This window comes from Kitasatospora sp. NPDC059812, from assembly GCF_042732075.1.
Taxonomy (GTDB): domain Bacteria; phylum Actinomycetota; class Actinomycetes; order Streptomycetales; family Streptomycetaceae; genus Kitasatospora.
On sequence record NZ_JBHWIO010000064.1, the window covers coordinates 790 to 53,438 of the forward strand.

Below are 52,649 nucleotides of genomic sequence, written 5' to 3' on the forward strand. Positions count from 1 at the left end.
GGACCGGACGACCATCCGGTCCCGCCCGCGCCCGTCTCCACTGCACGCCACCGGCAGCAGCCAGACATGAGAGGAAGCAAGGCCCTCCGCAGGCGCGGCAACCCGAGCCGCCGCCCATCCGGTCCGGCGGCCGCCACACCGCCAAGGACAGGATGGGAAAGGAGAGGTTGTCGACGTGGCGAGTTCAACCTTGACGCCGCTCACTACGGCACCTGAACTGCACGTCCGCCCCAAGTCTGAACGGAAGCCGTCCGGTGCACGACCACCGGACCTCGGCCTGAACCCGCCCCATCACCACGCGCGCGGTTCTATGCTGCTGTCCGACCCGCAGCCCGAGGAGTCATGATGGCGGACGAGTACGTCTGGCTGATCTGCGATGAGGTGCCCAATGCGGTGGTTCTGACCGACGCCGGGCCCTATCCCATCGAGGTCGTGAAGTTGCTTCACCGGAGGACCGGGCTGAGCCTATGGCACAGCAAGTCCCTCATCAGCCGCTTGCCGGCCACCATTCTCGAAGATGTGCCGCGCGAGATGGCTGAAGCTGCCGTGCGTGAACTCCTCGAAGCCGGAGCCCACGCTGAAGTACGGCGGTAGAAGCGGCCACTGCTGGTGTTTCACGGAAGCCCGGGTAGAGCCGATTCCGGGAAGCGTCAACAACAGCAGCGTCGCCTCTGATTACGACTCCGCGCTACAAGGGGAATGGCGCAACAAGCTCCGAGAGTGGGAGGGCTGCGGCGACTACCACTGCCCGCGCGGTGCTCTCGATGGCCAGACGCCCTACGAACGGCTCAGGAGGAAGATCCCAACCAGGCTCCGGCGGGTGCATATTTAGCCGTTGACGGCGTAGACGCGGACCGGGTCCTTCCCGCTGACGAGGTGGAACCGGGCGGGGTCCGCGTTGACCGCCTTGGCGATCTCGCCGTCCCGCCAGTTGGACGGATCGAGCGCGAGGTACTTCGCACCGCTGCGGCGCAGGTCGGTGTGGAGGGCGTCGAGGTCGTCGGTGGCCGTGACCTGGACAAGCTTGCGCTCCATCTTGAGGCCTATGAGCGGCAGCCGGATCTCCGGCCCCTGGTCCGTGATCGCGATGACCGATCCGTTGGGCAGGCTCCGTACGTGGCCGAACGTGTTCCACGGCCAGACCTGGTCCTGCTGTTTCCGGCGGTGGCGCATCAGGTCGATCGTCTCGTCCACCGTGTAGTAGTGCGGCTCGAAGTCCGTCGCCGACAGGTGAACGGGTTCGGTTGTCTTCCACATCGAGTCGGCGCTGGTCCCCGCCAGGCCGAACCCGATGGCCACCGCGATTGCCCACCGGGCGTATCCCGCCGCGCCGACCGGCCGCTCCCTGGTCCCGGTGATCCAGGTCAGGAACACCGCGAGGAAGACACCGCCGAGGATCGTCAGGTGGATCGTGTAGCGCGCCCACCACGGGCCCGGGCTGGCCCCGGCCATCACGGCCATCGGCAGCAGCAGGCCCAGCAGCGGTGCCCACTGGCGGCGGCAGACGAACACGACCAGGCCCGCGATCACGGCCGGGAGCAGCACCCAGAGCCACGCGGTGCCGAGGCCGCCCAGGCGCTGGTCGTAGGAGAAGGGACTGGCGACCGGTGTCGTCCACGATTCCCACAGCTGCGCCGGCACCCCGCCAGCGGCTTTGATCTTCAACGGGGTGTTGTTGACCATGATCAGGTCCTGCACGGTCCCGCGGCCGGTGAACCCGAACATCGTGAACGGGTAGAAGGGGTTGCCCCACGCGATCCAGGTCCGTACGTACCAGTACGACGACAGCAGCACCGAGGGCACCACCAGGGCCACGCCCCACACGGTCAGCCGGCCTGCCGCGTACCGCAGGACCCCGGTCGACGGGCCCTCGCCCGCGCGGCGCAGCGCGGCGGTCGCCACGGCCAACTGGCCGATGCCCACCGCGACGACGCACGCCATCGTCAGCATGTTCGAGGCCTTGACGCTGGTGCCGAGGGCCAGTGCGACACCGGCCAGCCAGAGGTGGCGCAGGCGTCCCTCGACCGCGTCGCCGCTGTTCGGCAGCGCGAGCACGAACTGGAAGGCGGCCGCCGCGGTGGTCGCCGCGGCTACGTCGACGTAGGAGGTCGCCGTCTGGGCGAGGACCGCGGGGATCGCCAGGAAGCCGAGTCCGGCGAGGAGTGCGTGGTCGCGGCGGGCGCCGAACCGCTGGGCCAGGCCCACGGTGGTCGTGAAGCCGAGCAGGGTGAACGGCAGGCTCGCGATCCAGGACCAGCGCAGGGTGTGGGTGAAGGCGCCGGCCCATGCTCCGAGGACCTCCTGGCCCTGCGGGTAGACGTCCGACCAGAACGCGGCCGGGGTGTGTCCGATCTGTCCGTCCTGGATCCATTGGGCGGGGCCGACCAGGTGGTACCACATGCCGTCCCACTCGGTCGGCAGGACGAACGCTCCCATGGCGATCCGCCAGCCGTACGCTGCCAGCACGAGCAGTGCGAGGATGACCGCCGCCGGGTTGCGCCACAGGGTCCCGCAGCGACGGATTCCCCGGAGAGCCGCGGTGACCGTCTCGCGGTGGCGCGCGAGCAGTGTGGGCCGGGTTCGCACCACGGCCACCTCGGCCGCGGCGGTCAGGACGGCTGCGGCGAGCAGCGGTGCCGGCTTCAGGCCGTGGACCGGGACGCCGATGAGCAGGGCCAGCGCGATCAGCTGGGTCACCCCCGCGAGGATCCAGCCGGACAGCGCGTCAGCGGCGCGCCACGGTCCCAGCGCTCCGATCACGTGCGCTGTGCCGACGGCTGTCGCTGTCAGAGCCGCCAACAGCCCCAGTACGCCCACGAGTGATCTCAGCCCATCCACGCTTCAGCCGCATTCGGCACCTGCCAGTGATCTGGGTGACGGTATCAGAGGTAATCGAATGACTTTTGCTCGCCCACCTGGAAGTAAAGTCGCCCCGCCGCTCGGACTTTGCTCGATTTCGCTGGGGGCGGAACAAGAGGCGCGAAGGGGGTCATTGAATCTTGTTTAAAGTTTGTCTGTATGCTGACCGCGCACGTCTGTCGCCGGGGGGGCTCAAGGGTTTCCAGCGGCCTGTGGAACCGAGGCTCCGCCCGAGTCCCCCGCATCAGGATGCGTGCCCCCTTCTTCCCTCAGAGGACAATCCAGAATGGCCCAGATTCTCCCGGCGTTGCAGCGGATGGACGACCAGGTCCACCGATCGGTCCGTGAGCGGTTCGGCGACAAGCGTTCGGTGGACGTCAGCAAGGCCCTGTCCTGGACCGGCGAGCACGCCGCGGGCTGGCTCGCACTCGGTGTCGCCGGCGCGGTCGTCGACTCCGACCGGCGCGGCAGCTGGCTCCGCGCCACCGCCGCCGTCGCGGGCGCCCACGCCGCCAGCATGGTCATCAAGCGTGTGGTCCGCCGCCCCCGACCGAACGGCCCCGGCATGGAGCCGCTCGTGAAGACCGCCGGGAAGCACAGCTTCCCGAGCTCCCACGCCACCTCCTCCGCCGCCGCGGTCGTGGCCTTCGCGCCGCTGCTGCCCGCCGGCACCATAGCCCCGGTGGCCGGCGCGATGTGCTTCTCCCGCCTGGTCGTCGGCGTCCACTACATGTCCGACGTGGTCGGGGGTGCCGCGCTCGGTGCCACCGTCGCGGCGGCCGGCCGGTCCTGGATCACCAAGGGGCAGAAGTCCGATGCCTGAGGCGAACACCCTGGAGTCCAGAACCGAAGAGGCCACGGCCACCGCCTTCGCGGAAATGGTCCGCACGGCATCCGAGCCCGACTCCGCACCGGCCGTCCAGCCGTTCCGCCTCAAGGCACTGCCCGGCGGCCTGATCCGCAATGCCCGGCCGCGCCAGTGGATCAAGAACGTACTCGTCCTCGCGGCTCCCGGCGCGGCGGGAATGCTCACCCACACCGCGGTGCTCCGTCAGGTCGGCATCGTCTTCGTCCTCTTCTGCGCCGCGGCATCGGCGATCTACTTCCTCAACGACGCCATGGACGTCGAGGCGGACCGCGCCCACCCGACCAAGCGCCACCGCCCGATCGCCTCCGGCGTGGTGCCCCTTCCGGTCGCCTACCTGTGTGCGGCGCTCCTCGGCGGCGGAGCCATCACCGGCGCCCTGCTGCTCTGCAACACCCCGACCGCCATCGCGCTGGGGTGCTACCTGGTCATGCAGTTCCTCTACTGCACCGGCCTCAAGCACGTCCTGGTGGTCGACCTCGCCTTCGTGACCTCCGGCTTCCTGATCCGCGCGATGATCGGCGGCCTCGCCGCCGGGATCCAGCTGTCCCAGTGGTTCCTGATCACCACCGGATTCGCCGCGCTCTTCATGGTCTCGGCCAAGCGCTACTCCGAGCTGGTCAGCATGGGCGACAAGGCCGCCAGCTCGCGCAAGCTCCTCGCCCAGTACAGCGACAGCTACCTCCGCTTCGTCTGGCAGGCCTCGGCGGCGGTGACCGTGCTCAGCTACTGCCTCTGGTCCTCGGACCACAGCGTCGGCGCCGATGTCGCGCTGCGCCAGATCAGCGTCCTGCCCTTCGTCTTCGCCATCCTGCGGTACGCGATCTTCGCCGACCGCGGCGCCGCCGAGGCCCCGGAGAACGTGGCGCTGAAGGACCGCCCACTGCTCCTGCTCGGCGCGATCTGGGCGGGCCTGTACGGGTTCTCCGTGCTGGGTACCGCCTGACATGGCAAGCCGTGAACAGCTCCGCTCCGCGCTGCCGGAACTGCTGAAGTTCGGGGTGATCGGCGGACTCGGCTACGCCACCGACGTCGTCCTCTTCATCCTGCTACGGGACGCCCTCGGCCCGGTCGTGGCCAAGATTCTCTCCCTGACGGCCTCGACCGCGGTCGCCTTCGTCGGGAACAAGTACTGGACGTTCCGGGAACGACGGAACGGTGGGCCGGCCGGCGAGACCAGCCGAGAGACCGCGATGTTCCTCGCGGTGAACCTCGTGGGCGCACTGGTCCAGCTCGGCTGCCTCGGCTTCTCGCACTACCTGCTCGGCCTGACCAGCCCCACCGCGGACCTGGTCTCCGGCAGCGTGATCGGCATGGCTCTGGCAACCGCCCTGCGCTTCTGGGGCACCAGGACCCTGGTGTTCCGTGCCGCTCGAGCCTGATCCCGGCCGGACCGCCACGCTCAAGTAGTCCTTCGGCAACGGCTTGGCGGGGCCCCCCCGAGGGGGGGGCCCCCCCCGGCGGGGGCGCCCCCCCCGCGGCGGCCCCCCCCAAGCCGTTGTGGGCCCCCGTCGGCGGAGGGGGCGGCCCGGAGGGGGCGGCCCGGGGGGTGTTCAGCCGTGTTTGGACTCCGGGAGGCGGGCGCGGGGGGTGCCGTCCGGGGTGGCGGGGGCGGTGGTGTCCCAGGCTCGTAGGGCCGTGAGGGCGGCGGCGCGGGCGGGGGCCGTCGGGCGGACGCCCTCCGGGGCGAGGAGGAAGTCGGCGACGGGGGTGAGCAGCAGGGTGGCGGGTCCGGCCGGGAGGAGGCGGGCCTCGTCCCACTGGTGCCGGATGACGGTGCGGCGCAGCAGGGTGCCGTGCCGCGGTCGGAGCTGGCGGGTGAGGGCTTCGCGGCGGTGGAGTTCGGGGGCGACCTCGGCTTCCAGGACGGTGCGCACGCCGCCCAGGGAGCCCAGCGGCACGTGTTCGGCGGCGAGGTCGAGGAGCGCGACGGCCTCCGGGGCGAGCCGGTAGGCGGCGACCACGGCGGCGGTCTCGACGGCTTCGAAGGACTGCCGGGCCAGGCGGGCCACGTCGATCACGTCACCTGCCCGGAAGGCACGGCCGAGCCCCTCCTCCGCGAGGGCGATCAGGCATTCGACGTGGTCGTCGGCGGCCAGGTAGGGCCGGACCGGGACGGTGGCGAGGTCGCCGGTGAGCGCGGCGGTTCCGAGCCGGACCTGGTACCACGGGTCGAGCAGCGGGTCCTCGGCCGGCCAGCGCAGGGTGACGGAGGTGTGCCGGGGGCGCTCGCCGAGCAGGGTGACCTCCACGGACTCCACCGGGTGCTCGGTGACCAGCCGGCTGACGGCCTGCCAGAGTGCGGCCTCGGTGGGGCTGACGAGGGTGAGCTCGCCCAGCGGCCGGGGCAGGTCGGACGGGTAGTAGCCGGCCAGCGGGAGGTCTCGGATCGGGCGCACCCCGGTGGCGTCGGCGAGGTCGCGGGCGAGCCGGGCGTAACAGTCGGCCCGGTCGCGGGCGCGCTGCAGTTCGGCGCGGGCGTGCTCGCCCATCCGGACGTCCTCCCGGACGAGCGCGGCGAGCACCAGGTAGGGGAGGTCGCGGGCGCCGCGGGCGCGGTGGAGCAGTTCGACCGGTCCGGCGACCGGGTCGACGTCGAGCAACCGGTAGAGCAGGTCGGTGTTCACTGGCGTCGGCCTCCGAGAAACGTGGTGGTCGCCCGGGCGGCGGCACCCGGGGGGTGTGGCGGGCCCGGCGGGTCGTACCGGGCCGACGGCTGGGGGGCCACACCACTGATTGTGACGGTGGGCGATCAACACCGGATCACTACGGGGTCGACGATCTCTCGACAGCCCACCGGCTGGCGTGGGTTGATAGGGACTCATCAATCGGGGGGCGGACGCGTGCGTGGGCGGGGGCGGGCACATGAAGCGGGCAGGTGCACGAATGAGTGATTTCCGGTTCTCGGTGCTGGGGTTGATGAGAGCGCAGCGCGGCACGACCGTGCTGAAGGTCGGCAGTCCCCAGCAGCAGGCGATGCTGGCGGTGCTGCTGCTCCGGCCGGGGCACGGCGCGAGTGCCACGGACCTGATCGACGCCCTGTGGGGTGAGGAGCCGCCGAGCACCGCGGTGACGACGGTGCGGACGTACGCCTGGCGGTGGCGCAAGATCCTGCACGGCGACGAGCCGGACGCGCCGACCGTGCTGACCTCGGTCGGGGACGGCTACCGGCTGGTGCTGCCCAAGCACTCGGTGGACGCGGCGCAGGGCGAGGAGCTGGCGGCGCAGGCCGAGCGCACGGCGGCCGCCGGACAGCCGCAGCAGGCGCGTGACCTGCTGAACCAGGCGTTGGAGCTGTGGCAGGGCGAGCCGCTGGCCGGCATCCCCGGCCCGTTCGCGCAGCGGCAGCGCCAGCGGTTGCAGGAGCTCCGGCTGACCCTGCTGGAGGAGCGGATCGCCCTCGATCTGACGCTGGGCCGCTTCTCCCGGTGCATCCCGGAGCTGACCGCGCTGACCACCGAGCACCCGCTGCACGAGCGGGCGTACGGGCTGCTGATGCGCGCGCTGTACCAGGCCGGGCGGCAGGCGGACGCGCTGGCGGTGTACCGGGGCGTGCGTCAGTTGTTCCTGGACGAGCTGGGGGTGGAGCCCGGGGCGGAGCTGGACCAGCTGCACCGGCGGATCCTGGAGGGCGACCTGTCGCTCGCCGCCCCGGCGCCGGCCGCGGCGCTGCTCCCCGGCCCGGTGAAGCCGGCCGGGCCCGGGCCCGAGGCGCAGGATCCGCCGGACGGCCCCACGGCGGCGGGTGCGCCCGCCGCGCCCGCCGGCACCAGCACGGCGGCGCCCAGACCGGCCCAGCTGCCGCCCGACGCGGCGGACTTCACCGGCCGCACCGTCCAGGTCGAGCGGCTGGGCGAGGCTCTCGGCGCCCCGGGCCAGCAGGCGCTGGTGATCGCGACCGTGGTCGGCATGGGCGGGGTCGGCAAGACCGCGCTGGCCCTGCACGTCGCCCACCGGGCCCGGGACTCCTACCCCGACGGGCAGCTCTACGTCGACCTGCGGGGCGCCGACACCACGCCGGCCGACCCGGAGGCGGTGCTCAGCAGCTTTCTGGTGGCGCTCGGCGTGCCGGCCTACGGGGTGCCCGAGGGGCTGGACGCCCGCTCGGCGCTGTTCCGCTCGGTGGTCGACGGCCGGCGGCTGCTGCTGGTGCTCGACAACGTCCACGACACCGCGCAGATCAGGCCCCTGCTGCCGGGCGCGGTCGGCTGCGCCGTGCTCACCACCAGCCGTACCCGCCTCTCGGGCCTGCCCTCGTCCGTCCAGGCCGACCTCGGCGTGTTCGAGCCGGCGGAGGCACTCGAACTGCTGGGCCGCACGATCGGCGCCGAGCGGCTGGCCGCCGAGCCGGAGGCCGCCCGGGAGCTGCTGCTGGTCTGCGGCCACCTGCCGCTCGCGGTGCGGATCGTGGCGGCCCGGCTGGCCGCCCGGCCGAGCTGGACGGTCCAGACGCTGGGCCGCCGGCTGGCGGTCGAACGGCGGCGGATCGACGAGCTGCGCATCGGCGACCTGGCGGTGGAGGCCGCCTTCGAACTGAGCTACCGCCAGTTGACGCCCGCCCAGGCCCGGGCGTTCCGGCTGGCCGCCTCGGTGGACGGCCCCGACATCGGGCTGCCCGCCGCGGCCGCCCTGCTGGACCTGGACGAGTACGACGCCGAGGACCTGCTGGAGTCCCTGGTGGACGTGGCGATGATGGAGTCGCCGTTCCCCGGCCGCTACCGCTACCACGACCTGCTGCGCGCCTTCGCCCGGCGGCGCCCGGACCACCCGGGCGCGGCCGTGGAGGCCCGTGACCGGCTGCTGGACCACCTGCTGGCCACCGCGTGCGCGGCCTTCCAGCACGCCGTCCCGGGAGATCCGGCCGCCGGTGCGCTCGGGCCGGCCCGCAGCGCGGGCGTGGACCTCGGCGGCCCGGACGGCGCCCGGGCCTGGGCCGAGGCGGAGGGTTCCGGGGCGATCGCGCTCGCCGCCCAGGTGGCGTGCTGGACCGTCGCGGACGACACCGCGCCGGCCCCGGCCGACGGCGGCGCGGCACCGGATGCGTTGCGCGCCGCGATCGACCTGCTGATCGCGCTCACGCCGTTCGTCCTCGCCCCGCCCAGCCGCCAGCTCGCCAGTACGGCAGAGGCCCTGGCCACCGCCGCGGACCACCACACCGACCACCGGGCAGCTGGTCGGGCGCACTTCCTCCGCGGCAACGTCGCCCTGGCCGCCACTCGTCTGGAGGAGGCCGAGGCGGCCTCCCGGCTGGCGGTGGCCGCCTCCCGCTCGGCGGGCGACACGGTGATCCTGCGCCAGGCGCTGAACGACCTCGGCCTGGTCTGCCAGTTCCTCAGCCGCTACGACGAGGCCGTCGGGCACTACGACGAGGCACTGCTGCTGGCCCGCGAACTCGGCCACCGCTCCGGGGCGCTGGTGACGACGGTGAACGCCGCGCTGGCCCGGGTGCGCAGCGGGCGGGCCGCCGAGGCCGTACCGATCTGCCACGAGGCGCTCGCCGAGCTGCGGACCCGGCACGACGATCCCGGCCGGGCGTACACGCTGTACGTACTGGGGCTGGCACTGCACGGGCTGGGGCAGCACGAGGAGGCCGTCACCTGGTTCGGCGAGTGCCTGGCGGTGGCCTCGGCGGCCGGGCTGCGGGCCCGGGCCGCACACGCCCGCTACCGGATGGCGGACAGTCTGCGCTCGCTGGGCCGGACGGACGAGGCGCTGGAGCACGCCGGGCAGGCGCTGACGCTGTGCGAGGAACTGGGGGCCGAGCGGGACCAGGGCCACGCGCTGGTGGTGCTGGGCCGGACGCTGGCGGACCTCGGGCGGGAGGCCGCGGCGTGGGGCCGGCTGCGGGAGGCGCACCGGATCTTCGTCCGGCTGGGGCTGCCGGAGGCGGAGGAGGTGGCGGGGCTGCTGCCCCGGGGGGAGGGTTCGAACCCTCCGGCCGCTACGGCTGCTACGGCTGCTTCGGGCTCTTCGGCCTCTTCGGCTCCGTCGACGCCGGTGGCTCCGTCCGTCTCGGATGGGCGTCGGGGCGGTGGCCGGGGGGCGGCGGGTGCTCCGGTGACGAGCTGCGGGCCGGGCCGCTGACGAGCTGATGACCAGCTACTGAAGAATCGATCCTGCCGCTGTTCCGGTGCGGTCTGGAGCCAGTGAGGCCAGGAGCCGGTGCGGTCAGGAACCGGTGCGGTCAGGAACCGGTGCTGTTCCAGTCGCCGGTGCTGCCGTGGACGGTGCCGGTGGGGCTGGGCTGGGCGGGGGTGGGCGTCGGCGTTGCGCCGCCGCTCACCACCGTCGCCGTCCCGGTGCCGGCCGTCTCCGCCACGGCGGCCGTGGCGGAGAGACCGGCACCCAGGGCGACGGCCACCCCGAGACCGACCGTGAACAGGCGGAGGCGGATGGGGGCGGTGGCCGGACGCTGCGTCATCTCTGGTGCTCCCTTGGCTCGCTTCCCTGGTGGGGAAGGGCTTCCGTCGTGGTGTGGCACCAGTCTGGCCGGGGGCGTTCAACGGCGGATCTACAACCGAGCACCGGTGATCACTGCCGCCCACTCAGGCCGCCCGCTCAGGCCACCCGTCGAGGCTGCCGTTCAGGCCGCCGCGCGGATCTCCAGGGTGCAGCACTTCACGCTGCCACCGCCCTTGAGCAGCTCGCTGAGGTCCATCCCGATCGGCCGGAATCCGCGCTCGCGCAGCCGCGCGGCCAGGCCGACGGCCGCCTCCGGCAGCACCACGTGCAGGCCGTCGCTCACGGCGTTGAGGCCGAACACCGCCGCGTCGGCGCCGTCCACCAGCAGGGCGTCGGGGAACAGCCGGCGCAGGACGGCACGGCTGCCGGCCGAGAAGGCCTCGGGGTTGTACATGATCTCGTCGCCGTCCAGGACGGCCAGCGCGGTGTCCAGGTGGTAGTAGCGCGGGTCGATCAGCTCCAGGCCGATCACCGGGCGCCCGAAGAACTCCTGGGCCTCCGCGTGCCCGTCGGCCACGCTGCGGAAGCCCCGCCCGGCCAGCACGGAGCCCGCGGTCAGCAGCAGGTCCCCCTCGCCCTCGTTGACGTGCTCCGGATCGCGCGTCTCGAAGCCCCGGGCGCGGAACCACTCCAGGTAGGCGGGGCCCTCGGCGGCGCGCTCGGCGTTGCGGAAGCGGGCGCCGAGCACCTTGCCGTCCACCACGGTGGCGCCGTTGGCCGCGTAGACCATGTCGGGCAGGCCCGGGATCGGGTCGATCAGGTCGACCCGGTGACCGAGCTCCTGGTAGAGCGCGTACAGCCGCTCCCACTGCGCCACGGCGAGCCCGGTGTCGACCGGCTTCGCCGGGTCCATCCACGGGTTGATCGCGTAGGTGACCTCGAAGTGGGTCGGACGGCACATCAGGTAGTGGCGCGGGCGGGCGGTGCGGGTCATCGGGGGGCTCCGGGGTGAGGGATCGGGCGGTCGGGGCGGGGTGTGCGGGGTCGGACGCCGGGGTCAGACGGCGGGCTCGGGCCGCGCGTCGTCGGCGCGGTGGTCGCCGTGCTCGGGGCGCGCCGGGAAGTCGCGCATTCCGCGCAGCGGGCTCGCCAGCAGCACGGCGCCTGCGGACAGCAGCACGCCCGCCATGATCCAGATCGTGGTGCGCGGGCCCAGCACCTCGCCGAGCCAGCCGCCGAGCAGGGCGCCGAGGGGGATCGCGCTGTAGTTGACGGTCGAGGCGCTGGCCCTGATCCGCCCGATCATCGCGGGCGGGCAGTAGGACTGGTAGAAACTGCCGGCCAGCACGTTCCCGGCCACGACGCCGCAGACGGCCACCGACCACGCGAGCGCGCTGACCGCGAGCGGCAGTTGGTCGCCGGCCATCGGCAGCAGGAAGATGAAGGGCGCGACCACCAGCTCGCACAGCAGCAGCCCGCGGGCGCTGCCCAGCCGCCGGGCCAGCCGCCCGGCCACCGCCGCGCCGGCCAGCCCGCCGATGCTCACCACCGCGAACACCAGGCCCACCTCGCCGGATCCGATGCCGACGCTGCGCACCAGGAAGACCGTCTGGACGGCCTGGATGCCGTTCAGCCCGAGGTTGCCGACCGCACCGAAGCAGGCCAGCGTCCGCAGGTACGGGTCGCGGGCCAGGAAGCCCACGCCCTCGCCGATCTCCTTCAGGATGCCCCGCCGCTGCGACGGCGGCGGAGGCTGCTCCACCACGGTGATCCGGGCCACGCAGACCGCCGAGACGAGGTAGCTCACCGCGTCGGCGAGCAGGCCGCTGGTCGCGCCGAAGACCTGCGACAGCAGGCCGGCCGCACCGGGACCGGCGATCTCCACCGCCGACTCCCCGGAACGCAGCTTGACGTTCGCCTCCAGCACGTCCTCCTTGGCCACCAGCGACGGGAGCACCGCCCCGTACGCGGTGGAGAAGAACACCTTCACCCCGCCGGTCAGCAGGGCCACCAGCACCAGTTGGGCCATGGTCAGCACACCGAGCCAGCTGGCCACCGGCACGCTGACGAACAGGACGAGCAGCAGCAGGTCGCAGACCAGCATCACCCGCAGCTTGGGCCAGCGGTCCACCCAGGCACCGGCCGGCAGCCCGAGGAAGAGCCAGGGCAGCCAGGCCGAGGCGGTCAGCAGGCCGACCGCGAGCGGGCTGGCGTGCAGGGTGACGACGGCCACCAGGGCCAGCGCCACGTTGCCGACCGCCGTACCGAGACCGCTGGTGGTCTCACCGATCCAGAGCCGACGGAAGTCGGCCTGGGCCCACAGCCCCCAGCGGCTGCGGGACGGCTCCGGCGGAGCCATGGCGGGGGTGGTGACGGACATCGCGGGTCACTCTCCAAGCTTCTCGGCGAGCACGGAGGCGATCCGTGCGAGGGGTTCCGGACGGGTCAGCTCGCCGTGCGCGCAGGCGAGGCGGTGGGGCTCGATCCGGCCGTCCAGGTACGGCCGCCAGGACCGCTCGTAGGGCCAGTCGGCGGGCTTGTCGAGGGTCGCGCCGAAGAAGACGGCGTCGCCCCGGTAGCGGCCGGGCACGTGCTCGGCCATGAGTTTGCGGTGCCGCTCGAACATGCCGGGCAGCTCGGCGGCGGCCTCCCCCAGGACGGCGGCCAGCTCGGCCTGGCCGCGCCCGGCCTCCGGGTCGTAGCCCAGTGACAGCAGCAACTCGGCCAGGGTGTCGACGGGTTCGTCCTCCTCCGGCCCGTCGACGGCCGCCGGACCGTGGCCGGTGACCGGTGCGCCGTCGAGCAGGGCGAGCACACCGACCGGTGCGCCCTCGGCCTGGAGCCGGACGGCCATCTCCTGCGCGACGACCGCCCCGAAGGACCAGCCGAGCAGGTGGTACGGGCCGGACGGCCACACCGCCCGGATCTGCCGCACGTAGTCCTCGGCGATCTCGGCGACGCTCGCCGGTGCCTCCCCGCGCAGGCCGCGGGCCTGCAGACCGTAGACCGGCCGGTCGGCGCCGAGGTGCGGCAGCAGGCCGGAGTAGACCCAGCTGATGCCGGCGGCCGGGTGGACGCAGAACAGCGGGGCCAGGCCGCCACCGGTGCGCAGCGGCAGCAGCACGTCCAGGGCGTCGGCGGCCGGCCCGGCACCGAGCCGGCCGGCCAGTCCGGCGACGGTCGGGGCCTCGAACAGCGCGCGCATCCCGAGGTCGGCGCCGAGGGCGGCACGGATCCGGGCGAGCAGCTTCATCGCGAGCAGGGAGTGACCGCCGAGCGCGAAGAAGTCGTCGTCGATGCCGACCCCGGCTATCCCCAGGACCTCGGCGAACAGCCCGCAGAGGACCCGTTCCTGTTCGGTGCGCGGCGCGCGGCCCCCGGCGAGTTCGGCGAAGTCCGGGGCGGGCAGGGCCCGGTGGTCGAGCTTGCCGCTGCCGGTGAGCGGCAGCGCATCGAGCGGGACGACGGCGGCCGGCACCATGTAGCCGGGCAGGAACCCGCCCGCGAAGGCCCGCAGACCTGCCTGGTCCAGCCGGCCGTCGGCCACCACGTAGGCGACCAGACGAGTGCCCGCTGCCCGGTCCTCGACCGGGCGGACGACGGCCGCCGACACCCGGGGGTGCCGCCTCAGGACCTGTTCGATCTCGCCGAGTTCGATCCGGAAGCCCCGGATCTTGACCTGCTGGTCGGTACGGCCCAGGTACTCCAACTCACCCTCGCGGGAGCGGCGCACCAGGTCGCCCGTGCGGTACATCCTCCCTCCTTGCCCGCCATCGGGCCGGAGGGGCCCAGCGGACGCGAACGGGCAGGCCACGAACCGCTCCGCGGTCAGCCCCGGCCGGTTCAGATACCCCCGGGCCAGACCCGCCCCCGCCAGGTACAGCTCACCGGGCACCCCGGCCGGCACCGGGTTCAACCACTCGTCCAGCACATAGGCCTGCGTCCCGGCGACCGTACGGCCCAGCACCGGCTGCTCCGTCGCGGCCAGCGGGTGGACGAGCGTGTCCACCGTCGCCTCCGTCGGCCCGTACAGGTTGTACGTCTCCGTCGCCGGCGCCTCCCGCAACCGCGACCACAGGGCCTGGCCCACCGCCTCACCACCGAGCAGCAACAGCTCCGGCGGGCAGCCGGTGAGCAGTCCCTCCTCCACCAGCTGCTCGGCGAAGGACGGCGTCACCTCCAGCACCCCGATACCGCGCTCCCCGACATGGCGCACCAGCGCTGCCGCGTCCCGGCGCACCTCATCACCGATCAGGTGCAGCTCATGCCCGGCCACCAGCCAGAGAAGGCCATCCCAGGAAGCGTCGAAGCACAACGACGCCGTCAACGCCACCCGCGACCGCACCCGACCCGCCATCACACCGACACGATGCGCCGCCAACAGAGCCGCCAGGCTCCCGTGCGACACCACCACACCCTTCGGACGACCCGTCGAACCCGACGTGTGAATCACATACGCCGCGTCCCCGGCCGAAGCCCGCGCGACCGGGTCCGACTCCGGACCGGCCACGTCACCGGCCTCCACCACGGTCAGCCCGGCCAGCAACTCCGGGTGCGGCCAGCGATCGCCGGTCACGGCGAGGACGGGCTGCGCGTCGGCGAGCGTATGGGCGATGCGGTCAGCGGGGTACTCGGCGTCCAGCGGCAGGTACACCCCGCCGGCCTTCAGCACCGCCAGCAACCCCACCACCGACTCCACCGAACGCGGCAGCGCCAACGCCACACCCGACTCCGGCCCCACCCCCGCGGCAATCAGCCGATGCGCCAGCCGATTCGCCCGCACATTCAACTCGGCGAACGTCAACGTCTCGGCGCCGCACACCAGCGCCACCGCCTCCGGAGTCCGCGCAGCCTGTGCCTCGAACACCGCCGGCACCAGCGACACCCGCGACGGCAGCGACGTGAACCCGCCACCCACCAGCCCGGCCCGCTCCTCCGCCGCCAACAACTCCACCCGGCCCACCGGCAGTTCCGGACGCTCCACCACCGCCCGCAGCAACCGCCCGAACCGCACCGCCAGCGACTCCACCGTCTCCCGGTCGAACAGATCCGTCGCGAAATCGATCGCGCATTCCAGGCCGGCGGGCTCGCCGTCCGCGTCGAAGGTCTCGCCCATGCCGATGCTCAGATCGAACTTGGCCACCGATCCGGCCGTCGACTGCACGGTGGCGGGCAGGGCGCCGAGGGTGAGCGGCGCCGAGGCCGTCCGGTCGCCTTCCAGCAGCAGCATCACCTGGAAGAGGGGGTGGCGGGCCAGCGACCGGGCCGGATTCAGCTCCTCCACCAGACGCTCGAACGGCACATCCTGGTGCCCGAACGCCCCCAGATCCGACTCCCGCACCCGACCCAGCAACTCCGCGAAACTCGGGTCACCCGCCGTATCGGTGCGCAGCACCAGCGTGTTGACGAAGAACCCGACCAACTCGTCCAACGCCTCATCCGAACGACCGGCCACCACCGTGCCGATCGGCACATCCGTCCCCGCACCCAACCGGGTCAACAACGCCGCCAACGCCGCCTGCACCGTCATGAACAACGTCACCCGATGCGCACGCGACAACCCCACCAACCCACGATGCAGCTCCACACCCAACGGCAGCACCACCCGGTCACCCCGATGCGACGCCACCACACCACGCGCACGATCCACCGGCAACGCCAACTCCTCCGGAAGGCCGTCCAACACCCCACGCCAGTAATCCAACTGGCGCGAAAGCACACTCCCGGAATCCGACTCCTCCCCCAGCAGTCCGCGCTGCCAGAGCGCGTAGTCCGCGTACTGCACCGGCAGCGGCTCCACCACCGGCACCCCGCCCCCGGACCGCACCGCGTACGCCGTCGACAGATCCCGCAGCAACGGACCCATCGACCAGCCGTCACCGGCGATGTGGTGCAGCACCAGCACCAGCAGGTCTCCGTCGGACCCGCCCGGAATCACCTGGACGCGCATGGGCAGGTCGGCGGACAGGTCGAACGGCCGGTCGACGCAGCTCTCGGGGTCGGTGCCCACGGGCAGGACCTCGACGGTGACCCGGGCCTCCTCGGGCGGCAGGATCCGCTGGTACGGCTCGCCGTCCACCTCGGCCACGAGCGTGCGCAAACTCTCGTGCCGCGCCACCACATCACCCAGCGCCGCCTCCAGCGCCGCCACATCCAACTCGCCGCCCAAGCGGAGCAGCACGGGAAGGTTGTAGAGCCCGCTCGGGCCCTCCATCCGGTCGATCAGCCACAACCGCTGCTGCGCGAACGACAACGGCACCCGCTCCGGACGCTCGACACCTCCCGACAGCACCAGACGACCGACCCCGGCACCCGAACGGGCCGCGAGCCCCGCCACCGTCGGCGCCTCGAACACATCCCGCACCCCCAGCTCCACCCCCAGCACCGACCGCACCCGGCTCAACAACCGCGTCGCCAGCAGGGAATGACCACCGAGCGCGAAGAAGTCGTCGTCGATGCCGACCCCGGCGATCCCCAGGACCTCGGCGAACAGCCCGCAGAGGATCTCCTCCGCCGCCGTCCGCGCCGCCCGGCCACCCGCGAACTCCGCGAAGTCCGGCGCCGGCAGGGCCCGGTGGTCCACCTTTCCGCTGCCGGTGAGCGGCAGGGCGGTGAGCGGGACGACGGCGGCCGGCACCATGTAGCCGGGCAGTGCCCGGGCGACGAACTCCCGCAGGTCGAGGGCGATCCCAGGGATCTGCTCGGTCACCGCGCAGTAGGCCACCAGCCGGCGGTCGCCGTCGTCGCTCTCCCGGGTGGTGACGACCGCCTGGCGGACGGCGTCGTGGCGGACCAGCACCTGTTCGATCTCGCCGAGTTCGATCCGGAAGCCACGGATCTTGACCTGCTGGTCGGTGCGGCCCAGGTACTCCAGCTCACCCTCACGGGAGCGGCGCACCAGGTCGCCCGTGCGGTACATCCTCTCCCCGGACGCGAACGGGCAGGCCACGAACCGCTCCGCGGTCAGCCCCGGCCGGTTCAGATACCCCCGGGCCAGACCCGCCCCCGCCAGGTACAGCTCACCGGGCACCCCGGCCGGCACCGGGTTCAACCACTCGTCCAGCACATAGGCCTGCGTCCCGGCGACCGTACGGCCCAGCACCGGCTGCTCCGTCGCGGCCAGCGGGTGGACGAGCGTGTCCACCGTCGCCTCCGTCGGCCCGTACAGGTTGTACGCCTCCGTCGCCGGAGCCTCCCGCAGGGTGGTCCACAGGGCCTGGCCCACCGCCTCACCACCGAGCAGCAACAGCTCCGGCGCCGACTCGGCCAACAACCCCTCCTCCACCAGCTGTTCGGCGTAGGACGGCGTCACCTCCAGCACCCCGATACCGCACTCCCCGACATGGCGCACCAGCGCTGCCGCATCCCGGCGTACCTCATCACCGACCAGGTGCAGCTCATGCCCGGCCACCAGCCAGAGAAGGCCATCCCACGACGCGTCGAAGCACAACGACGCCGTCAACGCCACCCGCGACCGCACCCAACCCGCCATCACACCGACACGATGCGCCGCCAACAGAGCAGCCAGGCTCCCGTGGGACACCACCACACCCTTCGGACGACCCGTCGAACCCGACGTGTGAATCACATACGCCGCATCCTGCGCGGTGACGCGGGGGGCCGGATCGCTCTCGGGGCCGGGGCCGTCCTCGGTGACGTCCAGCATCCGCAGGCCCGCCAGGACCTCGGGCAGCGGCCACCGCGGGTCGGTCAGTACCAGCGACGGACGGGAGTCCGCCAGGGTGTCGGCGGTGCGGTCGGCGGGGTACTCGGCGTCCAGCGGGAGGTACACCCCGCCGGCCTTCAGCACCGCCAGCAACCCCACCACCGACTCCACCGAGCGCGGCAGCGCCAACGCCACACCCGACTCCGGCCCCACGCCCGCAGCGATCAGCCGATGCGCCAGCCGATTCGCCCGCACATTCAACTCGGCGAACGTCAACGTCTGGGCGCCGCACACCAGCGCCACCGCCTCCGGAGTCCGCGCGACCTGCGCCTCGAACACCGCCGGCACCAGCGGCACCCGCGACGGCAGCGACGTGAACCCGCCACCCACCAGCCCGGCCCGCTCCTCCGCCGCCAACAACTCCACCCGGCCCACCGGCAGTTCCGGACGCTCCACCACCGCCCGCAGCAACCGCCCGAACCGCACCGCCAGCGACTCCACCGTCTCCCTGTCGAACAGATCCGTCGCGAAGTCGATCGCGCAGTCGATCCCGGCAGGTTCGCCGTCCGGGCCGAAGACCTCCTCCATGATCACGTTGAGGTCGAACTTGGCGACCCCGGTCCCGGCCGGCAGAGTCTCGACGTGCAGTCCGGGCAGCTCCAGTTCGGCTTGCTCATTGCTCTGCAGGACCAGCATCACCTGGAAGAGGGGGTGGCGGGCCAGCGACCGCGCCGGGTTCAGCTCCTCCACCAGACGCTCGAACGGCACATCCTGGTGCCCGAACGCCCCCAGATCCGACTCCCGCACCCGACCCAGCAACTCCGCGAAACTCGGGTCACCCGCCGTATCGGTGCGCAGCACCAGCGTGTTGACGAAGAACCCGACCAACTCGTCCAACGCCTCGTCCGAACGACCGGCCACCACCGTGCCGATCGGCACATCCGTCCCCGCACCCAACCGGGTCAACAACGCCGCCAACGCCGCCTGCACCGTCATGAACAACGTCACCCGATGCGCACGCGACAACCCCACCAACCCACGATGCAGCTCCACACCCAACGGCAGCACCACCCGGTCACCCCGATGCGACGCCACCACACCACGCGCACGATCCACCGGCAACGCCAACTCCTCCGGGAGGCCGTCCAACACCCCACGCCAGTAATCCAACTGACGTGAAACCACGCTCCCGGAATCCGACTCCTCCCCCAGCAGCCGGCGCTGCCAGAGCGCGTAGTCCGCGTACTGCACCGGCAGCGGCTCCACCACCGGCACCTCGCCACCGGACCGCACCGCGTACGCCGTCGACAGATCCCGCAGCAACGGACCCATCGACCAGCCGTCGCTGACGATGTGGTGCAGCACCAGGAGCAGCACGTGGCTCTCCTCGGCCGTCCTCAGCAGGGTCGCGCGGAAGGGGGGTTCGGCCGCCAGGTCGAAGGGGCGGCGGGACTCCTCGTCCACGGCGTCGGCCAGCGCGTCGGCCGGGCAGTCCCGGCGTTCGACGGTGACCCGGGCCTCCTCGGGCGGCAGGATCCGCTGGTAGGGCTCGCCGTCCGCCTCGGCCACGAGCGTGCGCAGGCTCTCGTGCCGCGTCACCACATCACCCAGCGCCGCCTCCAGCGCCGCCACGTCCAGCTCGCCGCCCAGTCGCAGCGCGACCGGCACGTTGTAGAGCGCGCTGGGGCCCTCCATCCGGTCGATCAGCCACAACCGCTGCTGCGCGAACGACAGCGGCACCCGCTCCGGACGCTCGACACCTCCCGACAGCACCGGCCGGCCGGCCGCCGCACCCGAACGGGCCGCGAGCCCCGCCACCGTCGGCGCCTCGAACACGTCCCGCACCCCCAGCTCCACCCCCAGCACCGACCGCACCCGGCTCAACAGCCGCGTCGCCAGCAGGGAATGACCACCGAGCGCGAAGAAGTCGTCGTCGGCGCCCACCCGTTCGACGCCGAGGACCTCTGCGAACAGCCCGCAGAGGATCTCCTCCTCCGCCGTCCGCGCCGCCCGGCCACCCGCGAACTCCGCGAAGTCCGGCGCCGGGAGCGCGGAGCGGTCCAGCTTGCCGTTGGCGTTGAGCGGCAGCGCCTCCAGCGCCACGAAGGCGGCCGGCACCATGTGGGCGGGCAGTTCGGCCGCGACGGCGGCGCGCAGCTCGGCCGGGTCCGACGCGGCCGGGCCGACCAGGTAGGCGATCAGCCGCGCCCCGCCCGGGCCCTGCTCGTACGGCAGCACCGCGGCCTGGAGCACCCCGGGCTGCGAGGTCAGCGCGGTCTCGATCTCGCCGAGTTCGATCCGGAAGCCGCGGATCTTGACCTGCTGGTCGGTGCGGCCCAGGTAGTCCAGGTCGCCGTCCGGGCGGCGGCGCACCAGGTCGCCGGTGCGGTACATCCTCTCCCCGGGCTCGAACGGGCAGGCCACGAACCGTTCGGCGGTCAGCTCCGGCCGGTTCAGGTAGCCCCGGGCCAGACCCGCCCCCGCCAGGTACAACTCACCGGGCACCCCGGCCGGCACCGGGTTCAACCGGGAGTCCAGCACGTAGGCGCGGAGGTTGCCGAGCGGGCGGCCGATCAGCGGGCGCTCGCTGTCGGCGAGGCGGTGGTACAGGGCGTCGACGGTGCACTCGGTCGGGCCGTACAGGTTGTACGCGATCAGGTCCGGGGCGTCCCGCAGGGTGGTCCACAGGGCCTGGCCGGTGGCCTCGCCGCCGAGCAGCAGCAGGGCCGGCGGGCAGCGGGTGAGCAGCCCCTCCTCGATCAGCTGGTCCGCGTAGGTGGGAGTGAGGTCGAGGACATCGATCCCGGTGCGCTCGGCGTGGCGCACCAGCGCGGCGGCGTCGCGGCGCACGTCGTCGCCGATCAGGTGCAGCTCGTGCCCGGCCGCGAGCCAGAGGAAGCCCTCCAGGGAGGCGTCGAAGGACAGCGAGGCGGTGAGCGCGACCGTCAGCCGGCGGCCCGGCCGGGCTCGCTCGACGGCGGCCCCGACCTCGGCGCGGTGGAAGGCCAGCAGATTCGCGAAGTTGCCGCGGGAGACCACGACGCCCTTGGGCCTGCCGGTGGAGCCGGAGGTGTAGATGATGTAGGCGGCGTGCCCCGGGTGGGCGGTGCCGGGCAGGTCGTGGTCGTCGTGGAAGGCCCACAGCTCGTCGTCGACGGGCAGCACGGTGCGTCCGTCCAGCGACTCGGCGAGCGGCCAGCGGTGGTCGGTGAGCACGACCGCCGGGGCGGAGTCGGCCAGCATGTGGGCGATCCGCTCCGCCGGGTACTCCGGGTCCAGGGGCAGGAAGGCCGCGCCGGCCTTCAGTGTCGCCAGCGTGGCGACCACCGACTCCACCGAGCGCGGCACGGCGAGGGCGACCACGGTGTCCGGCCCGGCGCCCTCGTCGGCGAGGGCGCGGGCCAGCCGGTTGGCCCGGGCGTTCAGCTCCGCGAAGGTCAGCGACTCGGGGCCGCAGACCAGGGCGACGGCCCCGGGGGTGCGCGCGGCCTGCTCCTCGAACACCGTCAGGTAGGGCACGCCGGCGTCCGGCAGCGCCGTGTCGTTCCATGCGGCGAGAGCGTCCCGCTCGGCCTCGCCGAGCACCTCCAGGGCGGCGACCGGGCGCTCGGGGTCCTCGACCGCCTGGCGCAGGATCAGCTCCAGGGCGGTGGCGAGCCGCCGGACCGTCTCCCGGTCGAACAGGTCGGTCGCGTACTCCAGGCCGCCGCTCAGCCCGGCCGGGGAGCCGTCGGCGGCGAGCCGCTCGACCAGGCTGAGGGTGAGGTCGAAGGTCGCGGTGCCGAAGTCGACCGGCTCCTCGGTCACGGTGACGCCGGGCAGGTCCGGCCCGTCCTCGGGGGTGCCGGCGAAGGCCAGCATCACCTGGAACAGGGGGTGCCGGGCCAGTGACCGGGCCGGGTTCAGCTCCTCGACCAGCGACTCGAACGGCGTGTCCTGGTGCTCGTACGCCGCCACGTCGGTGTCGCGGACGCGGTGCAGCAGTTCGGCGAAGCTGGGGCGGCCGGAGACGTCGGTGCGCAGCACCAGGGTGTTGGCGAAGTAGCCGACCAGGTCGGTGACGGCCTCGTCGAGACGGCCGGCCACCGGGGTGCCGATCGGCAGGTCGGTGCCGGCGCCGAAGCGGTGCAGCAGGGTGGCGTAGGCGGCCTGGAGGACCATGAACAGCGTGGCGCCGTGCTCGACGGCGAGGGCGCCGAGGCGTGCGTGCAGGGCGGCGTCGAGCTCCAGCGGGAGGACGGTCCCGCGGTGGCTGGCGACCGGGGGCCGGGGCCGGTCGAGCGGCAGCGGCAGCTCCTCCGGCAGGCCGGCCAGCGCGTCGCGCCAGTAGGCGAGTTGGCGGGCGGCCAGGCTCTGCGGGTCGTCCTCGTCGCCGAGCAGGGCGTGCTGCCAGAGCGCGTAGTCGGCGTACTGGACGGGCAGCGGCTCGCCGTCGGGGGCGCGGCCGGCGAGCCGGGCCCGGTAGGCGTCGGTGAGGTCGCGGTAGAGCGGGCCCAGCGAGGCGCCGTCCCCGGCGATGTGGTGCAGGACGAGGACCAGGACGTGCTCGTCCGGGCCCTCGGGCCGCAGGTAGGCGTGCAGGGGCAGGTCGGCGGCCAGGTCGAAGGTGTGGCGGGCGAGTTCGTCCACCGGCCGGTCGGTGGTGGTGAGCAGCGGGGCGGTCGGCCCGTCGAGGACGTGCTGGTACGGGACGCCGTCCTGTTCGCCGAAGACGGTGCGCAGGGCCTCGTGCCGCCGGACGGTGTCGCCGAGGGCGTCCGCGAGGACGGCGGGGTCGAGCGGGCCGCGCAGCCGCAGGGCGAGGGTCACGTTGTAGGTGCTGGCGGGGCCGTCCGCCTGGGCGAGGAACCAGAGGCGGCGCTGGGCGAAGGAGAGCGGCACCCGGTCGGGCCGGGGGCCGGGCCGAAGCGCCGGGCGGGCCGGGGCGGGCGCGTCGGCCGCGCGGTCGGCGAGCCGGTCGGTGAGCCCGGCGACGGTGGGGGCCTGGAAGAGGTCGCCGATGGCGAGTTCGATGCCGAGTTCGGCGCGGGCCCGCCCGGTGAGGCGGGTGGCGAGCAGCGAGTGCCCGCCGAGCGCGAAGAAGTCGTCGTCGATGGTGATGTCGTCGATGCCGAGCAGGTCGCCGAAGAGCTCGCACAGCGCCCGTTCGCGCTCGTCGCGGGGCTCGCGGCCGGTGCCGTCGGCGGCGACGTCCGGGGCGGGCAGGGCCCGGCGGTCGACCTTGCCGTTGGCGTTGAGCGGCAGGGCGTCGAGGAGGACGACGGCGGCGGGAACCATGTAGCCGGGCAGCGTGGTGCCGGCGAAGGTGCGCAGCTCGGCCGGGGTGAGCGAGGCGTCGGCGGTGCAGTAGGCGACCAGCCGGGTGTCGCCGGGGCGGTCCTCGCGGGCGATCACGATGACCTGGCGCACGGCGGGGTGGCGGGAGAGCGTCGCCTCGATCTCGCCGAGTTCGATCCGGAAGCCGCGCAGCTTGACCTGGCCGTCGATCCGGCCGAGGAACTCCACGGCGCCGTCGGCGCGCAGCCGCACCAGGTCGCCGGTGCGGTACATCCTCTCCCCGGGCGCGTACGGGCAGGCGACGAACCGTTCGGCGGTCAGGGCCGGCCGGTTCAGGTAGCCGCGGGCCAGGCCGGCCCCGGCGATGTACAGCTCTCCCGGGACGCCGGGCGGGACGGGGCCCAGCCGGGCGTCGAGGACGTAGCTGCGCATGGCGTCGAGCGGGCCGCCGATCGGCACCCGGGGGCCGTCGAGGTCGGCGTGGACGAGCGGGTGGTGGGTCGCGAAGGTGGTGGTCTCGGTGGGCCCGTAGACGTGGGCGAGCAGCAGGTCGGGGCAGGCGTCCAGGACGCGCCGCATCAGGGTGCCGGAGGCGGCCTCGCCGCCGGTGCAGACGACCCGCAGGGCGGCGAAGGTCTGCGGGGCCTGCTCGGCGACGAGGTCGAACAGGGCCTTGGTGAGGAAGACGGCGGTGACGCCGTGGCGGGTGGTGACGGCGTGCAGGGAGGTGGCGTCGAGGGCGCCGGGCGGGGCGACCACGACGGTGCCGCCGGCCAGCAGGGGCGTCCAGATCTCGTAGGTGGCGGCGTCGAAGGCGTGCGGGGAGTGCAGCAGGACCCGCTCGTGCCGGCCGTCCTGCCAGCGCCGGTCGGCGGCGAGGTCGAGGACGTCGCGGTGGCGGACGGCGACGCCCTTGGGGCGGCCGGTGGAGCCGGAGGTGTACATCGCGTAGGCGAGCTGGTCCGGGTGGACGGGCACGCCGGGGCGGTGGGCGGGGGCGGCCGCCTCGTCGCCGGGGCGGACCACCACGGCCCGGTGCGGGAAGCCCGGGTCGGCGCGGTCGGTGAGCAGCACGGGGGCGCCGGTGTCGGCGAGCACGTCGGTCATCCGCTCGGGCGGCAGGCCGGGGTGCATGGGCACGTAGCAGCCGCCGGCCTTGAGGATCGCCAGGGTGGCGACGACGACCTCGACGGAGCGCTCCATCAGCATCGCGACGGGGGTCTCGGTGCCGACGCCGAGGGCGATCAGGTGGTGGGCGAGGCGGTTGGCCCGGGCGTCGAGTTCGGCGTAGTCGAGGGTGCCGCCGTCGTGGGCGAGGGCGGTGGTGTGCGGGGTGCGGTCGGCCTGGCGCTCGAAGGACTCGGCGAGGGTGCCGGGCCGGGCCGGGGCGCCGGTGGCGTTCCACTCGGTGAGGATGCGGGTGCGCTCCTCGGGCGCGAGGACGTCGAGGGTGCCGATGGGGGCGTGCGGGTCGGCGGCGGCACCGGTCAGCAGCAGGCCGAGCCGGGCGGCCAGGGCGGCGACGGTGGCGTGGTCGTAGAGGTCGGCGGCGTACTCGATCGAGCCGGTGAGCCCGGCGGGGGCGCCGTCGGGTCCGTGGCGTTCGGCGATGCCGATGTTGAGGTCGAACTTGGCGACCCGCAGGCCGATCGGCTCGGGCGCGGACTCCAGCCCGGGCAGGTCGAGTTCGGCGTCCTGCCCGTGGTTCTGGAGCACCAGCAGGGTCTGGAACAGCGGGTGGCGGCCGAGGGCGCGGGTCGGGTTGAGCTCCTCGACGAGGCGCTCGAAGGGGATGTCCTGGTGGGCGAAGGCGTCGAGCTGGGCCTCCCGGACGCGGCCGAGCAGCTCGGCGAAGCTCGGGTCGCCGGACGTGTCGGCGCGCAGCACCAGCGAATTGACGAAGAAGCCGACCAGGTCGTCCAGGGCCTCGTCGGCGCGGCCGGCGAGGCCGGTGCCGAGCGGGATGTCGGTGCCGGCGCCGAGCCTGGTGAACAGTGCGGCGAGGCCGGCCTGGAGGACGGTGAACAGGGTGGTGCGGTGCGTCCGGGCGAGGCCGAGCAGGGCGGTGTGCAGGTCGGCGTCCCAGGCGAGGTCGACGGAGTCGGCGGCGCCGGTGGGGGTGGGCGGTCGGGGGCGGTCCGTCGGCAGCTCCAGTTCCTCCGGGAGTCCGGCCAGGGCGGTTCGCCAGTGGTCGAGTTGGCGGGCGAGCAGGCTCTCGGGGTCGCGCTCGTCGCCGAGCAGGTCGCGCTGCCAGAGCGCGTAGTCGGCGTACTGGACGGGCAGCGGCTCCCAGTGGGGGGCGCGGCCGGCGAGCCGGGCCCGGTAGGCGGTGGCGAGGTCGCGCAGCAGCGGGCCGAGCGACCAGCCGTCGCCGGCGATGTGGTGCAGGACGACGAGCAGCACGTGCTCGGTCGGAGCGAGAGTGAACACCGTGACCCGGATGGGCAGTTCGCGGCTCAGCTCGAAGGTCTCGGCGGAGGCCGCGTCCCGGCGGGCGGGGTAGTCGTCCGGTGCGCAGTCCACGACCAGGAAGCGCGGCTGCGCCTCCTCGGCCGGCAGGATCTGCTGCACCGGGACTCCCCCGTCCACCGGGAACACCGTACGCAGGGCCTCGTGCCGGGCGACCACGTCCACCGTCGCGGCGCGCAGCGCGGCGGTGTCGAGCTCGCCGCGCAGGCGCAGGGCGAACGGAAGGTTGTACAGCGCGGTCGGCCCCTCGATCTGGTCGATCAGCCAGAGACGCTGCTGTGCGTACGAAACCGGGATCACGGTGCTTCCTCTACTCACGTCACGGCACGGGGTGGTCTGGGGACGGTCAGGCGACGGCCAGGGTGGGCCCGCTGGGCCGGCAGTCCAGGACGTCCAGGGGCTGCCCCATCGCGACGGCGATCCTGCGGTCGCCGCGGTACGGGTCCCGGCCGTGCGCGCACAGCACGTTGTCGACCAGCATCACGTCGCCGACCTGCCAGCGCTCGCGCACGGTCGCGGCGTGGTACGCCTCGTTGAGGGCGTCGACGTCGGCGCGCTCCAGCGGTTCGCCGTCCCCGAAGCCGGTGTTGAACGGGAAGCCGTCCGGGCCGAACTCGTCGGTCATCGCCTCGCGGATGTCCGGGTCGAGCGACCACTCGCTCCAGAAGGCGAGGTGGTTGAACCAGACCTCCTCGCCGGTCGCCGGGTGGTGGATGGTGCCGGGGCGCAGCTGGCCGGTGCGCAGGTTGCCGTCCGGCAGCCACTCCCAGGTGATGCCGTTCTCCCGGCAGTAGGCCTCGACCGCGGCCCGGTCCTCGGTGGCGAAGGCGGTGCGCCAGCCGAGGGAGACGTAGTCCGAGTAGTTGCGGGTGAGTGTCCAGCCGGACGTCCGCATCCGCTCGACCAGGTGGGCGGGCAGGTGGTCGAGCACCTGGCGGCAGTCGGCGGTCGGGGTGGCGCCGCCCTCCTCGGGGGCGGTCAGGCAGGCGAAGAGCAGCCGGCCCGGGAAGGTGAGGGTGTAGCTGTTCTCGTTGTGCATCCGGATCGGCTGGGGCGACGGCAGGTCGGTGGAGGAGAAGACGCCGTTGCCGTAGTCGCTGCGCGGGGTGGCCTTCTCCCGGTAGGGGGTGCGCTCGGGGATGAGGACGTCGCGCACGGCGGCGACGTCCTCGGTGCTCGCGACCGGCAGGCCGCGCAGGAAGATCGTGCCGTGCCGGTGGAGGGCTTCGGTGAGCTCGGTCTCGTTCTCGCGCAGCCACGCGCCGGCCTCGCCGATGTCGGCGGTGCGCGGGGCGTGGGCGAGGGCCGGGCGGCCGGGGTTCAGTTCCCAGTTCAGCATGGTCGCGCTCACTGCCGGGCGAGGGAGGCGGTCAGGCTGGCGGGCCGGATGTCGGTCCAGTTGGCCTCGATGTGGTCGAGGCAGCCCTGGCGGGTGTCCTCGCCGTGGACGGTGGTCCAGCCGGCCGGCACGTCGATCCAGACCGGCCACAGCGAGTGCTGGTTCTCGTCGTTGACCAGCACCAGGTAGCCGGCGTTGTCGTCCTCGAACGGGTTGCTCATGGTGTCCTCCTTGGGTTGCTTCGAAGGTAGGGGCGGGCCGGGGGGCGCAACGGCAGGAGTCGCGGCAGGAACGCGGCAGTTCGACTCGGCCCCCGTCGGCGGTCCGCGGCGGGCAGGTTCAGCGCGGGGTGAGGCGGGCCGGTTCAGCGCGGGGTGAGGCGCACCGGGAAGTGGTCCAGGCCGAAGTTGATGATCGAGCGGTTGTGGATGACCGGCCCGGTCGGTTCGATCTCGGCGACGCGCTCCAGCATCGCCGTGAACAGGGCGCCGAGTTCGGCCTTGGCCAGCGGCGCGCCGATGCAGTAGTGGGCGCCGAGGCCGAGGGCGAGGTGCTTGTTGGGGGCGCGGTCGAGCAGGATCTCCTCGGGCCGGTCGAAGGCCTCCGGGTCGCGGTTGGCGGACCACACCCAGACCGCGACCCGGTCGCCGCGCCGGATGGTGCGGCCGTCGAGCTCGGTGTCGCGGCTCGCGGTGCGCAGGGTGTGCAGCCCGACGGACGTCCAGCGCAGGAGTTCGTCCAGCGCCGAGTCCATGCCGACCTCGCCCCGCTGCAACTGCCGCCACAGTTCCGGGTGTTGGACGAGGGTGTGGAGGCCCATGGCCGCGGTGTGGCGGACGGTCTGGACGCCGCCGACCACGATGTTGTCCAGGTTGAGGACGACGTCCTCGATCGGCAGCAGCTTGCCGCCGACCCGGTAGGTGGCCATCATGCTGATCAGGTCGTCGCGCGGGTCGGTGCGGCGCAGCATCACCTGGTGCAGCAGGTAGGGGATGAGCTGCTGGTGGCCGGCCCGGCGCTCCTCGGGGGTGCGGCCGAGGAAGGCGACGTCGCAGACCCGCTCGACCATCTCGCGGTCCTTCTCGGGGACGTCCAGGAGGTCGCACATGACGGACAGCGGCAGGGCGGAGACGGCGTCGACGAGGTCGACCTCGCCCAGCTCGACGGCCCGGTCGACGATCGAGGCGGCGAGTTCGGTGATGCCGCGGGATGCTCCGCGCACCGGGCCGGGGGCGAAGAACGGGTTGGCGGGCGCGCGGAGTTCGCGGTGCCGGGGCGGGTCGGTGAGGGCCATCATCCGGCCGGATCCGACCGGGACGTTGCCTTCGCCGGCGCCGAGCAGCGAGCCCTGCTCGGAGCTGTAGAGCGTGGCGTTGCGCAGCACCTCCGCGGAGTGCCGGTAGGAGAGCACCGACCAGATCGGCCCGTCGTCGACGGTGTCGGTGCGGTGGACGGAGGCCTCCCGGCGCAGCTCCGCGACCAGGGCGGGGGTGTCGGGGCGGGCCCACAGGTCCGGGTCGGTGAGGTCGACCGGGGTGGTGGTCAGCATGGCTACTCCGTCGTGGACTGGTCGGCGGCGGCGCCGGCCCGGTGGCCCGGGCCCGGTCGCTCGATGAGGGAGGTCAGCAGGTCGACCGGGCCGGGCCCGTCGACGGTGGCGAGCAGGTGGCCGCCGGGGACGATGTGGTGGCCGCTGGCGCCGCGGGTGTGGACGGCCCAGCCCTGGAGTCCGGCGGAGGCGAGCATCGGGTCGTCGGCGCCGGCGACGGTGTGCAGGTCGGAGCCGATCGGCGGGTGCGGGCGGGGGCGGTAGGTGGCGACCACGGCCAGGTCGGTACGGATGCCCTGGAGCGCGTGCTCCTTCAACTCCTGGTCGCCCTGGATGAGTTCACCCATGCCGGCGAGGCGCAGCAGGTCGTCGGCGGTGTGCTGCGGGCGGTCCCGGCCGGCCCAGGTGGCGGGCGGCGAGGCGGAGGCGGCGACCACCAGTTCGGGCCGCCGCTCGGCGGGCAGCGCCCGGGCGACCTCGTAGCCGAGCAGGGCGCCGAAGCTCTGCCCGTAGAAGCCGAACCGGCCCGTCAGGTGCGGGGTGAGGGCGTCCACGACGGCGTCGACGAGCAGGTCGAAGCTCGCGGGCATCGGGTGGCCGAGGCGGCCGCCGCGGGCGGGCGGACGCACGGCCCAGACCTCGGCGGTCGGGGCGAGGGCGCGGGCGAGCGGGGTGTAGGCGGTGGCGTCGCCCCCTGCGTGCGGGAAGCAGAACAGCCGGAACGGGCGATGTGGTTGGGGCGCGGGGACGAGCAGCCAGTCCCCCTCGACGCGGGGGCGCACCCGCGTGGCGGTGGTCATGCGCCGCTGACCCGGGCGCGGGCGGTCAGGGCGGGCCGGGGGGCGGCGGTGCCGGCCTCGACGGCCTTCCCGACGGTGGCGGTGAAGGCGGCCAGGTCGGCCGAGTCCAGCAGGTGGCGCAGCTGGAGCTCGATGCCGAGCCGGCGGCGCAGGAGGTGGACGACGCGCAGCGCGGCGAGCGAGTGGCCGCCGAGCGAGAAGAAGTCGTCGGTGGGCGTGACGCCGGTCAGGCCGAGCACGGTGCGCCAGACCTCGGCGACCTGCTCCGCCAGCCCGTCGGCGCCCTCGGCGGGCGTCTCCTCGGCCGCGGGGGCGGGCAGGGCCGCGTGGTCGACCTTGCCGTTCGGGGTGAGCGGCATGGCGTCCAGCACGGTGATCGCCGAGGGCACCAGGTGTGCGGGCAGGGTGGCCCGCAGGCGCTCGGTCAGTTCGGCGGCGGTGGCGGTGCCGGTGACGTAGCCGATGAGCCGGCGGTCGCCGGGGGCGGGCTCGTGGACGGTGACGGCGGCGGCCTGGACGCCGTCCAGCCGGGCCAGCGCGTGCTCGACCTCGCCGAGCTCGATCCGGTAGCCGCGCAGCTTGACCTGGCGGTCGACCCGGCCGACGTACTCCAGTCGGCCGCCTTCGCCGCGCCGGGCCTGGTCGCCGGTGCGGTACATCCTCTCGCCGGGGGCGGTCGGGTCGGCGACGAAGCGTCCGGCGGTCAGCCCGGGGCGGCCCGGGTAGCCGTGGGCGAGCCCGGGCCCGGCGAGGTACAGCTCGCCGACGAGGCCGTCGGCGACCGGGGCGAGCTTCTCGTCCAGCAGGTGGAGGCGCACGCCGGGCAGCGGCTCGCCCAGGTGCGGCCCGGGGCCGCTGATCGGCGCGGTGACGGCGTCGACGGTGCATTCGGTGGGCCCGTACAGGTTGAGCGCGTCGATGCCGCCGTCGGCGAGCTCCCGCCAGGTGTGCTCGGGGACGGGCTCGCCGCCCATGAACAGCCGCGGCACCTGGGCGCCGGTGAGCGGCTCGCGCAGCAGCTCCCAGTGCGAGGGGGTCAGGTCGAGGTCGGTGACGGCGTGCTCGGCCAGCAGGGCGGCCACCCGGGCCGGGTCGGCGCGGTCTTCGTCGCCGATGACCAGGACGGTGTCGCCGCGGCAGATCCGGGCCCACTGCTGGACGGAGGCGTCGAAGGAGACGCTGGCGTTCCAGCCGACCACCCCGGGCTCGGCGCGGTAGGCGCCGGTGGCCTCCAGTGCCTCCACCAGGGCGGCGACGGCGCCGCGTGGCACCTCGACGCCCTTGGGGAGCCCGGTGGAGCCGGAGGTGTAGATGACGTAGGCGGGGTCGAGCGGGTCGGCCGCCTCCGGCAGGTCCGAGCCGTCGGCGACAGCGTCCGGCCCGGCGGCGTCCGGGCGCAGGACCGGCACGCCCTGGGCCGCCGGGAGGCCGTCCGCACTGATCAGGGCCGCGAGCCGCGCGTCGGCGGCCATGAAGGCCAGCCGCTCGGCGGGGTAGGCCGGGTCGAGCGGGACGTAGGCGGCGCCGGCCCGCCAGACGGCGAGCAGGGCGACCGGCAGGTCGGCGGTGCGGGCGAGGTGGACGCCGACCCGGTCGCCGCGGCCGACGCCGTGGGCGCGCAGGGCGCGGGCCAGCGCGGCGGTGCGCAGGTCGAGTTCGGCGAAGTCCAGGCGGGCCGTTCCGGCGAGGACGGCGGTGCGCTCGGGGTGGGCGGCGACGGCATCGCGCAGGCGGTGCAGGAGGTCGGTCATGACGGTTCCCTCAGGACTCTCGGACGGAGGCGGCCATGGCGTGCAGGGCTGCCGTGTAGGTGTCGATGAACTGCTCGGCGGTGGTGTCGGTGACCAGGGAGCGCTGGTGGTCCACGGCGAGCAGCACGCGCTGCGAGACCGGGTCCTGGATCAGCGAGGCGCCGAACGCGAAGCTGTTGGGTTCGTGGCGCAGGGTCGGCTCGCAGCCGATCCGGCCGTCCACGATGCGGGCGGAGCTGAGCTGGCCCAGGGCGTGGAAGCGCAGGTAGCCGAACTGGCTGTCCAGCGCGGTGTCGGTCATCAGCCGGGCGAGCCGGGCGAAGGGCACCCGGCGGTGCGGCATCATGTCCAGTTCCTCCCGGTGCACCTCGCGCACCAGGGCGAGCAGGTCACCGGTGGGCTCGCAGCTCAGCGGGACGGTGTTGAGGAACAGCCCGTACACCTCGGTGCCGCCGAGCCGCTCCAGCCGGCCGTTCACGGCGAGGCCGGTGGTGACGCGCCGTCGCCCGGTGATGGCGGCGAGGGCGTGCAGGTGGGCCGCGAGCGCGACCGACTTGAGGGGCACCGCGAGTGCGTCGGCGACCTGCCGCAGCTGCTCGGGCGCCTCGGGCAGCACCCGCTCGACGGTGCGCGGCGCCTCGTGCACGTCCTCGCTGCCGGGGAACAGCTGGCCGCTGACGCCGGACAGCCGGTCGCGCCAGTACGCGAGCGAGCGCTCGTCCCCGGCGGCCTGCCGTTCGACGGCCACGAAGTCGCGGAAGGCGGTGCGCGGCGGTGGGGTGGGGGCGCCGAGCGGGTCGGCGGCCAGGGCGGTGTGGCGTTCCAGGATCTCGGTGAACAGCGAGGTGAAGCTCCAGCCGTCGAGGATGGCGTGGTGCTCGGAGATGGTGAGCTGGAAGGCGTCCTCGGCGAGGCGCTGCACGGTGATCCGGAACAGCGGCGGGGTGGCGAGGTCGAAGGGCGTCCACCGGTGGGTGTCGAACACCTCGCGGACCGCCGTGTCCTGGTCGGGCTCGCCGCGCAGGTCGGTGAACTCGACGGGCGCGGGCAGCCGCCCGTACACGAGCTGGAGCGGTTCGCCGTAGCCGGACAGGTCGAGGCCGGTGCGCAGCACCGCGTGGCGTTCCATGGCCTCGGCGACCGAGCGGCGGAAGGCCTGTTCGTCGAGGTCGCCCGAGATCCGGTAGGAGTTGACGTTGTGGTAGCTGTCGGTGCCGCCGGCGATCTCCATGTGGAAGACCATGGAGAGCTGCATGGAGACCATCGGGTAGGCGTCGGCGAGGCCGGGCGGCAGGTCCTCGCGGTCCTCCGGGGTGATCAGGGCGAAGGACTCGTGGTCGGCCGGGCCTTCGGCGACGGGCTCGGCCAGCGGCAGCAGGGCGGCGACCGTGGGCGCGTTGAAGACGTCCCGCAGGCTCACCCCCCAGCCGCGCTCGTGCAGCGCGCCGGCGAGCTGGACGGCCCGGATGGAGTCGCCGCCGAGGTGGAAGAAGTCGTCGTGGACGCCGATGCCGTCCACCCCGAGGACCTCCGTCCAGACGGCGGCGAAGGCCTCCTCCTCCGGGGTGCGCGGCTCGACGTGGCGGCCTCCGGTGGCCGTGCTGCGCTGGCCGGGGGCGGGCAGCGCGGCGCGGTCCACCTTGCCGTTGACGGTGAGCGGCAGCGACTCCAGGACGGTGAAGCTGGCCGGGACCATGTACGGGGGCAGCGAGCGGCCGAGGAAGGCGCGGACGTCGGCGGGCTCGCGCCCGGTGACGTACGCGGCGAGCCGGTCGTCGTGCACGGTGACGACGCAGGCGTCGACGTCCGGGTGGGCGGCGAGCGCGTTCTCGATCTCGCCGAGCTCGATCCGGAAGCCGCGCAGCTTGACCTGGAAGTCGGCGCGTCCGATGTACTCCAGGCCGCCGCCGGGCAGGCGGCGGGCGACGTCGCCGGTGCGGTAGAGCCGCGCGCCGGGCGGGCCGTAGGGGTCGGCGACGAAGCGGCCCGCGGTGAGGCCGGGGCGGCCCCAGTAGCCGTGGGCGAGGCTGCCGCCGCCGATGTACAGCTCGCCGGCCGCGCCGGGCGGCACCGGGCGCAGCCAGTCGTCCAGGACCTGGGCGGTGAGGTGCGGCATGGGCGCGCCGATCAGGCTGCGCTCGAAGCCGGCGCTGCCGGCCAGGTCGTGGGTGGTGACGTGGACGGTGGTCTCGGTGATGCCGTACAGGTTGCAGAGCCGGGCCGGGGGCGGCGGGTCGAGTTCGAACCAGCGCTGGACGACGCCCGGGTCCAGCGCCTCCCCGCCGAGCATGATCCACTTCAGCGCGGACAGGTCGCGCGGGCCGCGCCGCAGCACGGGCTCCAGCTGGCGCAGCGCCGAGGGGGTGAGGCAGAGGAAGGAGACCCGCTCCTGCTCCAGCAGTTCGGCGAACTCCTCCGGCGAGCGGCTGGTGACGTAGGGGACGACGACCAGGCGGGCGCCGTGCAGCAGGGCGCCCCACATCTCCCAGACCGTCCAGTCGAAGGCGTAGCTGTGGAAGAGCGTCCAGGTCTCCTCCGGGCCGAAGCCGAAGTGCTCCGCGCCGTCCGCCATGAGCCGGCTGACGTGCTCGTGGGCGACGGCGACGCCCTTGGGGCGGCCGGTGGAGCCGGAGGTGAAGATGATGTAGGCGACGTCGCCGGGGCGCCCGGCGGCCGGCGGGCGGTGGTCCGGCCGGGCGGCCAGGTCGGCGGCCTCGGCGGTCAGGTCGTAGGCCTGCCAGGGGCCTTCGGGGGCCCGGTCCGGGCGGTCGGTGACGACGAGGGTGACGTCGGCGTCGGCGAAGACGAGCGCGGCGCGGTCGGCGGGGGCGGCGAGGTCGACGGGCACGTACGCGGCACCGGTCTTGAGCACGCCGAGGACGGTGACCAGGACGTCGGCCGTGCGGTCCAGCAGCATGCCGACGCGGTCGCCGGGGCCGGCCCCGCGGGCGCGCAGGGCGTGGGCCAGGCGGTTGGCCCGGCGGTCGAGTTCGGCGTAGCTCAGGGTGTGGCCGGAGTCGCTGACGGCGGGCCGGTCGGGGTGGGCGTCGACGGCCTGCTCGAACAGCCGGTGCAGGCAGTGGCCGGGGGTGTCGGTGGCCCGGACGGCCTCGGCCGCGGCGGTGCGGCCGGTCAGCCGCAGCACGGTGGCGTCGGGGTCGTCCAGGGCCGCGGTGAGCAGGGCGCCGTAGTCGGCGGCCAGCCGGCGCACCGTCCCGGCGTCGAACAGCTCGCTGCGGTACTCGGCCTCGCCGCGCAGTTCGCCGCCGGAGCCGCCGGGGCCGCCCGTCCCGCCGCCGGCCCCGCTGCCCGTCCCGCTGCTGTCGAAGACGGACCAGGTGAGGTCGAACTTGCTGGTGCCGTTGGAGCGCACCCGGCTCTCGGCGGTGGCCGCGCCGAGCACCAGCGGGGTGCGGTCCTCGCCGTGGGCGCCGAACACCACCTGGACCAGCGGCGGGTGCTGCGCGGTGCGGGCGGTGCCGAGCTGGTCGACCAGCTGGTCGAAGGGCACGTCGAGATAGCCGTAGGCCTCGAAGGCGACGTCCTGGACGTGCTCCAGCAGGGCGCGGAAGCTCAGCCCGGGCGCGAGCCGCAGGCGCAGCGGCAGCAGGTTGACGAAGTAGCCGAGCAGGTGCTCCAGTTCGGGCCGGTTGCGGGTGGTGACCGGGGTGCCGATCACCAGGTCGTCGGCGCCGGTCCAGCGGTTCAGCAGCAGGGCGAAGGCGGCCAGTTGGACGGTGAAGGGGGTGACGCCCTCCGCCTCGGCGAGGGCGCGCACCTTCGCCGCCGTGCCGGGGGCGAGCCCGAACTCCTCGGTCCGTCCCGCCGCGCCGCGCTCGGCGGGCCGGGGCCGGTCGGTGGGCAGCTCCAGCAGGGCGGGTGCGCCGTGCAGCTGCTCCTTCCAGTAGGTCAGGTGCTCCTCGAAGGAGGTGTCGAGCTCCTCCACCGCGTAGTCGGCGTACTGCACGGTCAGTTCCGGCAGTTCGGCGGGCCGGCCCTGCACCGCGGCGCCGTACAGGTCGGCGAGTTCACGCTCGAAGACCTCGGCGGACCAGCCGTCCCAGATGATGTGGTGGACGGTGAACAGCAGCGTGGTGCGCTCGTCCGCCAGTTGGAAGGCCTCGGCCCGCAGCAGCGGGCCGGCCGCCAGGTCGAAGGGTTCGGCGCAGCGGGCGGTGAGCAGTTCCTCCAGGCGTCCGGCCTGCTCGGGGCCGCCCTGCGGGCGCAGGTCGGTCACCGCGAGCGGCAGGGCGAGGGTGTGGTGGACCTGCTGGCGCGGGCCGTCGGGGTGCAGCGCGAAGGTGGTGCGCAGCACCTCGTGCCGGGCCACCAGGGCGTCCAGCGCGCGCTGGAGCAGCGGGAGGTCGAGCGGGCCGGTGACGTCGACCGTCCAGGGCGTGCAGTAGGTGACCTGCCGCGGATCGAGGCGGTCGAGGAACCAGAGGCCGCGTTGCAGCCCCGAGGCGGGCGCGGTGCGCGCCGGGTGGTCGGACGGGCTCACGGCCTCGTTCCCTTCGTGTGCGGTGCGGCCCGTCATCGGGCGGCCAGCCGTTCGGCGATGGCGCTCACGGTCCTGGCCCGGAACACCAGTTGCGGGGGGACGCGGGTGCCGGTCTCCCGGGACAGCCGCATCGCGACCCGGACGGCGGCCAGCGAGTTGCCGCCGATCCGGAAGAAGTTGTCCTCCCGGCCGACCTCGGTGAGGTCGAGGACCTCGCACATGGCCTCGGCGACCAGCCGTTCGGCTTCGGTCAGCGGGTCGCGGGCGGCGGCCCGGCGCCCGGCGGGGGCGGGCAGCGCCTTCCGGTCGACCTTGCCGTTGTGGTTGAGCGGCAGGGCGTCCAGGACGTCCAGGGTGGCGGGCACCATGTGCTCGGGCAGCAGGCCGGCCAGGTGGTCGAGGAGCACCTCCGGGTCCGGCGCGTCGGCCCCGACGGTGACGTAGGCGGCCAGGCGGTGGTCGCCCGGGGCGGGTTCGTGGACGGTGACGGCGGCCTCCTGGACGGCGGGGTGCCGGGTGAGCGCGTCCTCGATCTCGCCGGGCTCGACCCGGAAGCCGCGGATCTTGACCTGGTCGTCGATCCGGCCGGTGACCTCCAGCAGGCCCCCGGCGCTGACGTAGCCGAGGTCCCCGGTGCGGTAGATGCGCTCGCCGGGGGCGCCGAACGGGGAGGCGACGAAGCGCTCGGCGGTGAGGCCGGGCCGGCCGAGGTAGCCGTAGGCGAGACCGCCGCCGGAGGCGTACAGCTCGCCGGTCACGCCGGGCTCGACGGGGCGCAGCAGCTCGTCCAGGACGAGGATGCCCTTGCCGTTCAGCGCGACGCCGATCGGGACGGAGCTGCCGGTGACGTCCTCCGGGCCGACCTGGTGGCAGGTGGTCAGGCCGAGGCTCTCGACCGGGCCGTAGCCGTTGGCGACCACCAGGCCGGGGTAGGCCTCCAGGGCCTTGGCCACATGGGTGACGGAGGCCCGCTCGCCGGCGGTGATGGCCAGCTTGAGGCCGTCGTAGGTCTCCGGGAGCTCCTCCAGCAGGAAGTTGAACAGGCTGGCGGAGAGCTGGAGTTCGGTGACGCCGTGGCGGCGGGTCAGCTCGGCGATGGCCTGCGGGTCGGGGCGCTGGCCGGGCTGCAGGACGCACGCTCCGCCGAAGCAGAGCGCGCCGTAGAGCTCCAGCGCGAAGGCGTCCCAGGAGACCGGCGAGCACTGCAGCCAGACCTCGTCCGGGCCGAAGCGGGCGTAGTCCTGGCCGAGGTAGGTGGTGGTGAGCGCGCGGTGCGGGACGGCCGCGCCCTTGGGGCGGCCGGTGGAGCCGGAGGTGAACATCACGCAGGCGAGGTCGCCGCCGTCGACCGGCAGGCCGAGGTCGTGCGCCGCGCACCGGGCCAGTTCGGCGGCCGCGGCGTCCAGGTCCACCTGGCGCCGGACGGCGAACGGTACGGTGGCGTGGCCGTGGGTGATCACCGTGGCGGCGCCGGTGTCGGCGACCGCGCCGGCCAGCCGCTCGGCCGGGAAGTCCGGGTCGAGCAGGGTGTAGGCGGCGCCGGTCTTGAGGGCGGCCAGCAGCGCGGTGACCATCTCCGGCCCGCGCTCGGCGAGTACGGCGACGGTGTCGCCGCGGCCGATGCCGAGGCCCACCAGGTGGCGGGCCAGCCGGTTCGCGGCGGCGTTCAACTCACCGTACGGGACGGTCCGTTCACCGGAGATCAGGGCGGTGGCCTGCGGGGCCCGGGCGGCCTGCGCCTCGAACAGGGCGTGCCCCGGCACCTCCAGGGCGGCGGCCAGGGTGCCCAGCCACTGCTCGCACAGGCCGGCCATGGTGGAGGCCTCGAAGAGGTCGCTGTCGTACTCGAAGCGGCCGGTGAAGCCGGTGCCGCGGTCGTCCACCGAGACGGACAGGTCGAAGCGGGAGACGGGGTTGGAGTGCAGTTCGCGGGTGACCTCGCAGCCGCCGACGGTCAGCGGGCGGGTGTCCAGCGGGTGCAGTTCCAGCAGCACCTGGCACAGCGGGTTGCGGTCCTCGGGGCGCTCCTCCACCACCGCGTTCGCGATGTCGTCGAAGGGCACCTCCTGGTGCCGGTAGCCGGCGATCGACACCTCGCGCACGTGCCGGACCAGCTCGCGGAAGGAGACGCCCTCCTCGACCTTCAGGCGCAGCGGCAGCAGGTTGACGAAGTAGCCGATCAGGCCGTCGAGTTCGGCCCGGCCACGGACGTTCACCGGCGAGCCGAGCACCAGGTCGCGCTGCCCGGAGCGGCGGTGCAGGGTGAGCGCCAGCCCGGCGAGCAGCACCATGAACGGGGTGGCGTCCTCGCTGCGGGCGAGCGCCCGGACGGCCCCGGCCACCGGATCCGCCATCGCGAAGCGGTGGAACGCGCCACGGAAGGCCTGCTCCTCGGGGCGGGGGTGGTCCGGCGCCAGCGCGTCGGCATCCGGCGCGTCGGCCAACTGCTTGCGCCAGTAGTCGAGTTGCCGCTCGGCGGCGTCGTCCTGGTACTGCCAGGCCGCGTAGTCGCCGTACTGGACGGCGAGTTCCGGCAGCTCGGCCGGGCGCCCCTCGGCCGCCGCCGCGTACAGCTCCTGGAGTTCGGCCTCCAGCACCGGCAGCGAGCCCTCGTCCCAGACGATGTGGTGGAAGAGCAGCAGCAGCGTGGTCGCCCCGGCGGCCCGGAAGACCCGCGCCCGCACCAGCGGCCCGGCCTCCAGGTCGAAGGGCTCCAGCGCGGCCTCGGCCACCAGGTCGTCCACCTGGCCGGCGGTGGTCTCGGTGAGCGTGAACGGCAGCTCCACGGCCGGGTGGACGACCTGGCGCGGGCCGTCCTCGGCGAGCTCGAAGGTCGTCCGCAGGCTCTCGTGCCGCGCCACCACCCCGGCCAGCGCCTGGCGCAGCAGCTCGGGGTCGACCGGCCCGGCGAACCGGAACACCCAGGGCACCACGTAGGTCGGCGCGTCCGGGTTCCACTGGTCGAGGAACCAGAGGCCGCGCTGGAACTTGGACAGCGGGGCCTCGGTGGCGCCCGAGCGGACCAGCGCCGGGCGCTCACCGCCGGAGGCGGCGGTCACCGCGGCGGCGAACTCCGCCAGCGTCGGCGCGTCGAAGATGGTGTACGGGGACACCATGCCGAAGACGTCGAAGACCCGGCCCACCACGCGCACGGCCGTCAGCGAATCGCCGCCCAGGTGGAAGAAGTTGTCGTCCGCCCCGACCTCGGGCACCCCGAGCACGTCCGCCCAGACCGCCGCGATCAGCTGCTCGGCGGGCGTGCGCGGCGGGCGGCCGGTCGGCTGGCCCTCGGGGGCTGCCTGCGGCTCGGGCAGGGCCTGGCGGTCCACCTTGCCGCCGCCGGTCAGCGGGAAGGCGTCCAGCGCGGTGAGCGTCGCCGGGATCATGTGCTCGGGCAGCCGCTCGGCCAGCCAGGCCCGCGCCTCCGCGTACTGCGGCGCGGCGCCGGTCAGGTACCCGGCCAGCCGGCCCTCGCGCGCCACCACCACGCAGCCGGTGACGCCCGGGTACCCGGCCAGCACCTGCTCGATCTCGCCCGGCTCGACCCGGAAGCCGCGGACCTTCACCTGGTGGTCGCTGCGGCCGACGAACTCCAGCGGGCCGTCCTCGGTCGTGCGGCGCACCACGTCGCCGGTGCGGTACATCCGCGCGCCGGGAGCGCCGCTCGGCGCTGCGGGCGCCGCCCCGCCCGGGTCCGCGAGCGGGGCCACGAACGGGTCCGCGACGAAGCGGTCGGCGGTCAGGCCCGGGCGGCCGAGGTAGCCGGAGGCCAGCAGCGGCCCGCCGACGTACAGTTCGCCGGCCGTGCCGGGCGGCACCGGACGCAGCCGCTCGTCGAGCACGTAGAGCCGCCGCCCGCCGAGCGCGGTCCCGATCGGCACACCCGCCTCGGGCTGCTCGCCCGCGAGCCGGTGGGTGGTGGCGGTGACCACGGTCTCGGTCGGTCCGTACGCGTTCAGCAGCGGCACCCCGGTCGCGGCCCACCAGGCGGCGGCGGTGGCGGGCTCCAGCTTGTCGCTGCCCGAGATCATCAGCCGCAGGGTGCGCGGCACCCGGCCGCCCAGGGCCGCCACCACGTCCTGGAAGTAGCCGGCGGCCAGGTTGGCGACGGTGACGCCCTCGGCGTCCAGCAGGTCCAGCAGTTCGGCCGGGGAGAGGAGTTGGTGCTCCGGGAGGACCAGGCAGGCCCCGGCGGACAGCGCGCCGAGCACCTGCTCCACGGCCACGTCCACCGTCGGACGGGCGAACTGCAGCACCACGTCCTGCTCGGTCAGGCCGAAGGTCCGGACGGCGGCGGCCAGGTGGCCGGTGAGCGCGGCGAGCGGGACGTGCACGCCCTTCGGGCGGCCGGTGGTGCCGGAGGTGTAGATGACGTAGCCGGCAGCGGCACCGGCTGCGGCACTGCGCCCGGTGAGCTCGGTGAGCTCCTCGCCGCCGAGGGCGAGGGAGGCCCCGGCGTCCTCGGTGATCCAGCGGTTGCGCTCCTCCGGGGCCTCCCGGTCCAGCGGCAGGTAGGTGGCGCCGGCCCGCAGGACCGCCAGCAGCGCGACCACGTGGTCCAGCCGGTCGCGGCCGGTGACGGCGACCGTCCCCCCGGGGGCGAGCCGGGCGGCGAGCGCGGCGGTCAGGCCGTCCAGCTCCCGGTAGCTGACGGTCCGGCCGCCGGTGCGGACGGCCGGCCGCTCCGGAAAGCGGCGGACGACGGAGGCGAACGGCTCGAAAGCGGACACCGTTATTTCAGGCGCCGCGCTTTCGGGCGCAGCATTCTCAGTAGGGAAACCGCGAGAGGACATCATCCAGCCCCAGAAGTGAGATGAATCGGCGACGAGTTCGACGATAGGGGGAATTCGACGGCCCTATCGGCAGGAAAGGAGGAAGGAAATCGGCAGTTTTCCGCTGCCACTTTCCGGACATGCCGCAGGAATCGACCCGGGCAGGCCGGGACTACCGGCCGGCGGTGATTCCGCATTCCTCGGGGGACCAGACGTCCTCCCGGTCCAGGGCCTGCGGAGCGTACTTTCCGAGCGCGCTGATCAGCAGTCGGAGTTCCAGCGCCAGACAGTCCACGAAACGGCGGAGCCCGGATTCCCGGTCCTCCGCCACGGCGATCAGCGCCGCCCGCCCGAGGCCCACCGCACGGGCCCCCGAGGCCAGGCTCTTGACTGCCCTGGCGCCTTCCCAGATCCGCCCGGAGACCAGCAGCGAGGGCGGCGGCGCGACCGCCAGCCGGCGCAGGCACTCCGCGAGCGGCAGTCCGACGTGCGGCAGGAACACCCCGGGCGCCCAGCCGGTTCCGCCTTCGGCGCCGTCCACCACGACGGCGTCCGCCCCGGCCTCGTGCGCCACCCGGGCGGCCTCGGCCACGTCCCGGCCGGGGTAGAGCTTCACCCAGATCCGCACCCGCGGGTAGTTGTTGCGCATCAGCCGGATCTGCTGGCGCAGGATCTCCGCGGTGAAGGTGCCCGGGGTGGCGGCGCGCAGCACCCGCCCGTCGCCGAACAACGGGTCCAGCCCGAAGCGGTCGCCCAGCGCGGCGGCGGCCTCGGCCTCCAGCACCGTCATGCCGCCCAGGCCCGGTTTGGCGCCCTGGCCGACCTTCAACTCGAAGGCCAGCCGCCCGGATTCCAGCAGCGGCAGGGCGGCCGGGTCGCTGTGGACGAGGTTCCACACCTCGGCGTCGGCGTCCTCGGTGCTCTGCTGGACGGCCACGCCGCCGAGGCCGTCCGGAAGTTCTTCGGTGTAGGCGCGCAGCCGGCCGAGCAGCGTGCGGTCGGCCGCCTCGCCGAGCCGGCCGTAGCCGTTGACCGGCACCACGTTCTCGCCGATCACCATCGGGATGCCGAGTGCCCCGGCCTGCCGGCTCAGCGCCAGCCCGAGGTCACCGCCGGCGGCCCGGGTGGAGCCGGTCGCGGAGACGTACACCGGCAGCGCGGAGGCGAACCCGCCGATGGCGGTGGCGAGTTCGACGTCCCGGTAGTCGGGCTCGCGGCCGAGGTCGATCAGCTTGGCCAGCCGCTGCGGCAGGAACAGCGGCGGGACGATCCGCAGCGCGTCCAGGGCGTCCGGCGGCGCCGCCCGGTCCGCCGCGCCCGACTGGCCGGCGCCGAACAGCACGTGTCCGTACTCCTCGGCGGGCGGGAAGGCGGCGGCCGCCCCGGCGCGGGCCCGGTGCCGGACCTCCTCCTCCGGGAATCCCGGCGCGCTGAGGTCGCTCACGGGGACACCACCCCGGCGATCTTCGGGAAGGCGCTGGCCTGCCAGACGGCGTCCAGCCCGGCGACGTACCGGGTGAGCCGCTCGACCCCGATGCCGAAGCCCGCACTGGCCGGCACGCCCTCGCGCACCAGGTCCAGGTACCAGCGGTACTTCTGCGGGTTCTCGCCGGTCTCCCGCATCCGGGTGACGATCTCCGCGTAGTCGTTGGTGCGCTGACTGCCGCTGCACAGTTCGCCGTAGCCCTCGGGCGCCAGCAGGTCGAAGTTGCGCAGCAGGCCCGGGTCGTCGGGGTGCTCGCGGTCGTAGAAGCCGCGCGAGCCCTTCGGGTAGTCGGTGACGAAGAACGGCCGGTCCCGCCGGGCCGACAGCAACGCCTCGCCCTCCCAGTCGAGTTCGGCCTCGGGGCTCTGCGGGTGCCCGATGCCCTGGAGTTCGGCGACCGCCTCCGCGTGCCGGATGCGGCCGAAGGAGCCCTGCAGCAGTTCGGCGAAGGCCTGCGGGTCCCGGCCGAGTTCGGCGAACTCCTTGGGCAGCGCGCGGACGGTGCTGTCGACCATGTGCACCACCAGGTCCTCGGCCAGCTGGACGACGTCGTCCCGGCTCGCCCCGGCGACCTCCACGTCCAGCTGGTGGAACTCGGCCAGGTGCCGGTTCGTCCCGGCGGTCTCCAGCGGTTCCAGACGGACGTTCGGGGCGATGCAGAAGATCTTGTCGAAGGCGAGCAGCGAGGCCTGCTTGTACAGGATCGCGCTGGTCATCAGCTTGTAGCGGTGGCCGTAGAAGTCGATGTCCACCTGCTTGGAGCCGCGCGCACCGGGATCGGTGACCGGGCCGATGATCGGCGGCAGCAGTTCGGTGAAGCCCCGGCCGCGCAGGAACTCGCGGGCCGCGGTGAGCAGGTGCTGCTGGATCCGGAGCGCGCTGCGGGTGGCCGGCGCGGTCAGGTGCCGGCCCGGGTCGGTCGGCGGCAGGGGCGTGGTGTCGGGCATGGTCGGGGTCCTCTTCTCTCGTTCTCTCGTGGAGCGTGGAGCGTGGTTTCTCAGCGGGCGTTTCACCGGGCGTCTCACCGGACGTCTCAGCGGACGTCTCAGCGGGCGCCTCACCGGGCGTCTCACCGCGCGGCGGGCAGCCCCCGGAGTGCGGGTGCGGGCGAGCGCCCGGCCCGGTCGTCGTAGCGCTGCTGGACCTGGGAGAGCGCGGCCAGCAGCCCGGCCGAGCCGAGGATCGGCGCGCGGCCGCCCTCGGCGAGCCCGGCGATCGGCATCGAGCCGACGGCGGACCACAGCAGCCGCCCGTCCGGGCCGAGCGAGCTGCGTGTCCGCCCGGCGTTGTCGGGGTGCAGGCAGTACGGCACGTCCAGGTAGCCGGCCGCGAACGCCCGCACCAGGGCCCGCCCGATGTCGGCGTCCAGGTCGAGCACCGCGCCGATCAGCGCCCTGGCCTCGGCCTCGATCCCGGTGTCCGGCGGGGCGGCGGGCCGGGGGCGGGCGCGTTCCGCCGTGGCGGCCGCGGCGGCGGTCTCCAGCGCCCGGACGTTCTCGGCGACGGTCGGGATACGGTGCGCCTCGGCCGTGGTCTTGACGATCAGCCGGGCGGCGCCGCCGCGCACCGCGAGCCGCGCGGCGTCCTCCAGCAGCAGCCGGGCGCCGCCGGGCGAGCGCGGGTACACGCCCATGTACGCGTACACCACGAGGTGGTGGTCGACGTCCGCGAGCAGTTCGCCCGCGATCCGGCCGAGCGCGGCCAGCGCCTCCTCGTCCTGGCGGGCGTTGGCCTGCTGGGCGTAGCTGAGCGAGATGCTGCGCAGCCCGTGCTGGCGGAAGAACAGCGCCTCCAGGACGCTGATGGCGATCAGCAGCGAGGGCGGGCAGAGCTGGCCCATCATGCAGCCGCCGAAGGTCTCCAGATGCGGATCCGCACCGAACTCCCGTATGGACGAGAGCAGTTCGCAGCTGCGCTGCCAGCGGGCCACCGCCTCGTGCAGCGGGGTGCGGCCGTACGGCAGGCAGTAGGAGACCGGTCCGCCCTCGGTGGCGTCCAGGCCGGCCGCCAGCAGCGCCCCGATGATGTGCTCCGGCGCGGCTGAGCCGTGCCGGACCTGTACCGGGAAGCCCGCGTCCGCCACCCCGGCCAGGACCGCCCGGGTGACGTCGACCGGGTGGGTGGCGATCGGGTAGCCGTTGAGGCCGGCCCCGGCGGCCAGGGCCCGCCGCGCGGCGTCGAGGTCGCCGGTGCGGGTGTAGCTGTCCAGGGTGATGGTGCCGACGGTGACGGCGGCCGCCGCCCGGGTGGCGAGCAGGCCCTCCCGCATCCGGGCCGCCTGCGCCATCCCCATCCGGGGCTGGACGACCAGTGCGCCGGCCTCCGCGGCCTGCGCCACGAACGCGCCGAAGCTCGTCACAGCAGGACCCGGGAGTGCAGCCCGTCGACGAACTCGCGGAACCCGGCCACCGCGGAGTCCTCCTCGAAGACCCGGTCGAAGCCGGCCGCCAGCAGTGTCCTCTCGCGGTCGGGGTCGTCGGTTCCGGCGATGCCGAGCTTGCCGCCGATGACCGTCGGGGTGCGCCGCAGTTCCGGGCAGGCGCGCAGGGCCGGGATCACCCGCAGCCCTTCCTGGTAGCCGTGCCCGTTGACGCTGCTGACCACGATCAGGTCCGGTTCGATCCGGCGGCATTCGGAGAGCAGCAGGGCGTCGGGGACGCACGCGCCCAGGTTCGTCACCCGGTGGCCCATTTCCTCCAGCAGCAGTTGCAGGAACACCAGGTTCCAGGTGTGCGAATCCGAGGCCGTCGTCGTCACGACGACGTCCAGTCTGCTCTCTCTTGCATTTCCGTGCTCCACAATCCAGCCCTCGTCGGTAGCGATCCTCGATGGAATTCCGCCGACGCCCCAGCCGGCGGCCCGGGAATTCCGGCGCGTATTCCGCGGCGGTCCAGCCCTACGGAGAACGCTAGGAACGATCGGGCCCGGCGACCGGCAGCTCGTGCGGCAAGATGCGGGCAAGATGCGGCAGTATCGACACCCGGCCGGCCGCCGTGTGGTCAGCCCGCGACGGCGAGCAGCTGGACGTCCCCGGCCGGCGCGAACCGGTGCCCGGGCTCCTCCCGGAGGAGGCGGCGGCACACGTTGAGCACCGTGAAGCGCACCCCGTCGCGGGCGGGCACGCTGCGGATCAGTCCGCGCGACAGCAGTTCGTGCACCGTCGCCAGGCAGGTCTGCGGCGCCCAGCCGCTGCGGACCACCGCGTCCTCCCCCGACCAGTCGCCGGGCTCGTCCACGAGCACGTCCAGCAGGGCCCGCTGGCGCTCCGTCAACCGCTGGATCGCCGGCTCCACCTCGTCCCGGACGTCACCGCGCGTGCCGTACACCACCGGCGGTGCCGCCAGCGTGAACGGGCCGGCCGACAGCCGGGCCAGCAGCTGGGCGGTGGACTGCACCAGCGTCCACCCCGCCGCGCGCTCCAACGCCCCCGGCAGGCCGTCCAGGTGGCGGCAGAGCGCGGCCACGGCGGGGGCCTCGGAGCGTTCCAGGGTGTAGCCGGGGCGCAGCCGGCGCAGGTGCGAGAGCAGCAGCCGGACGGCGCCGATCTGCGCCAACGCCTCAGGTTCGGCGTCGAGTTCGGGGGCCGGTACAGGCAGCGGCGCGAGCGGGACGACCTGCCCGCCGGGCAGCGGCCAGGCCTCCCGGGCGGTGATCAGCACCCGCAGCCCGGGGCAGTGGTGGAACAGCCCGTCCAGCCGGCCGGCGTCCACCCCGCCGTCGGCGCCGTCCAGCACCAGCAGGGCGGGCCGGTCGCCGATGTCCCGGACGATGTCGTCCATCCGGCCGTGCCAGGGGGCCGGGTCGCCGGCGCAGTCCACCCAGCGCACCGACCAGCAGGCGGCCAGGTGCAGGCGGCGGGCCACCTCCAGGGCGAGCCGGGTCTTGCCGACCCCGCCGAGCCCCACCAACGAGACCAACCGGTCCCCGTGCACGGCGAAGGCGTCGGACAGCACCTCGGCCTCCATCTCCCGGCCGACGATGGCCCCGCGCGCCACCGGCGGGGCGACCGGCGCCACGGCCGCCGGCTCATCGGCGAGCGGGTGCCGACGGGCGGCCTCCTCGAAGTCCGTCCGGCTGCGGCCCTCCAGCCGCAGCGCGTCCGCCAGCAGCCGGACGGTCTCGTTCCGCGGCCTTCTGACTCGGCCGCTCTCCATGTCCCGGATCGCCCGCACGCTCAGGGTGGCGTGATCGGCCAGGCACTGTTGGGTCAGGCCGATCCGCTCGCGCCGTACCCTCAACTGCTCGCCGAAGCCCGCCGCCGGCCTCACCGCTTGCACCCACTGCCCGCCGTCCATGCCTCGTCTGCCCTTCGTGGTCCGGACTCCTGATGGGGGTCGGGACCGGTGGCGGCATCAGCGCTGGGCACCCGCGCGGTCCGTGGTCCGACCGCGTGGGTCCCGGTGGTCAGGCTGTGGCCTCCGAACCGGTCCCCTCCGGTTCCAGATGCTGCAGGCTTGCCGTCTACGCCCGATCAACGGCCGATCACCGGCCCCACCCACGACCTTCACGCTGGCCTCACAGCCCGTCGGCGGCCACGACGGCACCCGCCCCGGGGGGGTCAGTCCAGGAGCTTCGCCAGGACGCGGTCGAGCGCCTGGATGTCCTCCGGGGGCAGGGCGAGCAGGTCGTCGGGCGGGGTGGTGAGGATCCTGGCGGCGAGGGCGGCCTTCGCCTGGCCCTCCTCGGTCAGATGGACCAGCTTGGACCGGCGATCGGCGGGATTGGTGACGCGTTCGGCGAGGCCGCGCCGCACCAGGTCGTCGACGATGACGGTGGTGTAGGGCGGGTCGCTGCCCAGCCGCTCGGCCAGGTCCCGCAGGGTGATCGGGTCGGCGCCGAGGCGGCGCAGCGCCCTGACCCGGCTGAAGCTCATGCCGAGGGCTTCGGCGACGGTCTTGCGGCGGTCGTAGCGCTCCAGGACGAGCGCGTTCAGCCCCTGCCAGACCCTGGTCGCCGTGCTGGTGGCGGCCTCGTCCCCCTCGTGGTGCTCGCCGGTGTGCGGGCGGTCCATCAGGTGTTCACCGTCTCCTTCGTCTCCCTCGTCCCCGGCGCCTCCGGTGTCTCAGGCGTCTCCTCGGCGGCGAGCCGCTCCGCCGTGCGCAGGGCCGTCTCCCGGGCCCAGCGGCCGGAAGTGAGCGTACCCGTGACCAGCACGACGGCGCCGCAGCCTGCGATGATCCACCACGCCGTCCGCCCGGCGTCGGTGAAGGCCGCCGTGTGCGCGTACGCCCCGCCCGCCATCAGAGCGCCGACGACGGCCACGCCGAGGGACTGGCCGATCTGCCGGCTGGTGGAGGCCACCGCGGCCGCGACACCGGCCTGCGAACGGGGCATGCCCGAAACGGCGGTGTTGGTGATGGGCGCGTTGACCAGGCCGAAGCCGGTGCCGAAGAGCAGGTACGCGACGACCAGCACGGCCGTCGGAAGGTGCTCGGAGTAGGTGAGCGCCTGGAGCACGGCGCTCGCGCACAGGGCCGCCCCGGCGAGGAGCAGGGGGATGCGCGGCCCCCGGGAGGCGACCATGCGGCCGGACACCGGCGCGGTCAGCAGCGCCGTCACCGCCATCGGCAGCATGAACAGCCCGGCGTGCAGCGGGGTGAGCCCGCGCACGTTCTGCAGGTAGAGGGAGCTGACGAACAGGAACCCGCCCAGGGAGGCGAAGGCGGCGACCGCGATCACGGTGGCGCCCGCGAACGGCGCGGACCGGAAGAACCGCAGCTCGATCAGCGGGTCGGCGCGCCTGGGCTCGTACCACAGCAGGCCCAGCAGCGCGCCCAGCGCCGCCGCCGCGCAGCCGACGACGAGCGGCGAGGTCCAGCCGCGCTCCGGCGACTCGATGATCGCGTACGTGAGCGCGGTGAGCAGGACGATGACGAGCACCTGGCCGACCGGATCGACCCGGCGGGGCCGCGGCGCCCGTGATTCCGGCACGTACCTGCGGGTCAGGAACAGCGCGGCCAGGCCGATCGGCACGTTGATCCAGAAGACGGCCCGCCAGCCGGCCGACTCGACCAGGGCGCCACCGACGATCGGTCCGGCGGCCATGCTGATGCCCACGACGCCGCTCCACACGCCGATGGCGCGGGCACGCTGCCGGGAGTCGGTGAAGGTGTTGCTGATGATCGACATGGCGACGGGGTTCAGCATCGATCCGCCCACCGCCTGGAGCATCCGTGCGGCGACGAGCCAGCCGAGCCCGGGGGCCAGGCTGCACAGCAGCGACGCCGCGGTGAAGACCACCAGTCCGATCTGGAAGACCCGGCGGCGGCCCACCCGGTCGGCGGTGGAGCCGGAGAGCATCAACAGGCTGGCCAGCACCAGCGTGTAGGCATCGACCGTCCATTGCAGCCCGGACACCGAGGTGTGCAGGTCGCGCTGGATGGCGGGCAGGGCGACGTTCAGGATCGTGTTGTCGAGGCTGACGATCAGCAGGCTCATGCAGCAGATGGCGAGCACGAGCCAGGGCCGTCGTGGGGCGGCGTCCGGCATGGTAGGGGCTCCACAAGTATTTGTATTGTTGAAATCATTGTGAGCATATAACTAAATCACCGAACGGCCCAGCCCCGTGCAACCCAGCCCGCGCAGCCCAGCCCGCCGGCCTCCCCCGCGAGCCGCCCCCGTCATGGTCGGGGGGCCGGCTCCGGCGGCCAGGCGCCGGGGGCCAGGACGCCGGTGGCGTAGGCGCGGGCGACCAGCGCGGTGCGGTTGGGCAGCTGCCAGCGGCGGGTGAGCCGGGCGAGGTGGTAGTTGACGCCGTCCGGGGTGAGGCCGATCTCCCGGCCGATCTGGGCGGTGGTGGCGCCGCGGGCGGCGGCGGCGAGGATCCGGGCCTCGATCGGGCTCACCTCGGGGCGGGGGGCGGCCGGCGGGCCGGCGGGCCCGGTGCGGACCGGCAGCGAGAGCAGCAGGTTCGGGGCGTCCTCCGGGGTGTCGCCGACCAGGGCGACGGTCATCTCGCCGCTCCGCTCGGTGCCGTCGGCGGCCGACCAGGAGACCGGCGCCGGGTACTGCGAGCGGCGGTGCAGGCGGACGGCCTCGGCGAGCGCCGGTATGGTGGCGCTGTCCCGGAGGGTGAAGAACTCCAGGATCTTCCGGTTGCGCAACTGCCCGGGCAGCAGGCCGAATTCGGCGGCCATCGCCCGGTTGACGATCATGATCCGGCCGCTGAACTCGCACACCGCCAGCGCCACCGGCACGTGGTCGAGCAACCGCAGCGTCCGGTTGCGCCAGATGACGGCGAGGTCCTGCCAGCTCTCCGCCGTCGACTCGCAGTCGGTCAGTCTCATGCCCGGCCCCTCCCGTGTACAACTTGCGCGTGCAGCAGACCTGACGGTCCGTTGACAAGTCTTCCGCGCCCGCCGCTACTGCACAAACATGTAGTCCTCGGGCCCGGGTTCCCGCCCTGATCGGGCGAGAGTGGAGGACGACGAGGTTTCTCCTGCCACGGAAGGCGACAACCCATGACCGAGACGATGACCCCGGCGGCAGCCGAGGCTGCGAATCCGGCCGGGGCCGGGCTCCCGCCCGGGACCCTGGTGCCCCGGCAGAGCGCCGCCGGGGTGCCGCTGGTCGACATCTCGTCGGCGCCGCCGATCGCCGCCCCCTTGCTGCGCACCATGGAGCTGGCCCGGCGGCACGCCCCGGCCTTCGTCCAGCGCCTGCACGGGCGGGACACCCTGATCGTCAGCGGCCTGGACCTGGTCGAGGAGCTGGCCGACGAGGAGCGGTTCACCAAGTCGATCGGACCGGCCCTGGAGAACGTCCGCGAGTTCACCGGGGACGGCCTGTTCACGGCGTACAACGCGGAGCCGAACTGGGCCAGGGCGCACGACATCCTGATGCCCGCCTTCGCACTCGGCTCGATGCGCACCTACCACCCCGTGATGCTGCGGGTGGCCCGCCGCCTGATCGAGTCCTGGGACGGCCGGTCGGCCGCCGGGCTGGTCGTGGACGTGCCCGGCGACATGACCCGGATGACCCTGGACACCATCGGGCTGGCCGGTTTCGGCTTCGACTTCGGCTCCTTCGACCGGGAGGAGCCGCACCCCTTCGTCGAGGCGATGGTCCGCTCCCTGAACTGGGCGATGAACAAGCTCCTGCGCGACCCGGAACTCGACCACAGCGAGCCCGACCAGGCCGCCCGGGGCGACGCCCGGTACCTGGCCTCGGTGGTGGACGAGGTGATCGCCGCCCGCGCCGGCAGCCCCGAACAGGGCCCGGCCGAGGACCTGCTGGGCCTGATGCTCGACGCCGTGCACCCCGCCGACGGCAGCAGACTGGACGCCGAGAACATCCGCAACCAGGTGATCACCTTCCTGATCGCCGGCCACGAGACCACCTCGGGCGCGCTCTCCTTCGCCCTGTACTACCTCGTCAAGCACCCCGCCGTGCTCCGCGAGGTCCAGCGCGAGGTGGACGCGCTCTGGGGCGACCAGGCCGATCCGGAGCCCTCGTACGAGGACATCGGCCGGCTCCGGTACACCCGGCAGGTGCTCAACGAGGCGCTGCGGCTGTGGCCGACGGCCCCCGCGTTCAGCCGCGAGGCCCGCGCGGACACCCTGCTCGGCGGCCGGATCCCGGTCCGCGCCGGGGAGCCGGTCCTGGTGGCCACGATGATGCTGCACCGCGACCCCGTCTGGGGCGACAACCCGGAGCTGTTCGACCCCTCCCGCTTCGACCCCGAGCCGGAGGCGGCCCGCTCACCGCACGCCTTCAAGCCCTTCGGCACCGGCGAACGCGCCTGCATCGGGCGGCAGTTCGCGCTGCACGAGGCCACCATGCTGCTCGGCATGCTGGTCCACCGCTACCGGCTGATCGACCACGCCGACTACCAGCTGACCATCAAGCAGACGCTCACCATCAAGCCCGACGACTTCACCCTCGCCCTCGCCCCGCGTACGCCCACGCCCCCGGCGGTGGCGGACGCGCCCGTCCGCGCCGCCGACCTGCCCGGGCGGGTCCGCCAGGGCACCGGTCTGCTGCTCCTGCACGGCTCCAACTACGGCGCCTGCCGCGAGTTCACCCGGCAGCTGGCCGACGCGGCGGCCGCGCTCGGCTGCGACACCGCCGTCGCCCCGCTGGACGCCTACGCGGACGGGCTGCCCACCGACCGGCCGGTGGTGATCACCGCCGCCTCGTACAACGGCCAGCCGACGGACGACGCGGCGGAGTTCGTCCGCCGGCTCCGGACGGCGACCGAGCAGGCCGAACAGGCCGAGGGCGGCGAAGGCGCCGAGAGCACCGCCGGGTTCGCGAAGGACGTCCGGTACGCGGTGCTCGGCATCGGCGACCGGACGTACGCCGCCACGTACCAGCGCGTGCCGACGCTGATCGACGAGGGCCTCGCCGCCCTCGGCGGCACCCGGCTGCTCGCCCGGGGCGCGGCCGACGCCTCCGGCGATCTGGCAGGGAAGGTGGCGGAGTTCACCACGGCGCTGAGCCGGGCCCTGCTGGAGCGGTACGGCGACGCCGCTGCACCCGTCGTCGCCCCCGCCCCCGCCCCCGGCACCGCGTCCGCTCCCGCCGAGGCCGCCGCCCTGGAGACGTACACCGTGACCGAGCTGGCCGGCGGCCCGCTGGACGCCCTGGCCGCGAAGCGCCGCGTGATCGGGCTGACCGTCACGGCGGTCGGCAGCCTCACCGACCCCGCCTACCCCCGGGTCAAGCGCCTGGTCCGGCTGGCCCTACCGGAGGGCGTCGACTACCGCACCGCGGACCACGTCTCGGTGCTGCCGGCCAACGACCCGGCCCTGGTCGAGCGCGCCGCCAAGGTGTTCGGCGCCGACGCGGACACCCTGCTCGGCATCGTGGCGAACCGGCGCACCATCCTCGCCGTGGACCGGCCGCTGACGGTCCGCGAACTGCTCACCCACCACGTCGAGTTGCAGGACCGCCCGAGCGCCGCCCAGCGCGCGACGCTGGCCGACCTCAACCCCTGCCCGCCCGAGCGGGCCGCGCTGCGGGCGCTGCCCGAGGACGACCCGCGGACGCTGCTGGAGCTGGTCGAGGACCACCCGGCCCTGCGGGAGGTCCTGACCTGGCCGGTGCTGCTGGAACTGCTGCCGCCGATCCGGCCCCGGATGTACTCCATCTCCACCTCGCCGACCAGCGCCCCGCGCCACGTGGACCTGATGGTCTCCGTGCTCGACGCCCCGGCCCGCTCCGGCCGGGGCTCCTTCCGGGGCGTCGGCTCCGGCTACCTCGACCGGGTGGCCGTCGGGGACACCGTGCTGGCGCGCCTCCAGCCGTGCCGCGAGACGTTCCGGATCGGCCACCACGCCCCGGTGATCATGATCGCGGCCGGCACCGGCCTGGCGCCGTTCCGCGGCGCGGTCGCCGACCGCCGCGCCCTGCTCGCCACCGCCACCGCCGACAAGGCCGCCGCCACCGACGAGGCCAAGGACAGGGGCGCCGAACTCGCCCCGGCCCTGCTCTACTTCGGCTGCGACGCGCCCGACGCCGACTACCTGCACCGCGACGAACTGCTCGCCGCCGAGCAGGCCGGCGCCGTCTCGATGCGCCCGGTCTTCAGCGAACAGCCCGTCGACGGCCGGCGCTTCGTCCAGGACCGCATCGCCGCCGAGGGCGCGGAGGTCTGGAGCCTGCTCGCCGCCGGCGCCGAGGTCTACGTGTGCGGCGACGGCGCCCGGATGGCCCCGGGCGTCCGCGCCGCCTTCCGCGAGCTCTACCGGAGCCGGACCCCCGGCGCCGACGAAGGCCGGGCCCAGGCCTGGCTCCAGGGCCTGATCGACGAGCGCCGCTACGTCGAGGACGTCTACGCGGGCCGCTGAGCCCGCCCGACCGGGGGGCGGGCCCCCCCCCCCCGGGCGGGGGCGGCCCCCCCGCCCCCCCCCCCCCCGCCCCGCAGCGGGGCGAGTTAAAAACAGTTCCCCGGAGCCGCCCCAGCACAGGTG

At 74.0% G+C, this 52,649-nt stretch carries 27 protein-coding genes; 6 read left to right on the plus strand and 21 right to left on the minus strand.

Annotated features, from left to right (window positions below; all coding sequences use genetic code 11):
* Nucleotides 1–345: 345 nt before the first annotated feature.
* A complete protein-coding gene (locus ACFV6D_RS27140; protein ID WP_380494323.1) occupies nucleotides 346–594 on the plus strand; it encodes a ribosomal protein L7/L12 in 249 nt (82 codons plus the stop codon).
* 234 nt (nucleotides 595–828) lie between these two features.
* Here the strand turns inward: ACFV6D_RS27140 and ACFV6D_RS27145 are convergent, their stop codons facing one another.
* Entirely contained in the window at nucleotides 829–2,697 is a 1,869-nt protein-coding gene (locus ACFV6D_RS27145) for a hypothetical protein (RefSeq protein WP_380494321.1), read from the minus strand.
* Between the two features lie 448 nt (nucleotides 2,698–3,145).
* Here ACFV6D_RS27145 and ACFV6D_RS27150 point away from each other — a divergent pair, with 448 nt between their 5' ends.
* The 3 genes from ACFV6D_RS27150 to ACFV6D_RS27160 are packed head-to-tail and all read left to right on the plus strand — an operon-like array spanning nucleotide 3,146 to nucleotide 5,106.
* Nucleotides 3,146–3,682 (plus strand): phosphatase PAP2 family protein, encoded by a 537-nt coding sequence (locus ACFV6D_RS27150; protein ID WP_380494319.1) that lies wholly within the window; start codon nucleotides 3,146–3,148, stop codon nucleotides 3,680–3,682.
* On the plus strand, nucleotides 3,675–4,670 hold the full coding sequence (locus ACFV6D_RS27155; RefSeq protein WP_380494318.1) for a decaprenyl-phosphate phosphoribosyltransferase: 996 nt from the start codon (nucleotides 3,675–3,677) through the stop codon (nucleotides 4,668–4,670). Before ACFV6D_RS27150 ends, ACFV6D_RS27155 begins: the two co-directional genes overlap by 8 nt.
* A gap of 1 nt (nucleotide 4,671) precedes the next feature.
* Complete coding sequence (locus ACFV6D_RS27160) at nucleotides 4,672–5,106, plus strand: GtrA family protein (protein WP_380494317.1); 435 nt, start codon at nucleotides 4,672–4,674, stop codon at nucleotides 5,104–5,106.
* Nucleotides 5,107–5,277: 171 nt separating this feature from the next.
* On the opposite strand, the gene ACFV6D_RS27165 is transcribed toward ACFV6D_RS27160, so the two are convergent.
* Nucleotides 5,278–6,351 carry a hypothetical protein gene (locus ACFV6D_RS27165; protein ID WP_380561388.1) on the minus strand — a complete coding sequence of 358 codons (1,074 nt, stop codon included), beginning with the start codon at nucleotides 6,349–6,351 and terminating at the stop codon, nucleotides 5,278–5,280.
* 259 nt (nucleotides 6,352–6,610) lie between these two features.
* Between ACFV6D_RS27165 and ACFV6D_RS27170 the strand changes: the two genes are divergently transcribed.
* Nucleotides 6,611–9,808: a BTAD domain-containing putative transcriptional regulator gene (locus tag ACFV6D_RS27170; protein ID WP_380561389.1), complete on the plus strand. Its 3,198-nt coding sequence runs from the start codon at nucleotides 6,611–6,613 to the stop codon at nucleotides 9,806–9,808.
* Between the two features lie 100 nt (nucleotides 9,809–9,908).
* On the opposite strand, the gene ACFV6D_RS27175 is transcribed toward ACFV6D_RS27170, so the two are convergent.
* From ACFV6D_RS27175 to ACFV6D_RS27265, 19 genes are all read right to left on the minus strand, one after another.
* A complete protein-coding gene (locus tag ACFV6D_RS27175) occupies nucleotides 9,909–10,145 on the minus strand; it encodes a hypothetical protein (protein ID WP_063350324.1) in 237 nt (78 codons plus the stop codon).
* A gap of 162 nt (nucleotides 10,146–10,307) precedes the next feature.
* Entirely contained in the window at nucleotides 10,308–11,120 is an 813-nt protein-coding gene (ddaH, locus tag ACFV6D_RS27180) for a dimethylargininase (protein WP_363370824.1), read from the minus strand.
* Between the two features lie 63 nt (nucleotides 11,121–11,183).
* Complete coding sequence (locus ACFV6D_RS27185; RefSeq protein ID WP_380561390.1) at nucleotides 11,184–12,506, minus strand: MFS transporter; 1,323 nt, start codon at nucleotides 12,504–12,506, stop codon at nucleotides 11,184–11,186.
* 6 nt (nucleotides 12,507–12,512) lie between these two features.
* A complete protein-coding gene (locus tag ACFV6D_RS27190) occupies nucleotides 12,513–25,838 on the minus strand; it encodes an amino acid adenylation domain-containing protein (RefSeq protein ID WP_380561391.1) in 13,326 nt (4,441 codons plus the stop codon).
* 46 nt (nucleotides 25,839–25,884) lie between these two features.
* A complete protein-coding gene (locus ACFV6D_RS27195) occupies nucleotides 25,885–26,877 on the minus strand; it encodes a TauD/TfdA family dioxygenase (RefSeq protein ID WP_380561392.1) in 993 nt (330 codons plus the stop codon).
* A gap of 8 nt (nucleotides 26,878–26,885) precedes the next feature.
* A complete protein-coding gene (locus ACFV6D_RS27200) occupies nucleotides 26,886–27,098 on the minus strand; it encodes an MbtH family protein (RefSeq protein WP_063350320.1) in 213 nt (70 codons plus the stop codon).
* Between the two features lie 143 nt (nucleotides 27,099–27,241).
* A complete protein-coding gene (locus ACFV6D_RS27205; RefSeq protein WP_380561394.1) occupies nucleotides 27,242–28,426 on the minus strand; it encodes a cytochrome P450 in 1,185 nt (394 codons plus the stop codon).
* A gap of 2 nt (nucleotides 28,427–28,428) precedes the next feature.
* Nucleotides 28,429–29,226: a thioesterase II family protein gene (locus ACFV6D_RS27210; RefSeq protein ID WP_380561396.1), complete on the minus strand. Its 798-nt coding sequence runs from the start codon at nucleotides 29,224–29,226 to the stop codon at nucleotides 28,429–28,431.
* Nucleotides 29,223–30,977, minus strand: coding sequence for a non-ribosomal peptide synthetase (locus ACFV6D_RS27215; RefSeq protein ID WP_380561398.1), 1,755 nt, complete (start codon nucleotides 30,975–30,977; stop codon nucleotides 29,223–29,225). Before ACFV6D_RS27215 ends, ACFV6D_RS27210 begins: the two co-directional genes overlap by 4 nt.
* 10 nt (nucleotides 30,978–30,987) lie before the next feature.
* Nucleotides 30,988–35,478 (minus strand): amino acid adenylation domain-containing protein, encoded by a 4,491-nt coding sequence (locus ACFV6D_RS27220; protein ID WP_380561400.1) that lies wholly within the window; start codon nucleotides 35,476–35,478, stop codon nucleotides 30,988–30,990.
* A gap of 32 nt (nucleotides 35,479–35,510) precedes the next feature.
* Entirely contained in the window at nucleotides 35,511–40,208 is a 4,698-nt protein-coding gene (locus ACFV6D_RS27225) for an amino acid adenylation domain-containing protein (RefSeq protein WP_380561402.1), read from the minus strand.
* A gap of 214 nt (nucleotides 40,209–40,422) precedes the next feature.
* Nucleotides 40,423–41,694: a glutamate synthase-related protein gene (locus ACFV6D_RS27230; protein WP_380561404.1), complete on the minus strand. Its 1,272-nt coding sequence runs from the start codon at nucleotides 41,692–41,694 to the stop codon at nucleotides 40,423–40,425.
* Nucleotides 41,691–42,683, minus strand: coding sequence for an asparagine synthetase A (locus ACFV6D_RS27235; protein ID WP_380376833.1), 993 nt, complete (start codon nucleotides 42,681–42,683; stop codon nucleotides 41,691–41,693). Before ACFV6D_RS27235 ends, ACFV6D_RS27230 begins: the two co-directional genes overlap by 4 nt.
* A gap of 122 nt (nucleotides 42,684–42,805) precedes the next feature.
* Nucleotides 42,806–44,095: a methylaspartate mutase gene (locus ACFV6D_RS27240; RefSeq protein ID WP_380561406.1), complete on the minus strand. Its 1,290-nt coding sequence runs from the start codon at nucleotides 44,093–44,095 to the stop codon at nucleotides 42,806–42,808.
* Nucleotides 44,092–44,493, minus strand: coding sequence for a cobalamin B12-binding domain-containing protein (locus ACFV6D_RS27245; RefSeq protein WP_380343369.1), 402 nt, complete (start codon nucleotides 44,491–44,493; stop codon nucleotides 44,092–44,094). Before ACFV6D_RS27245 ends, ACFV6D_RS27240 begins: the two co-directional genes overlap by 4 nt.
* 242 nt (nucleotides 44,494–44,735) lie before the next feature.
* A complete protein-coding gene (locus ACFV6D_RS27250) occupies nucleotides 44,736–46,013 on the minus strand; it encodes a helix-turn-helix domain-containing protein (protein ID WP_363370854.1) in 1,278 nt (425 codons plus the stop codon).
* A 281-nt stretch (nucleotides 46,014–46,294) separates the two neighbouring features.
* Complete coding sequence (locus ACFV6D_RS27255; RefSeq protein ID WP_380376841.1) at nucleotides 46,295–46,747, minus strand: MarR family winged helix-turn-helix transcriptional regulator; 453 nt, start codon at nucleotides 46,745–46,747, stop codon at nucleotides 46,295–46,297.
* On the minus strand, nucleotides 46,747–48,225 hold the full coding sequence (locus ACFV6D_RS27260; RefSeq protein WP_380561408.1) for an MFS transporter: 1,479 nt from the start codon (nucleotides 48,223–48,225) through the stop codon (nucleotides 46,747–46,749). The genes ACFV6D_RS27255 and ACFV6D_RS27260 overlap by 1 nt, the downstream gene beginning before the upstream one ends.
* A 131-nt stretch (nucleotides 48,226–48,356) precedes the next feature.
* The gene (locus ACFV6D_RS27265) at nucleotides 48,357–49,022 is read right to left on the minus strand and encodes a LuxR C-terminal-related transcriptional regulator (RefSeq protein WP_380561410.1); all 666 of its coding nucleotides are present in this window, start codon (nucleotides 49,020–49,022) and stop codon (nucleotides 48,357–48,359) included.
* A gap of 174 nt (nucleotides 49,023–49,196) precedes the next feature.
* On the opposite strand from ACFV6D_RS27265, the gene ACFV6D_RS27270 reads away from it, so the two are divergent.
* Complete coding sequence (locus tag ACFV6D_RS27270) at nucleotides 49,197–52,526, plus strand: cytochrome P450 (RefSeq protein WP_380561412.1); 3,330 nt, start codon at nucleotides 49,197–49,199, stop codon at nucleotides 52,524–52,526.
* Nucleotides 52,527–52,649 lie beyond the last annotated feature (123 nt).

What these genes read in the sequence shown, in the direction of transcription:
- ACFV6D_RS27140 (WP_380494323.1), top strand. Translation starts at nt 346, where the DNA reads ATGGCGGACGAGTACGTCTGGCTGATCTGCGATGAGGTGCCCAATGCG.
- ACFV6D_RS27150 (WP_380494319.1), top strand. Translation starts at nt 3,146, where the DNA reads ATGGCCCAGATTCTCCCGGCGTTGCAGCGGATGGACGACCAGGTCCAC.
- ACFV6D_RS27155 (WP_380494318.1), top strand. Translation starts at nt 3,675, where the DNA reads ATGCCTGAGGCGAACACCCTGGAGTCCAGAACCGAAGAGGCCACGGCC.
- ACFV6D_RS27160 (WP_380494317.1), top strand. Translation starts at nt 4,672, where the DNA reads ATGGCAAGCCGTGAACAGCTCCGCTCCGCGCTGCCGGAACTGCTGAAG.
- ACFV6D_RS27170 (WP_380561389.1), top strand. Translation starts at nt 6,611, where the DNA reads ATGAGTGATTTCCGGTTCTCGGTGCTGGGGTTGATGAGAGCGCAGCGC.
- ACFV6D_RS27175 (WP_063350324.1), bottom strand. Translation starts at nt 10,145, where the DNA reads ATGACGCAGCGTCCGGCCACCGCCCCCATCCGCCTCCGCCTGTTCACG.
- ddaH (WP_363370824.1), bottom strand. Translation starts at nt 11,120, where the DNA reads ATGACCCGCACCGCCCGCCCGCGCCACTACCTGATGTGCCGTCCGACC.
- ACFV6D_RS27185 (WP_380561390.1), bottom strand. Translation starts at nt 12,506, where the DNA reads ATGTCCGTCACCACCCCCGCCATGGCTCCGCCGGAGCCGTCCCGCAGC.
- ACFV6D_RS27195 (WP_380561392.1), bottom strand. Translation starts at nt 26,877, where the DNA reads ATGCTGAACTGGGAACTGAACCCCGGCCGCCCGGCCCTCGCCCACGCC.
- ACFV6D_RS27200 (WP_063350320.1), bottom strand. Translation starts at nt 27,098, where the DNA reads ATGAGCAACCCGTTCGAGGACGACAACGCCGGCTACCTGGTGCTGGTC.
- ACFV6D_RS27205 (WP_380561394.1), bottom strand. Translation starts at nt 28,426, where the DNA reads ATGCTGACCACCACCCCGGTCGACCTCACCGACCCGGACCTGTGGGCC.
- ACFV6D_RS27210 (WP_380561396.1), bottom strand. Translation starts at nt 29,226, where the DNA reads ATGACCACCGCCACGCGGGTGCGCCCCCGCGTCGAGGGGGACTGGCTG.
- ACFV6D_RS27215 (WP_380561398.1), bottom strand. Translation starts at nt 30,977, where the DNA reads ATGACCGACCTCCTGCACCGCCTGCGCGATGCCGTCGCCGCCCACCCC.
- ACFV6D_RS27235 (WP_380376833.1), bottom strand. Translation starts at nt 42,683, where the DNA reads ATGCCCGACACCACGCCCCTGCCGCCGACCGACCCGGGCCGGCACCTG.
- ACFV6D_RS27255 (WP_380376841.1), bottom strand. Translation starts at nt 46,747, where the DNA reads ATGGACCGCCCGCACACCGGCGAGCACCACGAGGGGGACGAGGCCGCC.
- ACFV6D_RS27260 (WP_380561408.1), bottom strand. Translation starts at nt 48,225, where the DNA reads ATGCCGGACGCCGCCCCACGACGGCCCTGGCTCGTGCTCGCCATCTGC.
- ACFV6D_RS27265 (WP_380561410.1), bottom strand. Translation starts at nt 49,022, where the DNA reads ATGAGACTGACCGACTGCGAGTCGACGGCGGAGAGCTGGCAGGACCTC.
- ACFV6D_RS27270 (WP_380561412.1), top strand. Translation starts at nt 49,197, where the DNA reads ATGACCGAGACGATGACCCCGGCGGCAGCCGAGGCTGCGAATCCGGCC.